Below are 54895 nucleotides of genomic sequence, written 5' to 3'. Positions count from 1 at the left end.
CATCCAGCGCAATGTAGAACTGGGTTACCCCGATACTGCGCAGTTGATTGAACTTGGCCACAGTCGCTTCATAATCGGCCTGACTGGAATAGGTGATATCATTGCCTGGCGATAAGGTATAAACAAAGCTGACGTGATTGCGGTTGGCTTCATCCACCAATGACTTGATCGTTGCCAGCGCATCATCAGGATACAAGTCGCGCCAGTTCTTCCGCAGATAGTTATCGTCTTTTGGTGAGTAAATGTAGGTGTTCATGCGGTGCTCACCCATGAAGGCAAACAACTCTTTGCGGGCCTGATCGGACCATGGCTGGCCATAAAAGCCTTCGATGACCCCACGAATACTCATTTGCGGTGATTCATACACATCAACGTGACTCAGATCTTGCTTGGCCTGGGTCCGGTTAATCAGATCATTCAAGGCGTAAAAGAGCCCCGTCGCATCGGTCCCTTGCACCGCCAGCACCGTTTGCTTGCCGACCGTACCGGCTTTGAGCAGGTACCCATTGGCATTAAGCGTCGTGACTGCCGCGCCATGCAAGTCAGCAACGGCCTTCGTGGTGGTAGCATCGGTGGCTAGGCCATAGTGAATCTGATCAAAATTGATTCCGGCTTTGGTCAACGCGGCAGTGGCTTGATCCGCCAAAGCTTTAGTGGCGGCGTCAACCGTCGCATCAGTAGTCACGGTGGCACTGGTCTTAGCCGCTGGGGCGGCAGGCGCTTGCGCTACCGCTCGTTTGGCGGCAGCTACGGGCGCCGTGGCCACTTTGGCCGTTGGTTCGGTCGCAGCACGCTGCTCGTCCTGCGCTTCGGCGACGGTGTCATTTGCTGACGCCGGTGCCTCTGCCGGTGTGGCTGCCGGCGCCTGCGCGTCTGTTGCTGGCGGTACAGTCTCGGTGTCGCTGGCAGGCGCCGCTTCGGTGTCGGTGTCGACAGTGGCGACCTTTGTCACATTATCCTCCGCAGCGACAGCGGTGGTATCCGCGTCTGTTGCCGCCTGCACGGTTTGGCTGCTGATGCCCCCACCAGTAGTGACCAAGCCCCAAACTGCAATGCCCGCAACGACCCAGGCCTTGCCAGACTTATACATCTTAAAGTGCTTCTTCTCCATCTTTATCTCCTCCAATGTTGAAACCCATACCGGGTCTATCAGATGGTCGGTGCATAGGCACCACAAGGAATATAACACCGATTTTGCCAAATGTAAGCGCTTTGCTCAATTCTTCATTTGATTATCACGGTACTTTAATCGCAAATCGAGTGAGTCGCTTTGCTTTCTTTTCCCGACCTGGGTTTATACAATGCAGGTGTTCTAGCCTAATTCTAATTTGGAGGCGATGCTTATGACCAGTTATCCCCGCCGCGAGCCGGCGACTGACGCCCTGTTGACCCCTGAAAATGCCGCTTTATTGGTGATTGATTATCAACCGACCCAAGTGGCTTCGATTCAATCGATGCCGCATCCCCAGTTAATTCGCAACGTCAAGATGACCATCCAACTGGCGCAGCTATATCACGTGCCCATTATTCTCAGTACCGTTAACGTCAAATCTGGGCGTAATCAAGACACGCTCAAAGTCTTGCGTGAGCTGATGCCGGCGCAGCCAAGTTACGATCGCACCAGTATCAATGCTTGGGAGGATCAAGCCTTCCATGAAGCCGTGGCGAGAACAGGCCACAAAAAGCTTGTGATGTGTGCCTTATGGACCGAAGCGTGTTTAACGTTTCCGGCGCTGGATGCCTTGCACGAGGGCTACCAGGTTTATCCCGTCGTGGATGCGGTCGGCGGGACGTCAACTTTGGCCCACGAAACCGCCTTACACCGCATCGAACAAGCCGGCGCCAACTTAATCACCAACGCCCAGCTCGCCTGCGAATGGCAGCGGGATTGGAACCGGACCGAGTTTGTCCCGGGTTTTGTTGACTTACTGACCACCAACGATGACTTCTTTATCAACGCCTAAGATGTGTTCTAATGAGCAAATACAATGAGCGCTTGACTTTCTTTTCGGTTGCCTTAAACTAGCAGAATATTATGCCGAAAGGATCGATTGAATGCGCCCCATTATTGCTTTTACTGCTGACACGTTAACTGAACCGATGACCGCTGTGAATGACCAATTCGCCGATATGGCCCCGCGCCCGTTGAAAAACGCGGTGCTGGCGGCTGGCGGGGCGCCGCTCATCCTGCCCTTCCCTGATGATACCCACCTAGCGGCAGAAATGGCTGCGGCATACGTCACTACTTTCGACGCGTTGCTACTACCAGGTGGGCCTGATGTCGATCCCACTTTTTACGGCGAAGAGCCTCGGCCGGAAATCGGTCGCACCGTATATCCGAAAGACTGCTTCGAGCTGGCACTGATTAAAGCGACCTTGGCGGCGCATAAGCCGATTATGGCCATCTGCCGCGGCATGCAAATTCTCAATGTGGCCATGGGTGGCACCTTGTATCAGGATTTGCCCAGTCAAGACCCGCACGCCAGTCTGCGCCACGCGCAAGCCGCCGCTGGCCAGTACCCCACGCATCATGTCATCATGAAGGCTGATAGTAGTCTGGTGGGCATGATCGGCCAGCGGGCTTATGTCAACTCACGTCATCATGAAGCTGTGAAGGACGTGGCGCCTGGCCTCAAAGTGGCCGCAACCGCCCCTGATGGTGTGATTGAAGCCTTGGAAGACCCCGCCCACGCCAAGATTCTGGCGGTGCAGTGGCATCCAGAAAATCTCTGGGAAGCTGATCCGGCGCAGCTCGCGCCGTTCAAGCAATTGATTGAACGCGCACAAGCAGGCCACGTCGCGGCAACGACCGCCGTTTCCGCGTAAGGCAAGCAGCAGCCACTTGTGGTATGCTGTGGCCAGAAAGAAGGCTTAACCATGCACGAAATTCCTGAAACCGTGGCCCAGGCCGAGGCTTTGGTGCAAAAGGCGCAGGCGAACGGTCAGCCCACGAGCTTGGACGCCGTGATTGCCGGCGGGCTACAAAACTGGATTCAAGAGCTGCTTGATGAAGGCAGCGAAGGTGGCTATCTCACCGCGAAGCTCTCCGCAACCGGCTTGACCATCACCGATATCACCGGTCAGACCCTTTACCAGGCGCAGACCCCCACCACGCTTGAGCTAGTTCCGGCATTCAAAGCGGACGCGCACCACACGCTGCTGGCGGTTCAAACCACCATCCGCGCGTTATACGCCCGCGGCAAGCTATAAGAAAGCAGTGATTGCGAGGGCAATCACTGCTTTTTTGATGCATTCGCTTTGAGCAGGGCTTGAAGGTAAGGCGCCAGCCGCACCACGCGCGTCTGAAGATCCGCCCATAACTCTTCCGGATCCGCAAACAACGGATCACCGCGTAGATAAGTTTTGCCGACCAGAAACTCCGCTTTGGCTTGCGTTTGATACCGGCGCGCCAGCAAGTCGAAGTTGTTCAGATCTAGCGGCAACACCGCCTTTTTGGTGTGATCAGATGCCAGCTCGCTATCAGTCGGCAGGCGGCTCGCCAAGGTGCGGAGCGTATCAAAAGGCACCTTCACCTCTGCTCGTTTGGCTTCTTGCAGCACCGCCACCCACACGAATAGCCGGTCATCCCACAACCCCACTTCCAAATGTGGGGTCATTTTGTAACCGCGGGTGCTCGGTGCCAAAGCCAGCCAGGTATTCGGCGGCGGATTCTTATGCCGGCGTAAATGCTTGGCCACATGGAGGGTCAACGCCGGCAAACCGGCCTCAGTCAGCGTGGTTTGCAATGAAGCCCCGACTTGTTCGAACTTCGGGTCCAACTGACTGCGAATCTGCGCCAGCCGGCCGGTTAAGGTTGGCACATCAAATACCGTAAAGTCTTGATCCGTAAACATCGCTTTCGCCTCCCTATGCTATAATCATGGGTAAACCCGGTTGCAACCGCAACCAAGGAGGACCTGACATGGCTGACGATGATCTTCAGCAACATCTTAATAATAGCATTTACGGACCGCCACAGACCAACCCAGATGAGCGCCGTCAGTATTTAGGCTCGCTGCGGGAGCGCGTCTTTTTGCGGATCCGCAATCAGGATATCGAACTGCCCCGCGCCTTGACCGCCATGCAGACCGCCCTGACGGCACATCAAGGTAGTGATTACAAACTCCTCATTAATGGCAAAATGGGTCCCGAGCTCACGGCGCCTTACATGACCGCTGCCAGCAAAGCCAATGTCCAGTTCACCATGGTCAACGACGGTACCGCCAATCTGCGACCGGAGGGTAGCGGCGTGTTGCTGGTGGCACGCCAAGCTATCAATCAGCCCGACATTGACCTGCCTGCGCCTGAAACCCCAGCGCCGAAGCCGGAGAAAAAAGGATGGTTCCACTTTTTCAGTTAACGCCTAAGCGCTACCTTCCAGGGGCGCTTTTTCTATGGCCTTCACGCCGACGCCATTGGGCAAGGCGCGCCGACACTGGTACACTGAACTTGAAAGGAGCGAATGCCATGCAACAGCCACTCGCCTACCGCATGCGGCCGCAAAACCTAGATGAAATCGTGGGGCAAGCCCATTTGGTTGGCAAAGGCCAGATTATTCGCCGGATGGTGCTGGCCAAGCGCCTGAGTTCCATGATTCTCTATGGCCCGCCTGGTACCGGGAAAACCAGTATCGCCAGCGCCATCGCCGGTAGCACCAAGTATGCTTTTCGCATGCTTAATGCCGCCACTGACACCAAAAAAGACCTCCAAATTGTCGCTGAAGAAGCTAAAATGAGCGGCACTGTGATTTTGCTCCTCGATGAAATCCATCGCTTGGACAAAACCAAGCAGGATTTCCTCCTGCCCACGCTGGAATCGGGCCGCATTATTTTGATTGGGGCCACCACAGAGAACCCCTACCTCAGCATTCAACCCGCGATTCGCAGCCGCACCCAGATTTTTCAGGTGCATCCGTTAACGCCAGAAGACATTGGCGTCGCCGTTGATCGCGCTTTGGCGGACAAACAGCGCGGCTTAGGCGACTACCCGGTTGAGCTGACCCAAGAGGCCCGCGATTATCTCACCTCGGCGACCAATGGGGACTTGCGCAGTGCGCTGAATGCTTTAGAGCTGGCGACCCTATCGACGCCAGAAACTGACGGCAAGATCCAACTCACCGCCGCCGTGATGCACCAGTCACTCCAGCAGCGCGCCTTGGAGGGCGATGCCGATGGCGACGCTCACTATGACCTGATTTCAGCCTTTCAAAAATCCATTCGCGGCTCAGATGTCGACGCTGCCCTGCATTATTTGGCCCGCCTGATTGTGATTGGCGATTTGCCTAGCATTTTACGGCGCCTACTGGTGATTGCGTATGAAGATGTCGGTTTGGCCAATCCGCAAACCGCTAATCGGACGCTAACGGCCATTCAAGCCGCCGAGCGGCTGGGCTTGCCAGAAGGCCGGATTCCCCTGGCCAATGCGGTGATCGACTTGTGTCTGGCACCGAAAAGTAACACCGCGATTAGCGCCATTGATGCCGCCATCGCCGATGTCGAAGCCGGCAAGGCCGGGCCAATTCCAGCTGACCTCAAAGATGCGCACTATTCCGGGGCCAAAGCGCTGGGCCACGGCGTTGGCTACAAGCTGCCGCACAATTATCCGGGCGGCTGGGTCAAGCAAATCTACATGCCGCAAAACCTGGCCCATACCCATTACTACGAGCCGAAAACCACCGGCAAGTATGAGCAGGCCCTCGCTCAGCAGCTAGCCAAACTCCGCAAGCTGCAGCAAGAATAGCGCAAGCGCTACCAATGGCGATCAGCCGCGGTTTGGGCGCACTAACGCAGACGTAAAATCTTGCAAGTTTACGCTAAAGGTGCTAAAGTAAAACCATGGAAGTTACCTAAGGTGTACGCGCTTCCCACCAATTAGTTGACCGAACAGTCTCGATACCTTGGGACCAGAAGTGGCGGTTGCCGTGTGATTCTTTCACTGAATCGCTAACGTGATCGTCGTCCGGGCCCACTTGCTTAATTGCGGGTTTCAACAATTCGGGAAGAGAACGGCACCACTTAGTCTTTCACAAAAGTCTCCGGACTTTGGCCGACAACAAATGTCGGTCTTTTTTTATGCCTGCAGTCCGGTTTCGACTTCATGTTCCGCGGCTTGCCCCCAATACTTCAGGTACTGGCGCGCTTGCTTGCCATCGCGGTTCAGCAGATACAAGCGAAAATGGACCGGAAAATCTTTTGGCTGCCATTGTTCCAGATAGGTATACTGATAAGTCATCCCCAGCCGCTGCATCACCGCCCCACTTTTGGGATTGTTCACGTCATGTGTCGCGGTCAAAAAAGGATAGTCACTGACCGGCAGTGCCGCGATCAGTGCCCCAGCGGCTTCGGTCATATAGCCATGACCCCAGGCCTCACGCCGAAGCCCATAGCCTAAATCATGAGGTTCACTGGCCTCAACATGCACATAACCAATCACTTGGTCGGTGGTGCGCAGACAAATGGCCAGGGCCTCACCGTCTGGCTGATCCAAGTATTGCGCGTGCAGCAGCTTCAGCCCCTCGGCCGCATTCTGCGGCATGAACCAGGGCAAAAAGCGATTCACCTCAGGGTCCTGTTGGATGGCCATAAACGCCGGTAAATCCGCTGCCGTAAAAGGGCGTAGCGTCAGGCGGTCCGTTTGAATAATCATGTTTCCGCCTCCTTATCATCAGGTTCATCATACGCGAATGAGCCACCGTGACCAAAGCTTAATTCAAGGCCGGCAGGCAAAAATTGAATCCACCACACCTATTGGTTAAAATGAAAGCAACATGCATGCGAAAGGATAGCCTCATGATTCGAATTGTTTTTGTGGTTTACGCCCTTGTGCTCCTCATTCTCACCATCTACACCAATCGGCACCGCCGCGACTTTATGGGCCTGACCATCTCAGAAAGACATCAACAAGAACTAGGCCGCTTCAGCGTGGTCTTTGCCGTGAGTACCCTGCTCGCGGTGGCCGCGGCTGTGTGGCCGCAGATGTGGCTCCAGCTCGCCGCGCTACTCGTAGGGGCGCTGGCGGCCGGGCTGCTCGGTCTGCGCGTGGCTAAATATGCCGGCGAAGCCTGAAAACATGTACTTTCATGACTGATTCGGCTACAATTAAGTCAGAGAGGTGATGGCGATGTTACAACAATACAAGCACATTCTAGTGGCAATTGATGGCTCATACGAATCTGAGCTTGCATTCCAGAAAGCAGTCGCAGTGGCCAAGCGTAATGACGGTGAATTATTCCTGATTCACATTGTCGATACGCGGGCCTTCAACAACGTCTCAAGTTTTGACTCGGCAATGGTGCAACAAGTCGCAGATACCGCCAAGGAAACGATGAATGGTTACATTGAACAGGCTCACAAAGCCGGTTTGGAAAAAGTCAGCTACTCCATCGAATATGGCGCGCCGAAGACGATTATTGCCCGTGATGTCCCGAAGCAAAAAGATATCGATTTGATCATGATTGGCGCCACCGGGCTCAACGCGGTGGAACGCTTGTTGATTGGGAGCGTCACCGAATACGTAACGCGCAATGCCCGCTGCGACGTGCTCGTCGTGCGCACCGACCTGAACAACAAGCCAGCCTTGGCTTCCACCAAGAAGCCGAAAGAGAAACCAGCTGAATAGAGTTGATTAACGCCCAAGCGATTGGGCGTTTTTTGATGGGATGAAACCAAAAAGCAAGCGGTCGCGCGTACTTAGCGCGAGCCGCTTGCTTAGTTTGAGGCTGTGAAGGTATAATCGTTCGCCAACGACTTGAAATCCTCGCCGCAGGTCGCCTGAAACGCGGCGAAGCTACTGTTTTTCGTCAGCTTGTTCATGCCATCGGTGACATCGGGTAAGCTTTTCAGCACCACGCCGGTCCCGTCGGCGAATAAGAAATACCGCGATAACCGGGCATAGCCCCGCTCGGCCTTGGTGTCTGGGATATCGAAGACATAGCCGGTCTGCGCAGTACCCACATTGCCCGTTTTGAAGACTTTGACCAACGTCGGGGCGCTGGCTTCACTGTAGGCATCGAAATCGTCAATCAAATTACCATACAGCTGCAAACTTGCTTGCACGTATGTATCGCCAGCCTTGCCATCAAAGTCAGCCACCCGCAACTCGATACCATTGTCCTCTTTGGTCGGTGTCACCACATGATCACGCGAGGATTCATCAACGTTAAAGTTGCTCGGCACCGTCAGCTGGAACCCAGTGGAAAAACTAACCGTGTGCCCAGTCACCTTCGCCACCAGATTGCGTGAGGAATCAATGGCTGCGGTCCGTTTGAGGCCCGCCGCTTTCAAGGCGTAATTGTCGATGTACTTGGTGGCCTCATTGGTGGCCTCATTGGTGGTTGAGGAAGACATCATCTTGCGCTGCTCGCTCATGCGGCGTTGCATCATCACTTGCGGCCAGTAACGAAAGGCCAGCGGCGTTAATGCCACCAACACCACAATCAGGACTTGGGCGCGATTCAGCTGACGTTTGCGCTTCGGCCGCTGCTTCACAAACAGCCGGTCATATTCGGCGTACCACACCGGTTTGCGCGCTTTGCGTTTAGCCATGAGCAGTCACCTCCTCCGCGTCAGTCGTCACGACGCGCGCATAATCCGCCGCGATGGCCTCGGCCTGGTGCTGAATGCCGGTGGCCATTTCAGTGATGGCGGCATTCACGCTGGCGGTGCCGACTTCGGCTTGCTCCGCCGTGAGATATTGGTCACACGATTCAATCAAAGCCGGCAGCATTTTGTACAGGAAATCTGCATGTTCAGTCAGTGCATGCGGATGCGCCATCAGTTCGCGAAACAGCTCTTGCGCGGCATGCAGACCGCCAGTGCTCTGCATGATCTTACCTAACGCCTCGGAGCTACGGCTTTGGGTGCCAAGCTTCAAGATTTGCATTTTCAGCGTGCTCATGGTGTCGCGGAACAGCTGGAGCTCATCGGCGCTGAGATGGTGCTGGGCGCGGTATGCGGCAATGGCCTGCGATTGGGTCACCACCGCGGTGGCTTGCTGGGTCGGCATTAGCGTCATCACGAGTTTGGCCACTTGGGAAATCACCCAGGTGAGTAGCCACGCCCAAATCAAGCCACTGTTGATGCTGCCCGAGGCATTAGCATACATCAGCCACCAGGTCCCATAAGTGAACAGCGTCTGGGCAATGGCGAGCCCGGGGATAAACCCAGCATCGCGATAACGGCGCGCCGTGATGGCGGCAGTGGGAATGAGTAAAAAGGCCCGCACAGTCAGCTGCGGTAGAATGCGATTGCCAATGGTCAAAAAAGTCAGAATCTCAAACAGCCACAAAAATGGCAGCAACCACCAGTATTCACTGCGGGTGCTCCGGCCGTCAAAGTTCAAGGCATTAGTCAAATAAGCACGCAACGCGTAGAATTTGCCAACACCGTAATCGGGATTGTGGGGATCAATCATATGTATTTCCTCCAGTCGTAAGTCAATTATCGCAGATATAAGTTGTGGTTTTTGGTCAGTTTTAGATAAGTCGACTTATAATTTCCCGTTTAGGTTCACATGTGGGCAAGCAAAAAGCCCTTCGCGCTTGGGCGAAGGGCAACTTGATGGGCACGATTAAGCGGAAGCAGCCTCGGCTTGAAGCTGGGTCAGTAGCTCCCCGCTGGCGGTCACCTGCGCCAAGGCCAAGGCGATTTGGTAAGCCTTGTTGGCTTGGGCATCCCCGAGCTGCTTGTAGGTGCGCGCCTGCAGCGTGTATAGCTCTGCGAGCAAGAACAAGCTATCGTTTTTGACCGCCAAATCAATGCCGAGTTGCAGATACTTCAGCACCTCATCATAGGCTTTCAGTTCAAAATAAATGCGAGCGCTATGCCAATAAATGGTCAATTCGACATCCAGGTACCGGCCCTCATTAAGCGGCATCTGTTTGAGCAGTTGATCGGCCTGCTGCAGGTAAACGCTGGCGCGGTCGGTGGTCCCTTTTTCGGCATAGGCAATGCCTAACCCCAGCGTGGCCATGATCGCGGCCAAGTCTTGATGGGTCTGGCCTTGTTGATTCAGCACCCGGCCAAAATAATAGATGGCCTCATCTTGGGCGTGATTCACAAACAGCTCCACCATGCCGCGATAGTAATAGTAGCGTTTCTGATCGCTATCGCTGGTCAATTTGGCCACATTGACTTTAGCCAGGCCTGGCGCAGCAGCGGCGTAATCACCATGCCGCACCTGCTTGCCCACCTGGGCCAATGCCTTTTGCGTGCGATCCTGATTCTCCACCACAATATCATCTAGGCTGATGCCCAAGCGATTGGTCAGGCGAATCAGGATATTCATACTTGGGACTTTGTTGCGTTTTTCGATCAAACTGATTGTGGCTTGCGTGCAAATATCTTTGGCCAGTTCCGCCTGCGATAATCCTTTGAGCTTGCGGAAATACCGGACGCGATCCCCCATGATGCGTAAGGCCGGCTGCGTTTTACTCATTTCTTCACTCCCTTTAGAAACCAACGAAAAGCCGAACACCTTTCAGGTTATCAATACGCAAATTATACCCGCAAATATTCATTTTGACTACTTTTTCTTATTCATTTCAGTGCTAACATACTAATATAACGATTAGGATTATTAAAAATAGACATGATTGAAATTGTATTTATTTTAGAATACAAATATAGCCGCCGTAAAATAGTCTACGGCGGCTAAGGCAACTGATTGATTTCTACTTTAAGTTAAATTTTTTAATTAAGTGTGTTATTAATAGAGATCGATAATCTTTTGCAGATAATCGACCACAACCTTGGGCAGATCCCCGCGCATCAGCAGGGCTTCCAGCAACCGGCTACGATTGTACCAGGCATTCCAGAAATTGATGTTCTCCTGCGGGCGCACGTCATGTAGGCGAGTCTGCCAGGCCGTCAGGCACATCACCAGCGAATCGGCATAGAACTGATGCTTCACTGCCAGATTAACCAAATAAGCGGCGATCCGTTGGTCCTCGCCATACACCAGCGGCACGGTCATGCGCTGCCAGCCAGCCAAAATTGACGCCATCAGGAAAATCTTTTCCCCACGCGCCAAGCCAGTCACCTGCGTCAGCTCATCAGCCAAATTGCCGATATGCGTGTAGGCATGCGCCCAGCCCCCGCCATCTACATAGCCGCGACCATCGCGCTCCAGCAGCACGTAAACACACAGCCGCTGCAGGAGGCCGCTATATTGTTTGCTGGACAAGGCATGGTAGCGATTTTGGTCGGCGTACATCAGCCCCGACAGTAACATCACGGCGAAACTGCGCTGAAAAACGGCATCGTTTTGCGGCTCCATAATATGGGCGAAAAGGATATCGGGTTGTTGCAGCGTATTAAATAGCCAGCTCACCTGAGCGGCGGTGAAGGCATCCATCTGAAACAAATCAGACAGCAAGAAAAAGGCGCCTTTGTCGCGCACTGCTGGACTAGTGCTGGCGAGATGTGCGACCAGAAAAGTCAGCTCATCATCGCTCACACTTGGCGTGGCGGTTTTCTTCACCCGCTGGCGAATCGTATGCATTTTGGCCAGCGCCGCTAAATCATCGTCGGGCAAAGCCACTGCCGTTGCCGGCTCCACCGCCACCGAAGCCATCAAGTGATCCAGCGCGGCTGGCAGCTGCTGAAACAGCTGGCCAGCTAATAATTGTTCGCGTAAAGCGCGGACGGCTTGCGCCACGCTTTGAAGTTGAGTCGCCAAGAATAATCTCCTTTTCTAAAGCAAAATCGGCCGCGCAATTTTTTGCTTGGGATCGGCCAACACCCAGCCGAAATCATCGGCGCGCGGCGTTTTCTTCACGCGCAGGCCAGGCTGGGCCATAATGGTGAACGGGATGTCATGAGCCAGCGCCTGCTTCATGTACTGATCAATCAACGGCTGCGGCATCAGACCGTTCAGATAAACTCGATACTGGGGATAGCGGGTCAGCACCTGCTCCAGTAGCTGGGCCATTTCTTCGGTGTGCAGCTGGCGAATGGTCACTGCCATCGCCACCCGGTCACGAAAATTCCCCAAAAAGGCGCGTTTTTCGTCGGGCTTCAAAGTGGGAATGCCCAGCGCTCGGGCTTTGATAAAAGCATTCAGATCTTCCGTCATCGCTGCCCCTTTCTAGCCGACCGACCCATCCATTTCCATCCCAATCAGGCGATTGAGTTCGACAGCATATTCCATTGGCAATTCCTTGGTAAAGGGTTCCACAAACCCCATGATGATCATTTCCGTGGCTTTAGCTTCGGGAATGCCGCGGCTTTCCAGATAATAAAGCTGCTCTTCTGAAACCTTGGACACTTTGGCTTCGTGCTCCATCGACACCGTGGCATTCTTGATTTCGGTGAAAGGAATGGTGTCTGAAGACGACTGCTCATCCATTAAGATGGTATCACATTCCACATGACAAAAGGCGTTATCCGCTTTTGGCGTGAAGCGCACCGTGCCGCGATAGTCCACGGCGCCGCCGTCTTTGGCAATCGACTTGGAGACAATGTTAGAGGACGTATTCGGGGCGTTATGAATCATCCGCGCCCCGTTGTCTTGATCGACTCCGGAACCAGCCACTGCCACGCTAAGCATGGTGCCCCGGGCCCCTTCGCCGTCCAAATAGACGGAGGGATACTTCATCGTGGTTTTCGAGCCCAAATTACCGTCAACCCATTCCATGGTGGCGTTTTTCATCGCCTGCGCGCGTTTGGTTTCCAGCGAATAAACATTCTTGGACCAGTTTTGAATGGTCGTGTAGCGGCAGTACGCGTCATCTTGGACAAACACTTCCACCACCGCCGCATGCAGCGAGTCGCTGGAGTAATTCGGTGCCGTGCAGCCTTCCACATAGTTGATGTGGCCACCTGGCGCCACAATGATCAAGGTGCGCTCGAATTGGCCCGTGTTTTCCGCGTTGATGCGGAAGTAAGCCTGAATCGGAACATCCGTCTGGACGCCAGCTGGTACGTAGATGAAACTGCCACCAGACCACACGGCTGAGTTCAAGGCGGCAAACTTATTATCGCTGGGATGGACCAGCGTGCCGAAGTACTGGCGCACCAAGTCAGGATATTCTTTCAAGGCGCTGTCCATGTCCATGAAAATAATGCCGAGTTTGTCGAACTCTTTTTTCATGTTATGGTACACCACTTCCGATTCATACTGCGCCGACGCGCCAGCGAGATACTTACGCTCAGCTTGTGGCACACCCAGGCGGTCGAAGGTTTTCTTGATGGTGTCAGGGACATCATCCCAATCCCGGTAAGTTTTGTCGGTGGCCTTTTGGAAATAAAGCATTTCTTCTAGGTTCAGGTCAGACAGATCGGGGCCGAAATCCGGCATCGGCAGCTTCTGGTAAGTCCGGTAAGCAGCCAGGCGATAGTCGAGCATCCACTCAGGCTCATGTTTTTCCGCGGAAATCGCCCGCACGGTGGCTTCCGTCAGCCCCCGGCCGGTGGAGAACACCGGGTTGACCGGGTCCTTGAAGTCGCCGGGATTTTCCGTCGGCAAAAAGTCGACAGTTTCCGCCACTGTTTCGTTATTTTTCGTATTTTTGGTTTCAGTCATGGTTGTCCTCCGCATCTGGCAGCCCAAGCGCTTGCGCCGCCGCTTTCCAGGCCAAAGTGGCGCATTTGATGCGCGCCGGGAATTGGTGCACCCCTTTGAGCACCGCCGCGTCCCCAAGCGCCGCTTCCGCCGGACTGTGACCGTCAATCACCAGCTCGGAAAAATCACTTACCAACTGCATCACTTGCGCTGGCGTTTGGCCGATAATGCGGTCCGTCATCAAACTCCCAGACGCCTGCGAAATCGTGCACCCGCTGCCAGCAAAGGCGGCAGCGGTGATTTTACCCGCTTGCACTTGCAACTGCAAAGTCAGCACATCGCCGCAGCTGGGATTACGCACGGTGACAGCATAATCAGGCGCCGCCAGTGTGCCGTGATGGCGCGGGTGACTCGCTTCGTCGAGAATGACCTGGCGATAAAGTTGATCCAATCTAGTCATTGCCAAGGAAAAACCCCCTTGCTGCCTGCACCGCCGCCGCTAACTGCGCCCCGTCTGCGGTGGCATTATACGCACCAAAACTGGCGCGCACCGTCGCCGGCACGCCTAAGCGCGCCATCAGCGGCTGGGCGCAGTGATGCCCGGCGCGCACCGCAATGTGCTGTTCATCGAGGAACGTGGCGAGATCATGCGGATGCACCCCAGTCAAATTAAAGCTGACGATGCCAATACTAGCGTCGCTGCCATACAGTACCACGCCAGGAATAGCGGCCAAGGCCTGGCGCAAGGCCTGCACTTGGCTGTGCTCCTGCTGGGCAATGGCGGCCCGGTCCTGGGTCATCAACCAGGTGATGGCAGCCCCGAGGCCGTACACCCCGGCAATATTCGGCGTACCCGCTTCAAACTTCAACGGGCCCTCAGCCCAAGTGGCACTTTGATCCAAGACTTCATCGATCATTTCGCCGCCGAACTGAATCGGTGGCATCTGCGCGAGCAGTGCCTCGCGGCCGTATAGCACGCCGATGCCAGTTGGCCCGTACATTTTATGCCCGGAAAAAGCATAGAAATCGGCATCAAGGGCTTGCACATCAACGCTGAGATGGGCTACCGCCTGCGCGCCATCGACAATCAAGTAACCGCCAACGGCATGGATAGCCTGCGCCAGTGGGGCCAGCGCTACTTCCCCGCCGCCCACATTGGTCACTTGCGCCAGCGCCAGTAATTTGGTGCGCGGGGTGATGAGTTGCACCACCGCTGCGGCATCGGTATCCCCAGTCGCGGTCACCGGCGCCACCACTAATTTAGCCTGCAGACGGTGGGCCAGCTGCTGCCAAGGCAAAAAGTTGCTGTGGTGCTCGGCGCCGGAAATAAGAATTTCATCTCCGGGCTTCACCACTTGGGGGCCAAAGCTGCTCGCCACCAGATTCAGGCCATCGGTGGTGCTGCGCGTATAAATAATTTCACTGGGCTTGGCTGCATGAATAAAGCTGGCCACTTGCGCCCGCACCGCCTCGTAATGCTCCGTGGTTTCATACGCTAATTCGTACAAACCGCGATGGACATTGGCATTGGCGTTCACATAGTAGTCTTGTAGCGCCGTCAGGACGGCTTGCGGCTTTTGACTGGTTGCGGCACTATCCAAGTACACCAAATCTGAATGAGCCGCAAAAAAAGGAAATTGTTCACGCATCTGCCATCACCAAGGTTTCATCAATTTGTTTGAACAGGGCCTGCTTCAGTGCCGGGTCCGTAATTTCCAGCAAGCCGGCCTCCAAGAAGCCGCGAATCACTAGCCGCTTGGCCAATGATTCAGGCAAGCCGCGGCTCATCAGATAATACAGCTGGGTCCGGTCAACTCGGGTCACCGACGCCGCGTGGCCAGCTGTCACATCGTTTTCATCGATCAGCAAAATCGGATTGGCATCACCGCGGGCCTTGCTGCCCAGCATCAGCACCCGATTTTCCTGCTGATTATCGCTGCCGCGGGCGCCTTTGATGATGTGACCAATCCCATTGAAAATCAAATGCGCTTTGCCGACAATCACCCCGCGCTGGTTGATATGTCCTTGCGTTTGCCGGCCGTTGTTGGTCATCGCGGTGGTATACCCCACGTGCTGATTGCCACTGGCCAGCACGCCGACGTTGATAGTGGCCTGGCTGCCAGTGCCATTCAGATTCACCGTCAGTAAGCTGGCGCCACTGTTTTGCGCAAAACCAGCCACCGTCCAGTTGAGCTTGGCATGCTCAGCCAGTTCAGCCGTCCGTTGCACGATTGCAGCTTGGGCGGTGAACGCGTCATAAGTCAGCCAATCAACCTCGGCGTTAGCCGCCAGCTCAAGCAAAACGCCCACACCTAGTTGCTGGCCACTGGTCGCCCAGCGGTCTTGCAGGCGCACATGAGCACCGGCGCCGACATGCAAAATCACCAGTGCACTACCGGTTTTTGGCCCAGTGACTTGCACCGGCGCCTCGGCGTGATAATCCGCCGGAATGAACACCTCAGTCACCTGCGGCGCGCCGAGCCAAGCATCCACAGCCGATCGCACCGGCCAAGCGGCAGCCGTTTGACTCACAGTCACTGCTGAGTCGGCCTGTACCGTGACCTGGTCAAAAGCATCCGGCGCCTGCTTCAAATAACGCGCCAAGGGGATCTTGGGCGTGTTCGGCATGATGGTTTCAGTCATTACCCTCACCTGCCTTGAGGTGCTCGTAGCCGGTTTCTTCCAGCTGGTGGGCCAGCTCTGGGCCGCCGGTTTCAATGATTTGGCCATCCTTCATGACATGCACGACATCTGGGGTGATGTAATCCAGCAGCCGTTCGTAGTGGGTGATGATCAGGGACGCAAAGTCAGCGCCGCGCATTTGGTTGACGCCGTTGGCCACAATCCGCAGCGCATCAATATCGAGGCCGGAATCTATTTCATCCAACAGCGCCCAGTGCGGCTTGATCATCATCAGTTGCAGGATTTCGTTGCGCTTTTTCTCACCGCCAGAAAAGCCCTGGTTCAAATAGCGATCTGCCATATCTTCTGGCATCTTCAAGACCGCCATAGTGTCATCCAGTTGCTTGAGATAAGCCATAATCGGGATGGGATCGTCTTCCGGTCGCCGAGCATTGATCGCGGCGCGAATGAACTCCGCATTGGTCACCCCATTGATTTCCGCCGGGTACTGCATGCCTAAAAAGAACCCCAGTCGCGCCCGCTCGTCCACCGGCAGGTCAACAATGCTTTGCCCATCAATCAGGATATCGCCTTGGGTCACCACATACCGCGGATTGCCCATCAGCGTTTCCGCCAGTGTGGATTTACCATTCCCATTGGGGCCCATCAACGCGTGAATTTCACCACTGTTAATGGTGAGATTAACCCCGCGCAAAATTTCCGGATGCTCTGGTTCTGCTTTGACTTTGACGTGTAAATCACGAATCTCTAGTGTGCTCAACGGTTTACCTCCAAGAATACTAATTGTCTTTATTGTACGGCAGTTTGACCAACGAAAAAAGGCGCGGCTCACCGGCCGTAGATGGCCCGCATCCCAGCCAAATCTGCCGGACTCAGCTTGGTGACATTGCGATCGGTAGGAAACATGACAGAATCTGGCGCGGTGCTATGCGCTAGGCCTAGCGCGTGGCCCAGCTCATGCACCGCCGTGGCCAGGTTGAGGCGGTCTTGATACGCCAAGTTTAAGCGGGCAGTAGCATGATTCACCGTCGCTTGTTTAGCTCCGGTCCACCGTGTGATTTGCGGTCCGCCTAAGCCCAGAATGACCGCTTGGCCATTCGTTTGCACCTTTTGATAACTGCTCAGCGTCAGGTGGTTGGTAAACTGGCCTGCCCTCCCCGGCGTCAGCTGTACGATACCGGTTTGGTTATAGATGTTGATGGCGGTGGTAAAAAGCTGCTGGACGGTGCGGTCGGTATGTGGCGCAAACGAATAAGTGTAGCGCGCAGCCAGCTCGCCAGTCGGCACAATGGCTTCTTTCGGGGTGGCCGCAGAGCTCGCCGTGCTGGCCGACGAGGTTGATGACTCAGCTGGCGCCGTACTCGGGGCGACCTGGCGCTTGACCCAACTCACTGCCGCCCCAACCGCATCTGCCACCCGCGTATGCACCGCGGCCGGTAAACTGAAGTACAAGAAGGCGCAACAAACCAGCACAATCCATCCCCGGTGCTTTCGCATGTCGCCACCTCCTTGCTTGTCGTTCCATTCTAACGAAGAATACCACCCCGGTAAAGACGCATGCAAAAGAGGATGTGAGCAAGTCACATCCTCTCCATGCAAGCTATCGATTTTAAGGGCAGTGTTAGACTACCAGGTTGGCAAAGTGCAACCTTCCTGCGTAGCCTGTTAGTTGCGCTCCGGGTGACCAACGCCGGAGTGGGTAGCTACGCGATGAGCATCGAAGCCAAAAAGCAGCTTCAATACTCATCGCTAGGCTACCCATCCGGCTAAGAGCGGCCACCCTCCGCAGCCTGTCTTAGTGATGCAGGCGTTTCGCGAACAGATCGCCGATAAACTGAATCAGGAACACCAGGATCAAGATGAAGATCATGGCCACCCAGGTGACGTCGTTTTGGAAGCGTTGGTAACCTACCGCAATGGCCAAGTTACCTAAGCCGCCGCCACCAACCGCGCCGGCCATGGCGGTGAGACCAATGACACTGATGATGGTCAAGACGCCGACCCGAATCAGTTCGCTCAGGCCTTCGCGCAGGTAGACGCGAAAGACAATGGCAGCTGGCGATAAGCCCATCGCTTCGGCTGCTTCAATCACGCCAGGGTCAATCGTCAGCAAGGCGTTTTGGACCTGCCGCGCAAAGAATGGGGTGGTGCCCAGCACCAGTGGCACTAAAGCAGCGGTCGGGCCGATGCCGGTGCCCACAATCAGGCGGGTAAAGGGATTTAGCACCGCCAGCAAAATAATGAAGGGAATGGCCCGGAAGATGTTGACGATTTTGTCCAAAATCCAGTACACCGGGCGGTTCGCCAGTAAGCCATGATCATCGGTCAGCACCAAGAAAATACCAATCAGAATACCGAGGACACCAGCAATCAGCGCGGTGAAGAAGGTCATGTACAGCGTTTGGCCAATGGATTGGGTCACCCCACCATCACCGGTCCAAATCGGAATCACGTTCGGGAAGAGTTTTTCGATAATGTTCATGCTTGCTCTCCTTCCTGATCGGCGCTCAGATGCTGAACGGTGACGTCACTTTGCTGCAAATAATCGAAGGCCCGGTCAAGGTCCGCCTGCGTCCCACTCAGCACCACCAGCAGATTACCAAAAGGGGTACCTTGCAGGATTTGGATGTCCCCAAACAAGATGTTCGCGGTCACGTTGTAGGTCTTAAACAAGGTCGCCACCAGCGGCTGATCAGTTGAGGCGCCGACATAAGTCAGACGCACCAGTTGATCTGGCGCCTGCAAGTCGCGCACTGCCGGTTGCTTGCGCACCGCCGCAATGGCACTTTCGATTTGAATGGTGGTGTCGATGAAGTCCTTGGTTAGCTGTTCATGCGGCTGAGCAAAAATCTGCAAAAGCGTGCCGCGTTCAATGATGCGGCCTTCATCCATCACGGCAACCTTGTTACAGATCTGCTTGACCGCTTCCATTTCGTGGGTGATGAGCACAATGGTCAACCCCAACTTTTGGTTCAAATGTGCCAGCAAATCGAGAATTGAGGAAGTCGTTTTCGGATCCAGCGCAGAGGTGGCTTCGTCTGAAATCAGAATTTCTGGATCTGAGGCTAACGCGCGGGCAATCCCAACGCGCTGCTTTTGGCCCCCAGACAGTTCATTCGGATAAGCGGTCGCTCGGTCTGCCAGCCCGACCAATTCTAGCAGGTCGCTGACTTTCTGGTTGATTTCGCTTTTCTTGATTTTCCGCCAAATCTTCTTACCATCAGCCGTCGTTTCGGTGACCTTTGTGCCTTTCAGCGGAAAGGCCACGTTGTCGGCAATGGTGCGCGAATTCATCAGGTTGAAATGCTGGAAAATCATGCCGATACGGCGCCGCTCCTGGCGTAGCTTGGCGGCATCCAGCTTCAGCATATCTTGCCCCAGCACCGACACCGTGCCACTGGTTGGCCGCTGCAACAAATTAATGGTGCGGACCAACGTTGACTTGCCAGCGCCTGAGTACCCGACAATCCCGTAGATATCGCCGCGTTCAACCGTCAGATCGACATGATCGACGGCGTGCACGCTGCGCGTCTTTTCTTTGAATTCGACATCCACTTGCTTCAATGTGATTAACGGCTCTGCCATACTTTACCTCATTTCTCGACGAACGCGTTGCAACTGGTTACCAAGCTGGAATAACGGCGCCTTTGTAGTACTTCTTCAGCAGCTTAGCAGTACGATCAGTTTCATACGCTTTAACAATCTTCTGGTAAGTCTTGTTCTTCTTATCAGCGGCGGACTTAGCAGCGATAATGTTGATCCAAGGCTTGGACTTAGCACTGAGCTTTTCCACCGAAATCGCATCGGCAGGCTTGAGGTTTGCAGCAACGGCGATATCGTTGTTGACGATGGCCGCATCCACATCATTCAAGCTACGCGCGGTTTGCGCGGAGTCCAGTTCCGTAATCTTCAGGTCCAACTTGTTTTCGGTGATGTCGTGAATTGTTGGCGTGGCGACATCCTTGACCTTGATAATACCATTAGCCGCCAGCAGGTCCAGGGCCCGGCCCTCATTGGAGACATCATTTGGCACAGACACGGTGTCGCCCTTCTTCAGGTCTTTCAGCGACTTGATCTTGTTGGAGAAGGCACGCATTGGACCGATGTAGGTGTTACCAATCGCGGTCAGCTTTTCGTTGTGCTTCTTGTTCCAAGTGTTCAAAAAGTCGTTGTGCTGGAAGGAATTCAACTGAATATCGCCATCTTGCAAGGCTTGGTTCGGCGTATTGTATTCGGTGAATTGAACCAGTTTGATTTTGACGTCTTCTTTGGCCAGACGCTTTTGGATATCCTTCCAAATTTCAAAGTCGGTACTCATGATCCCGACTTTGACCGTCTTTGGGGTTTGGGTCGTTGACTTGTTGCTACCACATGCAGCTAAAGCGAGCACTGGCAAGGCCAAGGCCGCCGTTAAGGCCAGTTTCTTGAACAATTTCATTTTCTATTCCTCCAATTTTTTGAGCGAAACAAAAAGTCCGCTCCTAACAACTTGTTAGAAGCGGACTGACCGCGGTACCATTCTAATTCACTAGTCAAAAAGACTAGCCTCACTAACGGGCTATCACCCGCGTGCAAGATAATGGTTGCCACCCATTGCCGCCTTGCCAGTGCACTGGTTCGGGACACCGATCCGTGATCCATTCTCGGCCTCGCGCGCTACCCTGCTCTCAGCAGTTGCAGGTTTTCTGTACAGTCTAGCGTGGCTTCTCTCTCACATCGTTCGTTTGCTCTTTAGAATAACTAGAGTTTACTGAGTTCGCACGGCAGTGTCAACCTTAAAATTAAAAATATCTGAGAAATATTTTCATTCCTGCGAATTTTTGGTCAGCCAAGTGCGCTGAATCAACTTTTCAATCTGATCGGCAGCCGTCTTGGGTTTAAACCTTCAGCGTCACAACCCAGTTAGCACTGTGCGCCGTTTCATCCAGCAAGCTCGGATCATCAATGGCCGCTTCATTGACCGTAACCACGGTGCCACTCACTGGTGCGTCCAGATCCAGCACGGTTTTCTCCGCCTCCACATTCATGAAGGCGTGACCGGCGGTAAGCTGGGTACCGACTTTTGGTAACTCCACAAATTTAATTTTGCCCATCGTCTGCTGAGCGTCCGCGGTTAAGCCCAACGTGATCGTGTCCTGATGCTTTTCTTGCCAAAAATTTTCTGTCATGACCAATTCTCCTTGCTTAACGATCGAATTCCTCTCCCTCTTGGCTAAACATGTAACTCTGATGGTGATAGCGCATGGAGAGGATCATACCCACGGACAACATATCCGCGAGTAAGAACGAGCCCCCTTGCGAGATGAAAGGCAGCGGAATCCCAGTCAATGGCAGTAGTCCGATGTTCATCCCGATGTTTTCAAAAATATGGAACACAAACATCATGATGACCCCAGTGGAAATGTAAGCATAAAATTCGTTTTGGGTATCGAAAGTAACCCGAATCATTTGGTAGATCAGCAGGAAGTACAGCAGAATCACCGCCGCACAGCCGATAAACCCAAACGCTTCGCCAATCGTGGAAAACGCCATATCGGATTCCCGCACCGGCACCGTGACTTTCAAATTGTTGAAGCCGCGCCCGTACATTTGTCCTGAGCCAATCGCCTTCATGGATTGCCATAACTGATAAGAACTGGTGCTCGTCGCCCCACTAGGATCAAGCCAGGAGTCGATGCGCTTGAACTGATACGCCGCAAAGCCCAGGTGTTCCAATATCCGCCGGCCCCAAGGTTGGACCACTAAGACGATGGCCGTTGACCCGATGGCCCCGGCGCCGATGCCAATTGGGGCGATGATTTTCCAGGTGATCCCGGATACCAGCACCACCCCGGCAAAAATGGCTAAGAACACCAGCATCGTCCCGAAGTCGTTTTGCAGCTTTAACAGCACCAGCACTGGCAGCGTCCAAAGCAACATTTCGCCAATCAGCCGCCAATCATTGGCCGTGTTGTGCTGATACTTGGTATTGTGATTGGTCACCACCCGGCCCAGCATCAAAATATAAGCCGGCTTCATCACTTCAGAAGGTTGGAAGGTGAACGAGCCAAACCCTAACCAGCTCTTGGCGCCAGTATGGACAAACACTGAGCGGTCGTAGGCCACCAGCACCAACATCAGCAGAAAGATCCCGAGCCCGTATAAAATCGGCGCCACGCGCCACAGCTGTTCGGCATCGAATTGCATCACGAAAAAAATACCAATGCCGCCAATCACGTACCACAAAGCCTGCATAACGAGAGCCCGGGTGGTGCTGGTTGATGACGTATCATGCGAAACGGCCATGTAAATCGCTGCCATCCCAATCAACGCCAGCAGCATCACCGACAAGATAATCCCGTAGTCGATGCGGTCTTCACTTTTGCGGCGCGTTGAAACTGCCTTTGCCATGCCGTCACTCCTTTCCCTGATCACGTCTCAGCCGAAACCGGCAGAAAACGGGCTGAGTCTACTGGCTCAACCCGCTGACGTGGTCCTGCTCGCTAGGCGCGATGCAGGTGGTATTCACTCAATAGATAATTCTCGGCGTCGGCCAAATTTTTGAACCGGTTGCCTTGCATGCTACCCGCCACGAAGCCTTGAAAATGCTTGCCATCTGCTTCGGGTTCAATGTAGCCAATTTCGACTTTACCCACCGTCAGCACTGAAACCGTGTGGCCGTTGCGGGTCACTTCTTCTTGCTGAACGGTGATTTTTTGCTCTTTTGCCATGAAAACTCCTTTGTTTTAACGGTGAAAATCAAACTGCGCACTTTCCGCTAGATTCTTCTGCGGATCCGGATTGCGCCGCACGGTGAAGAAATCCGGCACCGGATCTAAGCCGCCGCGGATAAAAGGATTGCAGCGAATAATCCGGGCGATGCCCATAATCAGCCCTTTAATCACGCCATGTTTGGCTAGGGCCTGAATCATGTACGTTGAGCAGGTCGGATAATACCGACAGCTCGCCGGTAGCAAAGGAGAAATGAAGCGCTGATAAAATTTCACTAGCGCCATCGCCAGCTTGCGCACTACCTTCACCTCTACTTCAGAAAGTCAAAAATATGCTGCCAAGTGCTGGGGGCAAACACCTTGAACGGACTGCCACCATTGATGGCATAGCCCACCATCGCGCCAATCACCAGTGCCAGCACGATGAGCAAAAAGCCGATCAATAGTTTTCGCAAAACGCTTTTAGCATAAGCTGAACGCATGATCGACCTCCTCATCAATATTGTTTGTGATGCGCAATGTTATCCAGCAACACGCCGGTGCCAAGGGCCACCGCGTCCAGCGGATCGTCAGCCAGCAGGACCGGTACTCGCAGCTCGTTGGCAAAGAGATGGTTGATGCCATTCAGCAGCGCCCCACCACCAGTCAGCATGACGCCGCGATCAATGATGTCGGCGGACAACTCAGGCGGGGTCTTCTCCAGCACTTCCTTGGCGGCGGCCACGATTTGGATCATCGTGTCGTGCAAGGCTTCTTGGACTTCAACTGAGGTGACTTCAACCTCACGCGGCAAGCCGGTGGCGATATCGCGGCCGCGGACTTCCATCTTCTTTTCCGGGTCAGCTTCGTAAACCGCCCCGATTTGAATTTTCAGCTGTTCAGCGGTGTGTTCACCAATCAGCAGCTTGTGCTTATTCTTGACGTAGGCCGCAATCGCGGCGTCCATCTTATCGCCAGCCAGTCGCAAGCTGCGGCTGGTGACGATTTCGCCCATCGACAGCACCGCCACGTCTGAGGTCCCGCCACCAATATCAATGACCATGTTGCCCTGTGGCTGGAAGATATCAAGTCCGGCGCCGACTGCGGCGACTTTGGGCTCGAATTCCAGATAAACCTTACCGCCGCCAGACTTTTCGGCCGCCTGAATAATGGCCTTTTGCTCAATCGAGGTGATGTTGGTTGGGGCACAGATCAAAATGTTCGGCTTGGACATGAAGCCCTTGACGTTCAACTTGTTGATGAAATACTCCAGCATCGCTTCGGTGATATCAAAGTCCGCAATCACACCGTCTTTCAGCGGCCGAATGGACTTGATGTTACCTGGCGTGCGGCCGACCATTTTGTAGGCTTCTGTCCCCACGGCCAAAACCTTGCCAGTGTGCGTATCGATGGCGACCACGGAAGGCTCATTCAGCACAATGCCTTTGCCCTTCACATTGATCAGAACGTTCGCCGTTCCCAGATCGATCCCAATATCTTTTGCCATGAATTTCTCTCCTCATTTCAGTCCTAATTGATGATTATACCACAGGCGGCGCGCCGCCGAACCGGCCCTAAGGCGGACTAGCGAATCAGGTACTGCAAGCTACCAGCCGCGGTAATCAGCGATAGGAAAAATTCGCTGACGTTGTAGCCAATGGCGATGGCCAAAAAGATCATCAGTAGCTGACTTTCTCGCTCGTGACCGGCTTTGAGCAATTTATCAAACCGCAGCGCAAAAAGCAGCCGAAAGGTGATCATGATAAATACAAAATGTGACACCAGCGTCAACGCGCCGGTAATGCCCAAATCAGTCGCCATAGTGGCCTCCGTTTCCGTATGCAGTCTAAATTATACCGATTTTTTCAAACAAGTGCGACTGTGTTTACTGAAATTAATAGTTTTCTAACCACGCTGGCTTTATACAGCCGTTAGTTTCGGCGGTGGTGACTCCGCTTGGGGCCGCGCGGCCTGCTGTGCGGCCGGCCGGAGCCAAAGATCGGTCTCCGACCTAGTTTAGAAGCCGCAGTCGCTACGCTCTCTTGCGTCTTCTAAACTGCCGCGATGAGGACTGGTCAGCCTGCCAAATACGCAGTCTGACTAGTCCTCATCGTTTCACTGCTGGCCGCACGCCCCAAGCTCCGTCCCCACCACCGAAACGCACTGGATAACAGTAAAAAAGCAACCCGGCCACATAGTTATGAGAACTAATCAACGCTATCGCAGGTGTTAAATCCAAAGAATGTGCCCTTCAACGAAACTCCAGCTAAACTTTCCGAAGCGACTATTTCTGAACGACCAATCGCACAGTAGCCGGCGAAGAGGTCGGAACGCCTTAAAGCGCGTCAGCTGTATGTCTATTTCGGCACCCTTTTGTTATGAAGCGGGTTGCGGTGTCGGTGGGCGGAGCTTGGCGAGGGTCTGGCAGTGAAACAATTAGCGACAGGCAGACCGGCGCGGTTTGTGCGCAGGGCTGCCAAGAGCTTATCGCGGCAAAGTTGAAGACAGCAACGAGCGAAGCGAGGCTGGCTTCAATTTTAGGTCCGAGACCGGGCTTTGGCTCGGACCGGCCGCACAGCCAGCACCCCTGCCAAGCGGAGCCCACCGCCGCCGCAACCCGCGGCCCACCTGCCACAACCACAGAACACAAAAACAGCACCGCTAAGCGCGATGCTGAATTGATTGGTCTGATTAACCGCCCAGGCCGCTCTTGCGGACGTGGATTCGGTTGATGGCGCGCTGCAAGGCCACTTGGGCCCGTTGCAGTTCGTCTTGATCCCGGTGACTCTTGGCATCTTCGATGCGGCGTTCGGCGCGCTTACGCGCAGCTTCCGCCCGCGTCAAATCGATATCGCGAGCCCGTTCGGCAGAGTCGGCGACAATCGAGCAAACATTGTTCGACATCTCCATGAATCCACCGTTCACGGCAATCATGTTTTCATGGCCGGGGCTGTCAACGCGGCGAACGCGCACTTCCCCGATTACAAGTGGTGCAACAACGGGTTCATGATTGGCCATGATCCCCATATCGCCAGTGGTGGTTTTCACCACCACGAGGCTGGCATGGTGATCATAAACCAAACCATCCGGTGTCACGATGTTAACAGTCAGGACATTTTGTTCTGCCACGATAACCCCTCCCTTCTGCGGCGTTAATTAGCCGCTGCCTGGGTTGGTTGGTCATCGCTAGCCGCATCATCGGCTGGGGCAAAGCCCATCTTCTTGGCTTTTTCCGCCACTTCTTCGATCCGCCCAACGGCCCGGAAAGCATCTTCTGGATACTCATCCATCTTACCATCGAGAATCATCTTGAAGCCCTTGACGGTTTCTTCAACTGGCACATAAGAACCGGGTTGGCCGGTAAAACGTTCCGCCACGTTGAAGTTTTGCGACAAGAAGAACTGAATCCGCCGGGCGCGGGCAACGGTAACCTTTTCGTCGTCAGACAGTTCATCCATCCCTAAGATGGAGATAATGTCTTGGAGTTCACGGTACCGCTGGAGCACTTGCTGCACGCGAGTGGCAACTTCGTAGTGTTCTTTACCAACAATTTCTGGAGTTAAGGCACTGGAAGAAGATTCCAGCGGATCAACCGCCGGGTAGATCCCTTGCTGGGTCAGACTACGTTCCAGGTTAGTGGTCGCGTCCAAGTGGGCAAAGGTCGTCGCCGGCGCCGGGTCAGTGTAGTCATCGGCAGGCACGTAAACAGCCTGAATCGAGGTGACTGACCCTTTCTTGGTCGAGGTAATCCGTTCCTGCAACTGGCCCATTTCCGTGGCCAGCGTTGGCTGATAACCAACGGCTGACGGAATCCGGCCCAGCAGCGCAGAAACTTCAGACCCGGCCTGAGTGAACCGGAAGATATTGTCGATAAAGAGCAGCACGTCTTGACCTTCGACATCACGGAAGTATTCCGCAATTGTCAGCCCAGTCAAGGCCACCCGCATCCGGGCACCAGGCGGCTCGTTCATCTGACCAAACACCATGGCGGTATTCTTCAGCACGCCGCTTTCCTTCATTTCGAAGTAAAGGTCGTTCCCTTCACGGGTCCGTTCGCCGACCCCGGTGAAGACTGAAATGCCGCCATGTTCTTCGGCAATGTTGTGAATTAATTCCTGGATCAAAACGGTTTTGCCGACCCCGGCACCACCGAACAACCCAACTTTCCCCCCACGCAAGTAAGGTTCAAGCAGGTCGATTACTTTGATCCCTGTTTCAAGGATTTCTGAACTGGTATTCAGATCCTCGAACTTTGGCGCATCCCGGTGGATGCTGTCGCGCCGGTGGTCTGGGCCAAATTCTTCACCGTCGTCGATTGGATCACCCAAAACGTTGAACACACGACCCAATGTATCCTTACCGACAGGCACCGAGATAGAACCGCCAGTATCTTTGACGGTCATGCCTCGCTGTAAGCCATCGGTCGAATCCATCGCAATCGTCCGCAGCACGCCATCGCCAAGTTCAACGGTGACTTCAAGGACCAAATCCTTGCCTTCATCGCGCTTAACGATTAATGCGTTGTTAATTTCAGGTAGATCTGCGTCGAGCGCAAACTCGACATCGACAACAGGGCCGATCACTTGCACGATTTTACCAGTCGCATTACTCAATGAAATCGTCCTCCCTGTTGATTACTACTCAAGTGCATTGGCCCCACCGACGATTTCGGTGATTTCCGTGGTAATGGCCGACTGCCGTGCCCGGTTGTAAGTCGTCGATAACTTGGAAATCAAATCGTTGGCATTGTCTGTGGCACTCTTCATGGCAGTGGTTGAAGCGGCATGCTCAGCAGTTTTGGCATCCATAATGGCGCCAAAAATCAAGCTTTCCGCGTACTGAGGCAAAATCGCTTCCAGCACTGCGTCCGGATCAGGTTCCGTGATATATTCGATCGGCGTGTCTGCGACTTCACTGGCATCAAGGTCAGAGATAGGCAGCATTTTTTCAGCGCGGAACGCTGACGTCAATGAGTTGACATGGTGGTTGTAGCACACATACAGCTCATCGAACACCTCGTTATCGAACATCGTCACCGCGGTTTTCACGATTTCTCGCACCTCGTTAAAGGTCGGGACATCCGAGACACCGCGATATTCATAAGCCAGATTGACGCCGCGATTTTTGAAGAAGTCAGCGCCGACCCCGCCGACGGCCATCACGACGTAATCCGCGTCGTTTTGGTGGTCTTGGGTGATCATTTGCATCATGGCCTTCAAAATCGTGCTGTTGTAGGCGCCCACCAAGCCGCGATCAGAGGTAATGACCAGATAACCGGTTTTCTTGACAGGACGTTGTTGCAGCAGTGATGCCACTTCAAGGTGTTGCTTGCTGGCATCAGCATTGGTCAACTCTTCAGTTTCCTGGCGCTCCAGCTCAAGCAGCTGAGCGGCGGCCAAGTGCGTCACGATTTGACGCACCCGATCGGCGTACAGTTGGTATTGCCCGGAACGCTTTTCAATCTGGCTCAATTTGGCGCCGGAGACCATTTGCATGGCCTGCGTGATCTGACCCGTTTTCTTGGTCGAGTTGATCTGGCGCTTGATATCCATCAATGATTCAGCCATGCGGCACCTCCTTATTTAGCGGCGCTGCCGGTGAACCCATCAGCAAACCCTTTGATGAGTGCATCGAGCTTATCAGTGTCTGGCAGTTGGCCAGTCTCACGAATCGTCTTCAGCAAATCGGCGCCATTACTTTCCGCATAGTCGAACAGGCCTTGCTGGAAGGATTCGATGTCATCCACCGCAATCGCATCCAAGAACCCATGGGTCAAGGCGTAAAGAATGAGAACCTGTTTTTCGACGGCCAGTGGCTTGTGCACTGGCTGCTTCAAGACTTCAACAGTCCGGCGGCCACGGTTCAGCTTGGCCTGCGTCGCCGCATCCAAATCAGACCCGAATTGCGTGAAGGCTTCCAGTTCCCGGAATGACGCCAGGTCCAACCGCAGCGTGCCAGCCACTTTCTTCATGGCCTTGATCTGCGCGTCCCCACCGACCCGAGAAACTGAGGCCCCGGCGTCAATCGCCGGGCGGGTCCCAGAATAAAACAGGTCGCTTTGCAGGAAGATCTGACCATCCGTGATGGAAATCACGTTGGTCGGGATGTAAGCGGAGATATCCCCAGCTTGGGTTTCGATGATCGGCAAAGCCGTCATGGAACCGCCGCCCAGCTTGTCTGAGAGCTTAGCCGCCCGTTCCAACAAACGGGAGTGGGTGTAGAAAATATCCCCAGGATAAGCTTCACGCCCTGGCGCGCGCCGCAGCAGCAAGGACAATTCACGATAAGCGGTAGCTTGCTTGGACAGATCATCATAAATGATCAAAACATGCTTACCGTTATACATGAACTCTTCGCCCATGGCTGCGCCAGCGTAAGGGGCGATGTACAGCATTGGGGCTGGTTCAGAAGGACCCGCCGTCAAGACGATGGTGTAATCCATCGCGCCGTACTTTTTCAAAGTTTCAACCTGGGTGCGGACAGTTGATTCCTTTTGGCCAATCGCCACGTACACACAGATCATATCTTGGTCTTTTTGGTTGATGATGGTATCAATCGCAATCGAGGTTTTCCCGGTTTTACGATCCCCAATGATCAACTCACGCTGACCCCGGCCAATCGGGACCAAAGCGTCAACCGCTTTGAGCCCGGTTTGAAGAGGTTCAGTGACCGACTGACGTTGCATGACGCCAGGCGCTTTGACTTCGATTGGCCGCGTGCTCGTGGTTTCAATTGGGCCATTACCATCAACGGGTTGCCCTAAGGCATTGACAACGCGACCGATCATGTTTTCACCGACCGGCACTTCCATGATGCGACCGGTCCGCTTGACGGTGTCGCCTTCACGAATGTCATCGAAGGCCCCAAGAATAATGATACCAACATCATTACTTTCGAGGTTTTGGGCCATCCCGTATGAGCCATTGCTGAACTGCAGCAATTCGCTCGCCATTGCATTTTTAAGACCGGTCGCGCGGGCGATCCCGTCACCAACGTAGGTCACGGTACCGACTTCATCAACGTTCAGGTCATCTTTGTAATTCTCAAGTTGCTTCTTGATCAGAGAACTAATTTCCTCTGTCTTGGTGCTCATCCGGTTCACCTCGTTTCGCTAATTACTAAGCAGCGTTGCCCGAAGCTGCGCCAGCCGCGTGGCGACGGTGCCGTCAATGACAACATCATCAGCCACCACTTTCACGCCGCCAACGATACTTTGATCGATGACTGGCGTTACTTCAACGGCTTGCGCGTTTAACTTCGTGGCAATGGCTTGTTTAATCGCCTGAAGCTGCGAATCTGACATTGCTACAGCAGTCGTCACGACCGCTTTCACAATGCCATTGGCAGCATCGTAGCGGGCTTCAAAATCATCGAAGACCGCTGCAAGGCCGCCTAGTCGGCCATTGGCTTGCACAATTCCCACCAGCTGCGAGACCAAATCGGACCGTGATTGCAGCAAAATGCTAAGCAATTGGTCCTTGTCGGCAGCAGTGAGATTTTTGCTGGTCAAAGCCGAAAGCAGTTCAGGGGTTTGTTTCAGTACTGCCTGCAGCTCATTGACTTCTTCATGCACCGCTTGGAGTTGGTCTTGTTCTTGGGCAACCTCGAACAACGCCTTCCCGTAGCGTGGTGCGGCATCGCGATCAGTGACTGCCATTGGCGTCACCTAACTCACTGATGTACTGATCAATCAATGTTTGCTGTGCGGCTGGGTCGAGTTCCTTAGCAATCAGCTTTTCAGCGATGGCTAAAGATAAGGAAGCAACGTCTTTTTGGGCCGCATTCAAGGCGTCTTGCCGCTGTTGGGCAATATCCTTGTCTGCGTTGGCCTTCAACTTTGTGACTTCTGCCTGCGCATTAGCCACCAGCTGCTGACGCTGTGCTTCGCCATTTTCCTTCGCCTGTGAGACGATTTTAACGGCGTCTTCCTTGGAACTCTTCAGTTCTGCTTCACGCTGGGCTGCCATCTTCTGGGCGTCTTGGCGCGTTTGGTCAGCATAATCCAGATCGCTATCGATCTTATCCTGACGTTCGGCCATGATCTTGGTCACTGGCTTCCAAGCAAAAGTCCCAACCAGTACTAATAAAACAGCGAAAGCGGCGAGTAGAAAGAGCGTATCACCAAAAGTTGCCATGTGAGTCATTCCCCTTTCTTAATTTGCCGCTGGGCGAATTACTTCAAAACAAGCATGAACGCAACAACGATAGCCATGATCGGCACGGCTTCGATCAGCCCAACACCGATAAACATGGTGGAACGCAGGTTGCCGGTTGCTTCTGGCTGACGAGCCATCCCTTCAAGGGCCTTGGAAATAACCTTACCGTTACCATATGAAGCCGCGAAAGCAGCGATGCCTGCGGCGATAGATGCAGCGAGATATTGCATGATTTATCCTCCTAATGATTAATCAGAAATAACCTTTTCAGACGTGTAGACCGTTGATAAGGTAACAAAAATGTACGCTTGAATCGTACCAATGAAGACTGAGAACCCTTGCCAAATCACTTCGATCGCGAAGCCACCAATGAAGGATACCCCACCGACCAGCCCGTGCCCCGAAAAGGCGAGCTGGCGAATCAGTAGCAGTAACACTTCACCGGCGTAAATGTTCCCGTAAAGTCGTAATGCTAAGGTGACAAAGTTAGTGATGTTTTCAATCAAGTTGATGGGGAGCAGAAAAGCGACAGGTGACACGTACTCATGCAGATAACCTTTGGCGCCGTTAAAGACGACCCCAAAGAAATGTGAAAGCACCAGCACCATCATCGCCAAACTTAACGTGATGATGGGATCGGCAGTACTCGACCGTAACCAGGTTTTACCCCCAACATCAAGTTGAAGGAACAGCCCTAGTTGGTTGTTCACCCAAACGAACAGGAACAACACAAAGGCAAACAGACCAAAACGATTGCCTTCCTTCCCTGGCATCGCTTGCTTAACGATGCCATTGGTGAAGTCAATCAAATATTCGAGCACGTTCTGCCGACCATTCGGACGCAGCGTTGGCTTGCGAGCAAGCCAGAACACCAACGCAAAAATCAGAATGCAAGAGATCAAAATCGCCAAATCATTCGCTAAGTTAAACCGCAGACCCATAAAACTAACCACGGGATAGCTTTCGTTCACAGAATTCACCTCCTTAAGTCGACAGCGCCCACGCACGCCTATGTACGGGCGTTAATCGCGGGGCATGCGCATGCGCAAGCGCAGTCAAAATTGCGGATTTCCGGATACTCATCCTTCAAAACACACTCAATACTCTATCACCTTTTGCATGAAAAAACAAAGCACGCCGGTTGATTTTCATCACTTTTTGCAAACCCTTTTCATTACGATTTTCACACAGAAAGCGGCTTCATGGTTAAACTTGGCCAACCTGGTGAAAAATGTCAGCCAAGTTGAAAACAAGGCAACCGCTTAAAATGCTGTTTTTCTGTAAACGTCCGGGACGATCTGAACAAAAACTGAGTCGATGCTAGGTCTCATGCGCAGCGGCGGTAGGCTACCTGCATCATAGCCGAACAAAGCGCCTTGGCACAAGCCAAGACGCTTTGGGCGCAGTGTGATTAAAGTCACATTGTCTGGGTATTCGTTTTGAACGGCGAAGATGGTGCGGAGACCTGCAAAGCTTAAAGTTGCGCTCCACGGGGCAACGGATGAGCGTCTAGCTACGCTCATCACCTCGAAGCCAAAGTACGGCTTCAATGCGTTGAGCTAGGCTAGTCGTCATCCTAAATACGCCCCGCTCCGCAGCCTTACTTTGTGCCGAACAGCCGGTCACCAGCGTCGCCAAGACCTGGGACGATGTAACCATTCTCGTTCAGATGGTCATCTAAGGCTGCCGCATAAATGTCGACATCTGGGTTTTCCTGTTGAACCACTTTGACGCCTTCTGGAGCGGCCACGAGGACCACGAGCCGAATTGAGGTGGCGCCGCGCTTCTTCAGCGCCTCAATGGCCATATTAGCTGAGCCGCCGGTGGCCAACATTGGATCAACAATCACCATGTCGCGCTGATCGATATCCGCTGGCATTTTGACGAAGTATTCATGTGGCTTCAAGGTTTTTTCGTCGCGATACATCCCGACGTGGCCGACCTTTGCCGCTGGAATCAGACGCAAAACGCCGTCAACCATGCCTAAGCCTGCGCGCAGAATTGGCACGACAACCAGCTTTTTGCCGGCCAGTTCTTTTTGAACTGTCTTGCCCATTGGCGTTTCGATTTCAACATCACGCAATGGTAAGTCGCGCGTGATTTCATAAACCATCAACTCGGCGATTTCGTTGGCAATTTCCCGGAACTCTTTAGTCCCAGCATTCTTGTCTCGAATCAAGGTTAACTTGTGCTGAATCAGTGGGTGGTTCAAAACCGTAAATTTGCCCATGCAGAAAGGTCCTCCTTTAAATGTGGCGCAAGCTTACAAAAATCGCGACTACGAAGGCAGTCGCGATTACAGCATTGTTTACTTGCTATCCGGCATCATGCCGTAACCTTTCCTATGATAAAGGATGACGCCCGGTCAGTGCAAGAGCAGATTGGCGAATCTCATCAAGCTTTTCTTGATCATCGCGGTGAGTCAAAGCGGCGGTAATCAGATGTGCGACTTCCTTGCAATCTTCCTCGTTGAAACCGCGGGTCGTAATCGCCGCGGTCCCTACGCGCAGACCGGAAGTCTTGAACGGTCCGTTTTGCTCGCCAGGAATCTGGTTCTTGTTGGCGGTAATCATGACCGAATCCAGCAGGTCTTGAACATCGCGGCCAGTCAAGCCGTAGCCAGTGACATCCAGCAGCACCATGTGGTTGTCAGAACCGCCGGAAATCATCTTCAACTTCGGATCTTCCGCGAAGCCCTCACACATCGCCTGCATATTCTTGACGATTTGAGCCGCATAGTTCTTGAAGTCCGGCTGCATCGCTTCGCCCAGCGCCACAGCCTTAGCTGCAATCACATGATCCAATGGGCCACCTTGAATACCTGGGAACAAGGCGGAATTGATGGCCTTACCGTATTCTTTCTTAGCCAAAATCATGCCGCCACGCGAGCCGCGCAGCGTCTTATGCGTCGTCGTAGTAACCACATCGGCATAAGGCACTGGATTCATGTGCACCCCGCCAGCAACCAAGCCGGCAATGTGGGCCATGTCGACCATCAAAAAGGCCCCCACGTGATCAGCGATGTCGCGGAACTGCTTGAAGTCGATGGCCCGGCTGTAAGCACTGGCCCCAGCGACAATTAGCTTCGGATGCACAGCCTCGGCCTGTTCCAAAATCTTGGCATAATCCAGCAACCCGGTTTCCGGATCAAGGCCATAGTGATAGAAATGATACGTTTGGCCAGAGAAACTCACGGGACTACCATGGGTCAGGTGGCCGCCATCGGTCAGATCCATGGCCAACACCTTGTCCCCATCTTTGAGGAAGGCGCGGTAAGTGGCCATGTTCGCCTGCGAGCCTGAATGCGGCTGCACATTGGCAAACTCGGCGCCAAACAATTCCTTCGCCCGGTCAATGGCAATCTGCTCGATTTCATCGATAAACTGATTACCACCGTAATACCGGTGCTTCGGGTAGCCTTCTGAGTATTTGTTGGTCAAAACGCTGCCTTGTGCGGCCCGCACCGCCGGACTGACGATGTTCTCTGAGGCAATCAATTCGATATTGTGCTGCTGCCGTTTCTCTTCATTCTCGATTGCAGTGAACACTGCAGGGTCATACGCTTTAAAGTCCATGTGCCTACCTCCGTGAGTTGCCACAACTCAGCATTTTTTCAGAAAATAAACGCAAAATCCAGTCTTGCGCGAAACTAACAAAAAAAGAGCTGTCAGTTTCACAGCTCTTATTATAACAATCAAATCATTGAGTGTCGCGGTCAAAGTGGGTATTCCCTGCCGACTTGTTCAGACGATTCATGTAGGCTGCCCCTAACCCAGTGGGTGAAAAGGCCTCCGCTAAAATCAATTTAACGGTGGGATGCAGGTCAAACCAGCGCAGCCCCGCAAACAGATTATGGGTGGCGGAAGTTAAATCCTCGCCTAGCGAGTAAGTCGGCACTGCCGCTGGCACCTGGGTCAGCAGCTCATCGGTGGCCAGCACGCCGTACGGAGCCGGTTGCTTAGCCGCCCATTGCAGCGCCAGCGGCCAGTCTGCCGGATGATCCACAATCACCACCTGGGCATTGGGGGCATAATGCTTATACTTCATCCCCGGTGCTTTCGGCGTTTCATTGGCGCCCACCTTGTGCTGGTCGGTTTGCACCGGCCCAATGATGGGCTCGAGTTGCGCCGCGGTGATTTCACCGGGCCGCAAAATCGCTGGTGGGTTGGCGGTCATATCAATCACCGTCGACTCCACCCCGACCTGCGTGGGGCCATCGTCCAAAACGCCAGCAATGGCGCCGTCAAAATCATGCAGCACATGCGCTGGCCGCGTGCCGCTAGGCTTACCAGACAAATTCGCTGAAGGCCCAACAATTGGCCGGCCCGCCAACGTGATCATTTCACGGGTTAAGGCGTTGGCTGGCATCCGAAAAGCCGCCGTTTGCAACCCGCCGGTGACAATCATCGAGAGCTTCCCAGGAATAATGGGCAAGATAATGGTCAGCGGGCCTGGCCAGAAGGCTGTCATCAGCTGCTTGGCCGCCGGCGTAATGGTGGCGAACTCGGCCACCATTGCTGGATTGGCGACAGTGACAATCAAGGGATTGTCCGCTGGCCGGTGTTTGGCCTGAAAGACTTTCTCGGCAGCAGTCGGATCGGTGGCATCAGCCCCCAGTCCATAAACCGTTTCGGTGGGAAAGGCCACCACTTCGCCAGCCTTGATCAACGCTGCCGCGTCAGCGATTTCTTCCTTGCTAAATACTTTAGTTTCCATGATTAGCTTCCTTCATTAAATAACTAACTTGACCATGCGCGGCTTCCCGGCCAAATCGCGGCGGAACGTCACTTGGGCCTGCGGCAATACCCGAGCAAACAACTCGGCCAACGCCGGCTGCTGCTGGTAGCCAAATTCTAAGTACACACTGCCTTGGGGCCTGAGGTGATCAGCCACTTCAGCGACAAATCGCTCAAACAGCGCCAAGCCATCATTTGCGGCGAAAAGCGCCAGCGCCGGTTCAAAGGTCAAGGTGCTGGCATCCATCACCGGGGTTTCGCGGCGGCTGATGTAAGGCAGATTGGCAATGATAAAGTCATACCGCGCAGGCAGCGCCGCAAATAAATCGCTTTGGACCAAGCTCACTTGGCGGTTGAGGCTGGCCGCATTGTGCTTGGCCACGGCCAGGGCCGCGGCGGAAACATCACTGAGGGTCATGGCCGTGCGCGGTAGCTGTTTCGCCAAAGTCAACCCGATGGCGCCGCTGCCGGTGCCAACATCCAGCCCGGTTTGGGCCTGGGTTTGCTCGGCGGCGGCCCAAGCCACCAGTTCTTCGGTTTCAAACCGCGGAATCAGCACCGCCGGCGTCACCCGAAACAAGTCACCATAAAACGGCGCGACACCAACAATATACTGCGGCGGCTCATTGGCCAGCAGCCGCGGCAGGTCAGCTTCAAACTGCTTGGCCACTGGCGCTGGGACAACGTCGCGGGCATGCAGTCGCAGCTGGCTTGGCGTAAAGTCGCTGCGCATTTCCAGCACATAGCGGGCGCCATCAGGCTCAATGCCTGCTGCTGTCAGTGCCGCACTGGATCGCCGCAGCAGCTGGTCATAGGTCTCAGCCATCAATTTGTTCCATCTTATTGGTTTGATCTTGGACAATCAGGGCTTCGATGATTTCATCCAGTTCGCCGTTCATGATGCGATCCAATTTATTCAAGGTTAACCCAATGCGATGGTCGGTCACGCGGTTTTGCGGGTAATTATAGGTGCGAATACGTTCCGAGCGGTCGCCGGTACCAATCGCGGTTTTCCGCTTTTCGGCGTACTGGCTTTCGTTTTGGCTTTCGTAAAAATCGTACACCCGGCTACGCAAAATCTGCATCGCCTTGGCGCGGTTTTGCTGCTGTGAGCGTTGGTCTTGCATGGTCACCACAATTCCGGTCGGCAAGTGGGTCATCCGCACGGCGGATGAGGTTTTGTTGATATGCTGCCCACCAGCCCCACTGGAGCGGTAAACATCAGTGCGAATATCTTTAGGGTCGATTTCAAGATCCACTTCATCGTATTCCGGCATCACGCCAACTGTGGCGGTACTGGTGTGCACCCGACCCGCGGATTCGGTGACAGGCACACGCTGCACGCGATGCGCCCCGTTTTCGTACTTCAGCTTGGAGTAGACGTTTTGCCCCGTAATCAGGACAGAAACCTCCTTGTAGCCGCCGACTTCGGTGGGATTCTCATCGATAATTTCGGTGGTCCATCCCTGCTTTTCGGCGTACTTCATATACATCGTCAGCAAATCGCCGGCGAACAAACTGGCTTCATCCCCGCCAGCCGCACCGCGGATTTCCATGATGATGTTTTTGTCATCGTTGGGGTCTTTAGGCAGCATCAACTTTTTGATGTCGTCTTCCAGCGTCGCCTGTTCTTCAGTCAAGCTGGCCAGGTCTTCTTTGGCCAGCTCCTGCATGTCCGAATCCTTACTTTCACGTAGCAAGGCTTCGCTTTCGGCTAAATCGGCTTTGACCTGTTTGTACTTCTTATAAGCGGCCACCACATCGCGCATGCCGCCTTCTTCTTTTGATAAGGCCATGTAACGTTTGGTGTCGTTGATAACAGCGGGATCACTCATCAGCTCTTCCAGCTCTTCATAGCGGCCCAGCAGGCCATCTAATTGGGCAAAAATCTTATCCATTGGCTCCTCCTTACTTGATGCCGCTTAGGCTAACTGCTGCGGCGGAAAATAATAGTGATGCCGGCAGACCGGGAAATAACTCTCGTTGCCGCCGATTTGAATTTGCTCGCCTTCATACACCGGCTTGCCATCATGCACGCGCAGGTTCATGGTCGCTTTTTTGGCGCAGAACCAGCAGATGGTTTTCATTTCTTCGATTTTGTCGGCGTACGTTAACAGATACTGCGACCCTTCGAACAGCTCGTTGCGAAAGTCATTCTTCAAACCGAATGCCATCACCGGAATACCAAGCTCGTCCACCACCTGGGCACATTCAAAGACATGGTGCTTCTTCAAAAACTGCGCCTCATCGATCAGCACGCAGGCAGCCTTGGAATTCATCTGCTTGACCAAGTCAAAAATGTTCGTACTGTCTTGCACCGGATGCGCCGGCCGCTCCATGCCGATGCGGCTGGAAATCATCCCGACGCCAGCGCGATCATCCACAGCGGAAGTCAGGATAATCACGTGTTTATGCTGCTCTTCATAGTTATGTGCGACCTTCAAAATCTCGATGGTTTTGCCTGAATTCATTGCGCCGTAGCGAAAGAATAATTGTGCCATGCGAGCCTCCCTACGCGGCCCAATTACGGCCGCTAAAAATTCACCTTTCCTAGTATAACGGAATCTTAAGGGAATTAACACTGGCGCCGCCGGATTTGCGGGTTTCCTATGCTATGATAGTACGCGACAAGAAACTTACACGAAAGAGGTCGCGACTGCGATGACAATTTCTCTCAAATCACGTTTCGCCATTTTGGCTGGACGCTTCAGTTACTGGTACTTGCACCGCTTCCGCCATGGCGGTTCGGCGTACCCCGGTAAGCTGGCGGCCCGCATCGACCCTGACGTCCTCGGGGCATTAGGCCAAGACCGGCCAACCATTATCGTCACCGGCACCAACGGCAAAACGCTCACCACAGCGCTGATTGTCAAGGTCCTGAGCCAGCAATATGATGATATCCTCACCAACCCCACCGGCAGCAACATGCTGCAAGGCATCATCGGTGCTTACTTCGCGCATAAAACCCAGGCTGGCGCCAAGCGTAAAATCGCGGTGCTGGAAGTCGACGAAGCCAACGTCAAGGCAGTGGCGCATTATCTGCACCCCAAAGCGTTTGTGATGACCAATATCTTCCGCGATCAAATGGACCGCTACGGCGAGTTTTACACCACCTATGACAAAATCCTGAAAGGCGTCAAAGCTAACCCCGATGCCTTAGTGATTGCCAATGGCGACGCGCCGATTTTCAGCTCCCGCGAACTGGCCAACCCGCTGCAGTACTATGGCTTCGAGTTGGCAACGGAAGCCAACAATGATATTTTCGCCCCAGCCAATACTGATGGCGTGCTTTGCCCGGTGTGTGAGCATATTCTCCATTACCATGGCATCACCTACAGCAACCTCGGCAGTTTCTTCTGCCCGAACTGCGGTTTCAAGCGGCCAGTGCTGAGCCACCAGGTCACCAGTGTGGCGGCCCAAACCCCTACCAGCTCCGATTTTGCCATTGATGGCCACCCGTACCACCTGCCCATTGGCGGCACCTACAACATCTACAACGCCCTGGCCGCCTATGCGGTGGGCGCGGCGTTTGATATCACCCCAGCAGAAATCGGCCAAGCCTTTGGTGAAGCCGAGAAGGTGTTTGGCCGCCAGGAGCAAATCAGCATTAACGGTAAAACTGTGACCCTGATTTTGGTCAAAAACCCGGTGGGCCTCAACGAAGTGCTGAGTATGATTCAGCATCAGCAAAAGCCGTTTGCCTTTGCCATGCTGCTAAACGCGAATTATGCCGATGGCACCGATACCTCCTGGATCTGGGATGGTAATCTGGAACAGCTGGTGCAAAGCGGCCTCGCCACGTCTTACATGGTCGGCGGCGAACGCTATCGCGATATCGCCTTTCGCATGCAAGTGGCCGGCGTGCCGGATGATGCCTTGGCCACCAAGCCAGATCTCAACGATGTGATCGATTACCTGAAGCAAGTGGATGAAAACCAGATCTATCTGCTCGCCACCTACACCGCAGTGCTGCAGATGCGGCAAAAATTCAGCCAAGCCGGCTACATCAAAGCGGGCTTCTAAATCGCAACAGCGGGCCTTGCCCTTCCGAAAGGGAAGCGCAAGACCCGCTGTTTTTGATTCGGTTTATTGTTCAGCCCCAGGGGTGGAGACAATCATCATCATCTTGCCCGTGAAGGTCCAGGCCTTAATCTGGTTAGGAATGATGAAGTGAACGCCTTTCTTCAGGGGATAGGACTTGCCATCCGCTTCGATGGTGCCTGTCCCGTCCAGCACGGAAACCAAGGTGTATGGCGCGGTTGGTGTCTGGTTCAGCTTGCCGTCCAGATCGATTTTATACACCGAGAAGAATTTGGAAATCGGCGCCGTCACAAAGGTCGTGATGGTCGCATCATCCTTAGTGGTTTTGGTGATGTTCAGCTCTGGGTCATGGCTCGGCACGGTGGTGGTGTCGATGCTTTGCTGCAGGTGGAGCTCACGCTTCTTGCCATCGGCCCCGACCCGGTCATAGTCATACAACCGGTACGTCGTGTCTGAGCTCTGCTGCGTTTCCAGCACCATGATGCCTTTGTTCAGGGCGTGAATGGTGCCACTTGGGACGTAGACAAAGTCGCCAGTTTTCACCGGCACTTTGCGTAGCAAGTGCTCCCAGTCGCCGCGGTGAATCATGTCCGCCAATTCTTCGCGGGTCTTAGCATGATCCCCGTAGATCAGATAAGAGCCTGGTTCCGCTGAAATCACATACCAGCATTCGGTTTTGCCCAATTCGCCGGGACGCTCATGCGCCGCCGCATAAGCATCATCGGGATGGACTTGCACAGACAAGCTATCGTTGGCATCCAAAATTTTCGTCAGGAGTGGGAAGACTTTTTCCTTTTGGTGGCCAAAGTACTCCTGATTTTCGCGCCAAGCGACATCCAAGGTCTTGCCTTTCAGCGGGCCATTAGCAATGGTGTCTGGGCCATTGGGATGCGCTGAAATGGCCCAAACCTCGCCAATCTTACCGTCAGGCAAGTCATAGCCGAAGTCAGTGGCCAGCTTGCGGCCACCCCAGATTTTTTCGTGAAATACGGGTTCCAAGAAAATCGGTTCTGTCAAAATTGAATCCCCCTTGCAATAAATGTATATACTTTTCAATCAAAGTGTACCACAGTCAGTGCTTCATGAACGCGCTGACATTAAATTCGCAATTAATTCATCGCGGACAGTCAAAAAGTCCTCATTCGCCTGTGGATGCACGCGATTGGTCAGCACAATCAGTGCCGCCTGCGTTTGCGGCTGAATCAGCCAAAACGTCCCGGTGTAGCCGGTGTGATAAAGCCAAGTCCGGCCGCCAGCATCGCGCCGCAAATCCCAGCCGATGGTCCGGCCCAAGTGCGCCTTGGTTTGATCCTGATCTAATTGACAGAAACTGTCGGGCCAGGCCGGGCTTTGACGCTGGCCAAAAGCGAACTGCGTGAAGGTAATCAGGTCTTGCAGGCTAGCAAATAGTCCAGCCGACCCACTGTGTTGACCTAAAATTGCCGCCTTAGGATCATGCACGACGCCCCGCCGTAAACCAGCCTCTGGATCATAGGTGGTCGGCACACACTGCTGCGGCTCCGGCTGAAAAGTCGCTTGCTGCAAGCCCAGCGGCTTCAGCACGCGCCTAGTAATCAAGGGCTGAATGGCCTCACCGTACAGCTTTTCCAAGGCCCACCCGACCAGCAGCAAATTCACATCGCGGTACACCACCTGCCGGTCGCATTCGGCCGTCACCTTGAGCTGGGTGATGAGCGCCTGTTTCAACGCCGGAGCCGGCAGATCGTCGCGATGCGGAATGTACCCTTCCAGCCCCGAGGTGTGCGTCAGCGCCTGCCGAAAGGTCGTCTGGTGCGGAAAGCTCGGCAGCAGCTGCCGCAGCGGCGTGTCAAACGTCAAGCGCCCTTCAGTCACCGCCTGCAAAAAAACGGTGGTAGTGCCAATTACTTTAGTCAAAGAGGCCAAATCATACAGCATCCCCGAATGCAGCGGGAGCACCTGCGGCTGAGTGGCCGCGACCCCTAAGACGCTGGTTTCAATCACACCATCATGCAGCCACGCGGCGCTCAGGCCTGGCGCGGTCTGCCGCGTGAGGATTTGCTCAACTGCTTTCAGAACTTCCATCACACCGCCTCCAACCGTTTCAGTATAGAAAGATTGATAGCGCTTTGGCAAGCGTACGCGCAAAAAAAGCCGGGTTGCCCCGGCTTCATGTTACTTATTGATCTAAGTCCATGGTTTTGGCTTGAACACGCTCCGAAATACGCATAAACGGAATGTAGAACAGCACCCCTTCGACAATGATCAGGAGTTGAACGACCACAGCGCGCCAGTCCCCACCAGTGGCCAGGAAGGCCGACAGCAACGGTGGCGTGGTCCATGGTACCAACACAATGACCCGATTCATAAAGCCGATTGCCGTGAAGAAGTAGGCAATCAAAATCCCGATCACTGGCTGCAGAACAAACGGAATCATCATTGGAATATTGAACACAATCGGATAGCCGAAGATAACCGGTTCATTGATGTTGAAAATCCCAGGTGCAACGGCTAACTTCGCAATTTCCCGACTAGACTTCACCTTGGAAAACAGGAAGATGGCAATCAACAAACAAATTGTCGAACCAGTGCCACCCATCATCCCAAAGGTGTCACGGAAGGTGTTGGTCAAAATATACGGAATATGTTTACCCGCTGCAGCGGCTGCCATGTTTTTATTCATGTTAATCAAGAGCAGTGGATCGAGCAATGTGCCGTTAATGACAGTCTGGTGAATCCCCAGGGTAAACAGGAAGTTACCAATCGAGTAGATAATCAGCATCCCTGGCAAACTCGTGGTCAAAACTCGCAATGGTTCTTGAATCCCAGTGGCGATCAAGGAAATCAAATCGGTGTGGGCGAAAATCGCCAGCAAAGCAGCAATCAAAGCAAAGATTGAGGTCACAATGATCGCCGGAATCAAGGAGTTAAATGATTTTGATACGGCCGGCGGCACATTTTCACCCAAGTTAATTTGCAGGTGTTTTTGCTTCGACAGCCAGACAAACAATTCCGTGGCCAAGAGCCCGACAATAATCCCACCGAACATGCCAGTGGTCCCTAAGTTGGAAAAACTCAGGACTCCGCCGATTTCAACCGCTTTGGTGGCGCCGGTTGGAATCAATTTGAGCGATAACGGCATGGTCATCACGAGGCTGGCCAAAGCAATAATAGCGGCCGTGATTGGATTATCATAATTACGGTTATAAGCCAAGCAGTAACCAATCGCCGGCGCCAACATTAAGCCGGCGATATTCAAGGTCCCATTGGCAATCAAGCTGCCCCAGACCTGTAAGTTGGCCAGTGTTTCACCACTAGCAATTTTTGGAAAGATAACGCTGTTGATCAAGGTGCCTAAGCCGGCCAGGATGAACAACGGCATAATAATCGCGAAGGCGTCACGCAACGAACGAAGATGAACCTCACCGCCAATGCGAGCTGATACTGCGGTGAAGCGGTCTAGAAAACTCATTTTAGTCTTTTCTTGTGCCATTAAAAATCATCTCCAATCTTAATCGTAGTTGATGCTAGAGCTGTTCCCCATTAGAGGCAATCACTTGCTTGAACCAGTGGAAGGACCGCTTTGGTACACGTTTAAGGTCCATCAGGTCATGATTTGTCCGGTTGACGTAAACGAGGCCATACCGTTTATCCATGTTGCCCGCTGAACTCAAGATGTCGATTAAACCCCAACCCAGATAGCCAATGCATTCGACCCCATCAAGCGTCACCGCGTCTTTCATGGCCTGAATATGAGCACGGTGATAGCGAATACGATAATCGTCATTGATTTCGTGTTCACCATCCCAGTGTTCCCGCACCCCAATGCCATTTTCAATTGGAAAGACTGGGACGTGAGTTTCGTTATAAATCGTGGTCAAAACGGTTCTGAAGCCAAGCGGGTCGATCTGCCACTGCCATTCATTGGTCTGAAGATAAGGGTTCGGTGTGTGACCAAGCACGCCCCAGAAGTTCGGGCAAGTTGCCACCGGAATCTTGGTGCTATCCAAGGTGGCCGTTGAATAATAGCTAAAACTCAGAAAATCACTGGTGCACTGGCTGATAATGGCCATTTCCTCAGGATCGAGTAAATCGTCCCAGCCTTCACGATGAATATAATGTAGAACTTCACTTGAATACTGACCGACTGTGAACAGTCGAATCAAATTCGTATCCGCAAACTCCAAGAATTTACGCGTTGCTGCCACATCTTCCGGTAGCGGTGAGTGCGGATAGACTTCTTGATAAGCTAACATCCCGCCGATTTGGATTTGCGGGTAATGCGCATGGATTTCGTTGGCAATGGCGGCATGACAGGTCATGACATGCTGCTGAATCTGATACAGCGCGCGCGGCGTCTTGGGACCGTCGTAGCCGCTAATTTTGAACGCTTCCGGTACGCTGTAGAGATTTTGCTCGTTGAAGGTGATCCAGTATGGCACGCGATCAGCAAACCGCTTAACCATTTCTTTCCCAAACCGGATAAAAGCTTCAACGACATGATCACTGACAAAGCCGTTGTACGCTTCCGCCAGGTGTAACGGCATATCAAAGTGATACAGGCAGATCATCGGCGTGATGCCAGCAGCCAACAATTGATCAATTAAGTCTGAATAAAACTTAATCCCTTCTTCGTTGAATTCGCCGTCACCGGTGGGATTCACCCGGCTCCAAGAAATCTGAAACCGATAGCAATTCATCCCGAGGTCTTTCATCAGGGCGATGTCTTCCGGATAACGATGGTAGTCATCAATCGCGACTTTCCAATCCGACGCCTCGGCAGTGGCCGGGCGCAGGTCATAGACTGACTGCCCCTTCCCACCTTCGTCGAATGCGCCTTCCGTCTGCATACTTGATGTGGAGTTACCCCACAAAAATCCTTGCTTCAATTCAGTCATAGTTTTCCTCCCTTTCGCCATGAATTATAAGCGCTTACATAAAACTTGTAAAGTCAAATTATAAACTTGTACTTTCATTTTTTAAGGTTGCGATTGGTGCCTAACAATCGGTAGAATGGGGAAGAAGAAAGAGGCGAGCTCATGTCTAAATATGCCGATATTGCCCAGTCCATTCGGGCAGCGATTAAGGCGGGCGCCTACAAACCTGGGGCGGCGCTGCCGGAACAAAAGAGGATGGCGGCAGAATTTCATACCAGCCGCATGACCCTACAAAAGGCCCTTGATTTGCTTAAAACAGAAGGCTATCTCTACAGCCAACAAGGTGGCCGCACCTACGTCAAATACAACGCCGAAAGCATTGCCAACTTGGATGTGGGCGTCGATCAATATGTCGGCACCACAGAGCTGTTGGGTCGAACCCACCGGCTTGAAAGCAAAGTCATCAAATTCGAGCTCCGCTATCCCACCGAACTCGAACAGGAAAAGCTGGCCCTGTCCCCCACACAAGCCGTTTACGATATCGAACGAGCGCGCTACGTGGAAAATGAGCCCTACGGTTTGGAGTACACCATCATGCCGGTTGATCTGATTCCCGGCATTGATGAACATATCCTTCATCATTCCATTTACACTTACATTGAACAAAACCTGCAACTCACGATTGGTGCCGCCTTTCGCCGCATCGAGGCACGACGCTCTACTGAAGATGATCAACAGTATTTAAAAAACACGCCTGATGAACCAGTGCTCGCGGTAACCAATGTAGTGTATTTAGATGACGGCAGGCCATTTGAATACTCTGTCACCCATCAGAAATTCGATAAAGCCCATTTTTCTGTTTTTGTACCCGGTCGCACCAAGCCCTAAATTTATTGCGGTTTCGCCGCTACCCAAAAAGACGCCCAACCAACCACCATGGTTGACTGAGCGCCTTTTTGACGTTATAAGGATGAATTCAAGCCACCGAAAACCACATAATTAACTGATTCGGCCCGGCGACGCGCAAGTATTGATGTTCCGCATTGTAATCAAAATTCTGCCACTGTTTGGCAATCAGATTTTGCCGCAACAAACTCAGGGTGGCGACATCTGGCACCACCAAACTCACATAATCGGCCCCGGCATCGCTTGGCCCGCGTAACCGCGCCTGGGCATCAGCGACCAGTTCAATGCCGATATGATGCGTATTGTCACCGACGGTCAGATACGCCCGCTGGCCAGATTCTTGTTGCAGCACAAATCCCAACACCGTTTCGATATGCCCCATCGTAGCTAGAAACTGTGAGGTCGTCACTTCTAGGCGCCCCACCGCCGCTCCTGCTGGCAACAACCTTTCAGACGCGGCCTTAGGCAACTTAGGGGCCAGCATGGGCTGTGTCTGGGCATTGGCAAAATCATAGCCGCGCGGGGGAATGGCTTGCACGCCAGCATCATGTTCCAAAATCACCTGGGTGCCTTCCGGATCAGTCAACCGCACCCCCTGCCCAAAGCCGCTGCGAAACCAGGCCACCGGTAGCACCGCCGCCGGCAGCCCTGCCGCTAACTTGAGCAACGCCCCGCGCGTTGGCAGCGCCAAGCTAAACGCCGTGAGCCCTGCCACCTGCGTCGAAATTTGAGAGGCCCCAGTCTCCAGCAGCACCAATACCCGCCGGTTCGTACGCACCCCAAGCAAGGTGCGTTTGGCAGAAGCCTGCAGCACCGCCAGCCCTAACACCTGCTGATACCAAGCCACCATTTTGGACATCGAGATGACCCGCAACGCCACATAACTAATCCGGGTTGCCGGATTCAAAATTAACCTCGCCATCATTGCACCCCCTTTTGGTATTGGTCATTGTAAACACAAACCAAGGAGAGCGCGAGCATTTTGCTTGCTTAGATCAAATGCGACACCTACAGCCGGGTCCGGGATTGCTTAAGGCTATTAGGTGGAGTTGACTGTTATCTAGCGGCGGCGACTGCTGCGAAACAGCCAGCACACGAGGAGACTGCGGTTTTTGCAGGCTGCTCCTGTGCTGACTGGGGGCAACGCGAAGACAGCGGTGAGCGCGGCAGCGCGATGCTGGCTCCGCGTTGAGGCTGGAGACCGTCCTTTGGCTCCAGCCTCAACGCTGCCGGCTCACCGCACCCCGGCGCTGCAGCGGTCGCCGCCGCGCCCGAAACGCAAAAAAGACTAGCCACAGCGAGTCTTTTTCTAACCTTAGATCGTAACGCTACCGCTAAACTGACTGTTGTAGAGGTCAGCATAGAAGCCTTGTTTAGCCATCAATGCATCGTGATTACCGGTTTCAACAATTGAGCCATGATTCATCACAATGATGTTATCAGCATCGCGAATGGTGGACAGCCGGTGGGCAACCACGAAGCTGGTCCGGTTCTTCAGCAACCGCGCCATCGCATGCTGGATGTGCACTTCCGTCCGGGTATCAACCGAGCTAGTCGCTTCGTCCAAGATCAAAATCTCAGGGTTGGCCACAAACGCCCGGGCAATCGTCAGCAACTGCCGCTGCCCTTGCGAAATGTTAGACGCCGATTCATTCAAAACGGTATCGTAACCCTTCGGCAGCTGGCGCACGAATTGATCCACGTGAGCGGCCTTGGCGGCACTGATGATTTGCTCATCGGTGGCATCTTCGCGGCCGTACTTCAAGTTGTCCCAAATCGTCCCAGTGAACAGCCAGGTGTCTTGCAGCACCATCGCATAGTGGCTGCGGACATCTTCGCGACTCATATCGCGAATGTCCTTACCCCACATGCGAATCGAGCCACCTTTAACATCGTAGAAGCGTTCGAGCATGTTGATGACCGTGGTTTTACCAGCGCCAGTTGGGCCGACAATGGCAATCATTTGCCCAGGTTCAACCGTCAAATTGTAGTCGGTCATCAGCAGCGGATTGCCGTCGTAACCGAACTTCACATGGTCCATGACCAACGGATGCTGATCGCCTTCGATTGGGGTGACACCGGATTCGATATCTTCCATTTCTGGTTCGTCAAGCACTTCAAAGACCCGTTCTGCAGAGGCCACGGTGTTTTGAATGGTGTTGGCCAAGTTGGCCAGCTGCGAAATCGGCTGACTGAATTGCTGCGTGTACTGCAGGAAGGCCTGCACATTCCCCAAGGTGACCGTCCCATTAGCGACGGCTACCCCACCAAGAATGGCAACGAAGACGTAACCAATGTTATTCAAGAAGGTCATCAGCGGCATGATTATCCCAGATACGAATTGCGCTTTCCAAGCGGAGTTGTAGAAGGCTTGGTTTTGCACTTCAAAGGCATCCAAAGCGTCTTGTTCGCGGTTAAAGGACTTTACGATCACCTGGCCGGCATAGTTTTCTTCAACATAGTTGTTGAGTAGCCCGAGGGCTTTTTGCTGACCGGCGAAGAAGCGCTGCGAACGTGGCGCGACCAAGCCAACCACGACTAGGCTCAGCGGAATGGTGACCAAGGCAATCAGGGTCAATTTCCAAGAAATCGACAACATCATCCACAAGGTCCCAATGAAGGTGAAGGTACTGGTGACCAACTGCGTCAGACTTTGCTGCAAGGTCGAGGCGATATTATCCATATCGTTGATGGCCCGCGACATAATGTCCCCATTGGAATGGGTGTCGTAGTAGTTGATCGGCAAGCGCTTCATCTTGGCCTTGAGTTCCTTACGCAGGTCGTAAACCGTGCGCTGTGAAACCCGGGTCATGATGAATTGCTGCAGGAAGGAGAACAAAGCCGAAGCCAGGTACATGAAGATGACCACAATCATGATTTCTTTGATTTTGTCAAAGTTAATCGGGAACTGGTCCATCGCGATGCCAGCTTTTTGCTGAGCCACACCTTTCATGTAGCCTTTAAAGATTTCCGTTGTCGCTTCCCCTAATACTTTCGGGGTGCGAATTTGGAAGATGGTAGAGGCAATGGCGAACACCAAGACAATGCCAATGCCCACCAAACGTGATTTCATGTAACCGAACAAACGGAAGGTGGTGCCCCAGAAGTTCTTAGGCTTTTCCACTAAGCCGGCGCGACCGCCTGGGCCGTGGCCACCAGCCATGCCTTGACGCTGTGGTGTTTTGGTTTCAGCCATTAGTCTTCATCCCCTTCTCTGATTTGTGAATGAACGATTTCTTGGTAGGTTTCGTTATTGGCCTTCAGCTCGGCATGCGTGCCGCGCCCGACCATTTCGCCGTTATCCAGCACAATGATGGTATCGGCATCTGCCACCGTGGACACCCGCTGACCGACAATGACCACCACGCGGGACGAAATCTTTTCGTCATCCTTCAAAGCCTGGCGCAACTGCGCGTCGGTCTTAAAGTCCAAGGCGGAAAATGAATCGTCGAACACATACACGGCGGCGTCTTTGATCAACGCCCGGGCAATCGCCAGCCGCTGTTTTTGGCCACCAGAGAAGTTGTCCCCACCTTGTTCGACATGGTAGTCCAAGCCTTCTGGGTTAGCTTTCACGAAGTCATCGGCTTGCGCAATGGCCAAAGCGTGCCAGATTTCCTCATCAGTGGCATTGTCATTGCCATACTGCATGTTGGAGCGAATGGTACCGGAGAACAGGTTAGCTTTTTGCGGCACAAAGGCGATTTGCCGATGCAATTCATCCAAATCGACATCCTTGACGTCCATGCCATTGACCCGCACCGCGCCTTTTTCCACATCATAGAAGCGCGGAATTAGATTGACTAGGGTCGACTTACCTGACCCAGTGCCCCCGATAATCGCCACGGTTTGCCCGGCCTTCATATCGAAGTCCACGCCTTGCAGTGCTGGCTCTTCAGCGCCATGATAACGGAATTGAACATGGTCGAATTGGAGCTGCGACGTGGTGTTGGCAAAGGACTTAGGGCTGGTTGGCGAAGTCAGGGTCGTGGTTTGATCCAGCACTTCGTTGATCCGGATGGCCGAAGCCTGGGCCCGAGGAATGAAGACGAAAATCATGGACAGCATCATGAAGCTCATGAGAATCTGCATCGCGTAAGTAATGAAGGCAATCAGGTTCCCGGTTTGCATGGTTTGCTGGGCAATCAGATGCGCGCCCCACCAGTCAATCGCGATGTTGGTCCCACTCATGATCAGGGTCATCACTGGGAACATCATCGCCATGATGGAGAAGACTTTCACCGCGTTGTTGGTGTAATCCTTGTTGACGCCTTCGAAACGGTCTTGTTCAAAATTGTCCTGCCGGAACGCGCGGATGACCCGCACCCCGGTCAGGCCTTCCCGGAAGACCAAGTTAATGTTATCGGTTTTTTGCTGCATCGCGCGGAACAACGGCACGGCAAACTTCATAATGATGCCGATGAAAAGCGCCATAATCGGCAGCACCACGACGAAGATCAAGGTCAAGGTGTGGTTCTTCTGGTAAGCCAAGAAGGACGCGCCCACCAGCATGATTGGCGCCATGATCATCATGCGCAAAATCATGACCCAAACGTTTTGAATCTGGGTGACGTCGTTGGTGGTCCGCGTGATTAGCGAACTGGTCCCGATTTGATCCATTTCGTCATGCGAGTAATTGATGACTTTACGGTACACATCGGACCGAATGCGTTGGCCGAGTTTCTGCGAAACCCGGGCGGCCAAAAAGACGTTGCCGACACTGGCTAAGACCGAAATCACAGCGAAGAAGATCATTTTGTAACCTTCCTGCCAGATGTAGTTAATATTGCCGGTGGCAACCCCGTTATTGACGATGTCCGCGGTCAAGTTAGGCAGATATAAGCTGGTGATGACCTGAACGATCATAAAGGCCACCGCGCCTAAAATCTGCCAGCCTGACACGCGGCCTTTGGCTAGTTTAATCATGTAAGTCCTCCTTTTGAACACCAGCGCCGAATTGCAACCAATGAAGCATGGTTGCCATGCGCGCTTTCAACTGCGCCAGTGAAATCTGTTCCCCATTGCGTAGTCGATGGTAATAATGGCCTAGTGATTGCATGAAAATCCACATGGCTTGCCGAAAGAGCATGCCTACTTCTTCATCGCTGCTTACCACCAGTTTATCGCGGTCAATCAACGATAAGGTAGTGCGAAGCAGTTCTTTTTTATGGGGTGGCTTCGCATCGCTCGGGGAAAAATGCGTCGCGCTTTGAAAGTCCATGTATAAAAAGACATTGGCGTAAAATTCCGCGTCTGGCCCTTCAATTAACACATCCGCCGCCGCATTGAAAAATTCATCGAGCGCAGCGAACAGGTCACCGTTGTGCCGCTTTAGTGCCTGCTCATAAAGCAAGGTAGTTTGCATGCGGGTTTGATCAAGTAAATAGAAGAAGATATCAGTTTTATCTTCAAAGTATTGATAGAAGCTACCGCGTGGGATCCCGGCATCACGAATAATGTTTGAGATGCTGGCTGTTTGAAATGGCACCCGAGCAAATTCGGCATAGGCGGCTTTGATCAAGCGCTGCCGTTTTTCATCAGCGAGCCGGAAGAAAGTTGGTTTAGGCATGAGACTCCTTTCTGGCAAAAAAAGCCAAAATAAATATGACAGAATGTCATGTGACAAACTGTCATTATACGCGCCTCAGGTTATTTTACAACTATTTTCACACAATTTTCAAAACTTATTTTGGCCAGCCGAATCAGCGCAGCGCTGGCCTTAAGTGCCGCCTACTGGGCCAGGTGGTCCGCCGCCGGCCTGGCGTCAGCCGCCAGCGCCAGCACTGCCTTTTCAGAAGTCAGATCGACCCCCCGCACCTGCCAAGTGGCACCGGCATCGACCAGGCTGACCGACGTGTTTTTCAAGAGCGTCACCGGCAGCTGTTTGGGCGCCAGCTGGTAAATTAGCGCACTCAAACTGACCCCGTGCGCCACCACCAACACATTGGCCTCTGGCTGATTAGCCGCCACAATCTGCTTAAAGGTGGTGTCGATGCGCGTCATTAAAGCGTCGAAGGTTTCGGCCTGACCGGTGTCATCCATCGCGTGGAAGTTCCGCACCAAAGTCCGAAATTGCGGTGCAGCTAACCACATTTTGGCAAACGCTCCAAACCCGAACCGGCGCTGCGTCTTGCGCATCAGGGCCGTGTTTTTCATGCCTTCATTGCCGCCAAAATAATACTCACGCAAGCCGGTCAGCTCCTGCAGCGGCGGGGCATCAGGATGCTGGTCCAAAATTGCCTTGGCGGTTTGCTTGGCGCGGCGCCGATCCGAGCTATAAGCCGCATCAAAGTGCACGTGCTTCAGGATGGTGCCTAACGTTGCCGCTGCCGCCAGGCCTTTAGCAGTCAGCGGGCCATCCGTGATGCCTTGCAGGCGCTGCGCCCGGTTCATCTCGGTTTCACCGTGTCTGACGAGATACAAGTGAACAGTCATCAAAAAGCCCCCTTTTCTGGGTTTTAGCTTACCTTTATGTTATCATATTCGGCGGTAATCCCACACAGACTAAAGTCGGAGGTGAACGCCTTGGACGGCGCAGACATGATTTTGAGTTATCTTCAAGCGCACCCGCAAAGCGCTGAATTGATCAATCGCGGCTATCAAAACGTGGTCGCCTTCCGCTTGTCGGATCAAGTGATTTTTCCGCAGCAAGCAGCTTTGTTCCCTGATGACCGCCTCAATGCCTTTCGCCTTGATGACGGTTTTATCCGCCACCACCGGCGCCTGGTGCAGTGGCTGGCTGAGTTGATCAATCCCGATGAACCCACTACCCCAGCCGCGATTTGGCTCACTTTGAGTCACGTCACCGCCACCGGCGTACTGTTCATTGAGGTCTCCTTTGAATAGACCCATGGCCGCCATGCTGCAGCGCGCCGTGCAAGCGGCGATCTTAGGCGTGCTGCTGTGGGCCAGCGCAATGGCGTTCGGCTGGCGCTGGTTGTTGTTCGTGGTCATCGTCGTGCTGATTTATGGGTTAATTTGTTTTGGCTATGCCATCTTCTTATGGCGAGTCAATCGCTGAGTAAAAAAGGGGGCTGTGACGAATGTCACAGCCCCCTAGATTCACGCCAAATGTTTCAGCAGAGTTACGTGCCAAAAGGCCGGAACCGAGCAGCTTGATCAGCCTGTAGTGCAAAGCACGTACAGGCTGACATGCGGCAGCAGCTACGCCAGCCCGTAGCGCAAAGCGCGTACAGGCTGACATGCGTTAGAAAGGCTACCTGTCGGCTCCAAACCCGCCTTTTGTCACAGCCCATGGCTTAATGCTTCTTCTTTGGCAATTTTGGTGAATGCATGAAGTAATCCACCACGAGCAAGGCAATCAGTACAATGACGATGCCTTTGGCCCACCACGCCGTCAAAGACGCGCGCATCATCCAGGCCACCAGCAAAATCACCAACGCCAGTAGCTGATCGATGATTTGGCGCAGTAGAAACTGCGAGGCTTGTTTTTTATCTTGCAACCCTAACACCCTTCCCTGGTTCAAGCTATTGGCTTGATTTTAACACTGATATTGGTGCCTTGTCAGCGCATGCGGTATAATCGCTCTAAATTAAGGAGGCGCATCCTGATGGACATGGCCATTACCCACGATCAATTTCTGCTAATTGAAGCTGGCACCAAAACAATTGAAATTAGACTGAATGACGCCAAACGCCGCCAATTACGGCCTGGCAACCACCTCACCTTGACCGATTTGGACACTGGCAAAAAGCTCACCAAGCAAGTCAGTGCCATCGATCACTTTGATTCCTTCACCGCGCTGTACACGCAGTTTGGTGGCTTAGCGGTGGGCGCCGCGCCTGATGACTCTGTGGCCAAAATGACTCAGGAGACTTATGCCCATTACACCCCTGCCCAGGAGCAAGCCGCCGGCGTCTTGGCAATTCATCTCAAATAGCAATCACATCAAAACGGCCATTCCTAGCGCTAAGGAATGGCCATTTTCATTAATGTGCGGGCTTTTGATCATCTTCGCGGCGGCGCATCACGGCCCAGGCCACGAGTGCGCCGAGGCCGAGAAGTAGGCCGACCACGATCAGCCGATGCCAGTTCAGATGGAGCACGGCATCCCCACCAAAGGCATAAAAGAAAGCCGTTGGCACAGAAGCTAAGGCAATCACTGGCGCCAGTCGTTTGCCTGTGATGCCAAGGCGCGCTGCCGCCACATGGGTAATGGTATTAGGAATAAACGGTACGGCATAAGCAATCAGCAGGCCCAAGCGCGGATTGCGCGAGCGCTGCAACCACTTGAGCACCCGCGTTTGCTTATCGGCTTGGCTGTGCTCATCCGCGAGATGATGAATCAGCAAAGCGCCAATATTGTTGCCAATCGTCAGGCCTATCACATTGGCCACAAAGCCGAGCGGTGCGCCAAGGCAGATACCTGACACCACCGCCACCACGGCATTCGGCGCCCCAGGAATGACCGACACGGCACTGAGCAAAATCACCAGCGGGATAATGGCCCAAGAATCACCGCGCAAGGCGTGCACCAAAGTGTCCTGCGAAAAATCGGCATGTCGCACCAGCGCGAAGACTTCATGGTAATGGCTCAACAACCACACCAGCCCAATCAGCGCCAGCAAGGCCGCGAGGATTTCGATTTGCGGTTTACGTTTGTGCATAAGGGCCCTCCCTTTGCGCATCAAAGTTTAAAAAAAGGCCATCGCACGCTGCGACAGCCATCACTTGGGTAGATAGGGATCGAACCTATGATTATGGATTCAGAGTCCACTGCGTTACCACTTCGCTACTACCCAATATTCTTAAGCACGAGTACCAGTTTAGGAAAAAGCAGCGATGATGTCAACGAAAAATCGTGAATTCACGAAAAAAGCTGCCTCAAGCCAACACGGCCGAGACAGCTTGCTAATTTGATTGGGTAGATAGGGATCGAACCTATGATTATGGATTCAGAGTCCACTGCGTTACCACTTCGCTACTACCCAATAAGACTAACGAACGAATAATATCTTACGAAATAATGGCGCGCTTGTCAATTGCTGTCAGCGATTTCACCGAAATCCCATTACCTTCTCAGAATACCGGCCCTGAGCCTGCAAACTTCGCCGCATTGGCGTACACTAGCGATAGACTTTGTGGAAAAGAGGGGTAACAATGAAAATTGAATCTGCCTGCACGTCGATTTTGGTGGGGAAAGCCGCCAGCATCGATGGCAGTACCATGATCGCCCGCAACGATGACACCTTTCATGTGCTAGCACCACACCGGTTCTACATGCATCCCGCATGGCATGGTGAAAAAGACTTGCACGTGAAGTCACCGCTGAACGGTTTTGAAGCACCACTGCCAGAAAACGGCTACCGCTACAACGCGGTGCCAAATGTGGACACCGAACACCTCG

63 protein-coding genes and 2 tRNA genes (2 of these 65 only partly in view) are annotated in these 54895 nt (G+C 53.4%); 14 read left to right on the top strand and 51 right to left on the bottom strand.

Features of this window, described 5'->3' with window-relative positions; genetic code table 11:
- Positions 1-1111, bottom strand: partial view of a beta-N-acetylglucosaminidase domain-containing protein gene (locus AAA927_RS01930; protein ID WP_338215170.1) — the start only. The gene continues 2153 nt to the left of window position 1, outside the view; only the first 1111 of its 3264 coding nucleotides appear in the window; the start codon lies at positions 1109-1111; the stop codon falls past the left edge of the window.
- Positions 1112-1343: 232 nt separating this feature from the next.
- On the opposite strand from AAA927_RS01930, the gene AAA927_RS01925 reads away from it, so the two are divergent.
- The 3 genes from AAA927_RS01925 (at position 1344) to AAA927_RS01915 (ending at position 3210) form a co-directional block, all read left to right on the top strand.
- The gene (locus AAA927_RS01925; RefSeq protein ID WP_338215168.1) at positions 1344-1964 is read left to right on the top strand and encodes a hydrolase; all 621 of its coding nucleotides are present in this window, start codon (positions 1344-1346) and stop codon (positions 1962-1964) included.
- Between the two features lie 91 nt (positions 1965-2055).
- Entirely contained in the window at positions 2056-2826 is a 771-nt protein-coding gene (locus AAA927_RS01920; protein WP_338215166.1) for a gamma-glutamyl-gamma-aminobutyrate hydrolase family protein, read from the top strand.
- Positions 2827-2877: 51 nt separating this feature from the next.
- Entirely contained in the window at positions 2878-3210 is a 333-nt protein-coding gene (locus tag AAA927_RS01915; RefSeq protein ID WP_338215164.1) for a hypothetical protein, read from the top strand.
- 23 nt (positions 3211-3233) lie between these two features.
- Here the strand turns inward: AAA927_RS01915 and AAA927_RS01910 are convergent, their stop codons facing one another.
- Positions 3234-3854, bottom strand: a complete 621-nt coding sequence (locus AAA927_RS01910) for a DUF1054 family protein (protein WP_338215162.1) — start codon at positions 3852-3854, stop codon at positions 3234-3236.
- 68 nt (positions 3855-3922) lie between these two features.
- Here AAA927_RS01910 and AAA927_RS01905 point away from each other — a divergent pair, with 68 nt between their 5' ends.
- Both AAA927_RS01905 and AAA927_RS01900 read left to right on the top strand, forming a co-directional pair.
- Positions 3923-4360 carry a YueI family protein gene (locus tag AAA927_RS01905; protein WP_338215160.1) on the top strand — a complete coding sequence of 146 codons (438 nt, stop codon included), beginning with the start codon at positions 3923-3925 and terminating at the stop codon, positions 4358-4360.
- Between the two features lie 107 nt (positions 4361-4467).
- Positions 4468-5739 carry a replication-associated recombination protein A gene (locus tag AAA927_RS01900; protein WP_338215158.1) on the top strand — a complete coding sequence of 424 codons (1272 nt, stop codon included), beginning with the start codon at positions 4468-4470 and terminating at the stop codon, positions 5737-5739.
- A 330-nt stretch (positions 5740-6069) separates the two neighbouring features.
- Here AAA927_RS01900 and AAA927_RS01895 read toward each other — a convergent pair whose 3' ends face one another.
- Positions 6070-6645: a GNAT family N-acetyltransferase gene (locus AAA927_RS01895; RefSeq protein WP_338215156.1), complete on the bottom strand. Its 576-nt coding sequence runs from the start codon at positions 6643-6645 to the stop codon at positions 6070-6072.
- A gap of 143 nt (positions 6646-6788) precedes the next feature.
- Between AAA927_RS01895 and AAA927_RS01890 the strand changes: the two genes are divergently transcribed.
- Both AAA927_RS01890 and AAA927_RS01885 read left to right on the top strand, forming a co-directional pair.
- A complete protein-coding gene (locus AAA927_RS01890; protein ID WP_338215154.1) occupies positions 6789-7064 on the top strand; it encodes a hypothetical protein in 276 nt (91 codons plus the stop codon).
- Positions 7065-7119: 55 nt separating this feature from the next.
- The gene (locus AAA927_RS01885; protein WP_125581371.1) at positions 7120-7617 is read left to right on the top strand and encodes a universal stress protein; all 498 of its coding nucleotides are present in this window, start codon (positions 7120-7122) and stop codon (positions 7615-7617) included.
- 89 nt (positions 7618-7706) lie between these two features.
- Here the strand turns inward: AAA927_RS01885 and AAA927_RS01880 are convergent, their stop codons facing one another.
- The 29 genes from AAA927_RS01880 to atpB all read right to left on the bottom strand — a co-directional run bounded on the left by AAA927_RS01880 (position 7707) and on the right by atpB (position 31959).
- Positions 7707-8543, bottom strand: a complete 837-nt coding sequence (locus tag AAA927_RS01880; protein WP_338215151.1) for a hypothetical protein — start codon at positions 8541-8543, stop codon at positions 7707-7709.
- Positions 8536-9411 (bottom strand): 5-bromo-4-chloroindolyl phosphate hydrolysis family protein, encoded by an 876-nt coding sequence (locus AAA927_RS01875; protein WP_338215148.1) that lies wholly within the window; start codon positions 9409-9411, stop codon positions 8536-8538. The genes AAA927_RS01880 and AAA927_RS01875 overlap by 8 nt, the downstream gene beginning before the upstream one ends.
- 156 nt (positions 9412-9567) lie before the next feature.
- Positions 9568-10434, bottom strand: coding sequence for a helix-turn-helix domain-containing protein (locus AAA927_RS01870; RefSeq protein ID WP_338215146.1), 867 nt, complete (start codon positions 10432-10434; stop codon positions 9568-9570).
- A 270-nt stretch (positions 10435-10704) separates the two neighbouring features.
- A complete protein-coding gene (locus AAA927_RS01865; RefSeq protein ID WP_338215144.1) occupies positions 10705-11676 on the bottom strand; it encodes a DUF2785 domain-containing protein in 972 nt (323 codons plus the stop codon).
- Between the two features lie 15 nt (positions 11677-11691).
- Positions 11692-12072 (bottom strand): DUF1694 domain-containing protein, encoded by a 381-nt coding sequence (locus AAA927_RS01860; RefSeq protein ID WP_338215141.1) that lies wholly within the window; start codon positions 12070-12072, stop codon positions 11692-11694.
- 12 nt (positions 12073-12084) lie between these two features.
- Entirely contained in the window at positions 12085-13521 is a 1437-nt protein-coding gene (sufB, locus tag AAA927_RS01855) for a Fe-S cluster assembly protein SufB (protein ID WP_338215139.1), read from the bottom strand.
- Positions 13514-13966: a Fe-S cluster assembly sulfur transfer protein SufU gene (gene sufU / locus AAA927_RS01850; RefSeq protein WP_338215137.1), complete on the bottom strand. Its 453-nt coding sequence runs from the start codon at positions 13964-13966 to the stop codon at positions 13514-13516. The genes sufB and sufU overlap by 8 nt, the downstream gene beginning before the upstream one ends.
- Positions 13953-15149, bottom strand: a complete 1197-nt coding sequence (locus AAA927_RS01845) for an aminotransferase class V-fold PLP-dependent enzyme (RefSeq protein WP_338215135.1) — start codon at positions 15147-15149, stop codon at positions 13953-13955. The genes sufU and AAA927_RS01845 overlap by 14 nt, the downstream gene beginning before the upstream one ends.
- On the bottom strand, positions 15142-16143 hold the full coding sequence (locus AAA927_RS01840; RefSeq protein WP_338215133.1) for a SufD family Fe-S cluster assembly protein: 1002 nt from the start codon (positions 16141-16143) through the stop codon (positions 15142-15144). The genes AAA927_RS01845 and AAA927_RS01840 overlap by 8 nt, the downstream gene beginning before the upstream one ends.
- Positions 16136-16903 (bottom strand): Fe-S cluster assembly ATPase SufC, encoded by a 768-nt coding sequence (gene sufC, locus AAA927_RS01835; protein ID WP_338215131.1) that lies wholly within the window; start codon positions 16901-16903, stop codon positions 16136-16138. Before sufC ends, AAA927_RS01840 begins: the two co-directional genes overlap by 8 nt.
- Positions 16904-16971: 68 nt before the next feature.
- Positions 16972-17640, bottom strand: a complete 669-nt coding sequence (locus AAA927_RS01830) for a matrixin family metalloprotease (protein ID WP_338215129.1) — start codon at positions 17638-17640, stop codon at positions 16972-16974.
- Between the two features lie 298 nt (positions 17641-17938).
- Complete coding sequence (locus tag AAA927_RS01825; RefSeq protein ID WP_125581395.1) at positions 17939-18625, bottom strand: methionine ABC transporter permease; 687 nt, start codon at positions 18623-18625, stop codon at positions 17939-17941.
- Positions 18622-19728 carry a methionine ABC transporter ATP-binding protein gene (locus AAA927_RS01820; protein WP_338215127.1) on the bottom strand — a complete coding sequence of 369 codons (1107 nt, stop codon included), beginning with the start codon at positions 19726-19728 and terminating at the stop codon, positions 18622-18624. The genes AAA927_RS01825 and AAA927_RS01820 overlap by 4 nt, the downstream gene beginning before the upstream one ends.
- Before the next feature lie 37 nt (positions 19729-19765).
- On the bottom strand, positions 19766-20581 hold the full coding sequence (locus tag AAA927_RS01815) for a MetQ/NlpA family ABC transporter substrate-binding protein (RefSeq protein ID WP_338215125.1): 816 nt from the start codon (positions 20579-20581) through the stop codon (positions 19766-19768).
- Positions 20582-21020: 439 nt separating this feature from the next.
- Positions 21021-21311, bottom strand: coding sequence for a glycine cleavage system H family protein (locus AAA927_RS01810; RefSeq protein WP_338215123.1), 291 nt, complete (start codon positions 21309-21311; stop codon positions 21021-21023).
- 16 nt (positions 21312-21327) lie between these two features.
- On the bottom strand, positions 21328-22533 hold the full coding sequence (locus AAA927_RS01805) for an FtsW/RodA/SpoVE family cell cycle protein (protein ID WP_338215121.1): 1206 nt from the start codon (positions 22531-22533) through the stop codon (positions 21328-21330).
- Positions 22534-22625: 92 nt separating this feature from the next.
- A complete protein-coding gene (locus tag AAA927_RS01800; RefSeq protein WP_338215119.1) occupies positions 22626-22853 on the bottom strand; it encodes a DUF2969 family protein in 228 nt (75 codons plus the stop codon).
- 15 nt (positions 22854-22868) lie between these two features.
- Positions 22869-23138, bottom strand: coding sequence for a membrane protein insertion efficiency factor YidD (gene yidD, locus AAA927_RS01795; protein ID WP_435891506.1), 270 nt, complete (start codon positions 23136-23138; stop codon positions 22869-22871).
- Positions 23139-23164: 26 nt separating this feature from the next.
- Positions 23165-23335 (bottom strand): DNA-directed RNA polymerase subunit beta, encoded by a 171-nt coding sequence (locus AAA927_RS01790; RefSeq protein WP_204119279.1) that lies wholly within the window; start codon positions 23333-23335, stop codon positions 23165-23167.
- Between the two features lie 14 nt (positions 23336-23349).
- Entirely contained in the window at positions 23350-24339 is a 990-nt protein-coding gene (locus AAA927_RS01785; RefSeq protein ID WP_125581409.1) for a rod shape-determining protein, read from the bottom strand.
- 77 nt (positions 24340-24416) lie between these two features.
- Positions 24417-24653 (bottom strand): DUF1146 family protein, encoded by a 237-nt coding sequence (locus AAA927_RS01780; RefSeq protein WP_125581411.1) that lies wholly within the window; start codon positions 24651-24653, stop codon positions 24417-24419.
- An 870-nt stretch (positions 24654-25523) separates the two neighbouring features.
- Entirely contained in the window at positions 25524-25964 is a 441-nt protein-coding gene (locus AAA927_RS01775; RefSeq protein ID WP_373301047.1) for a F0F1 ATP synthase subunit epsilon, read from the bottom strand.
- A gap of 20 nt (positions 25965-25984) precedes the next feature.
- Complete coding sequence (gene atpD / locus AAA927_RS01770) at positions 25985-27445, bottom strand: F0F1 ATP synthase subunit beta (RefSeq protein ID WP_204119278.1); 1461 nt, start codon at positions 27443-27445, stop codon at positions 25985-25987.
- A 24-nt stretch (positions 27446-27469) separates the two neighbouring features.
- The gene (locus AAA927_RS01765; protein WP_125581417.1) at positions 27470-28399 is read right to left on the bottom strand and encodes a F0F1 ATP synthase subunit gamma; all 930 of its coding nucleotides are present in this window, start codon (positions 28397-28399) and stop codon (positions 27470-27472) included.
- A gap of 11 nt (positions 28400-28410) precedes the next feature.
- Positions 28411-29925, bottom strand: a complete 1515-nt coding sequence (gene atpA / locus AAA927_RS01760) for a F0F1 ATP synthase subunit alpha (RefSeq protein ID WP_338215111.1) — start codon at positions 29923-29925, stop codon at positions 28411-28413.
- Between the two features lie 18 nt (positions 29926-29943).
- Positions 29944-30489 carry an ATP synthase F1 subunit delta gene (gene atpH / locus AAA927_RS01755; RefSeq protein WP_338215109.1) on the bottom strand — a complete coding sequence of 182 codons (546 nt, stop codon included), beginning with the start codon at positions 30487-30489 and terminating at the stop codon, positions 29944-29946.
- A complete protein-coding gene (gene atpF / locus AAA927_RS01750) occupies positions 30476-30967 on the bottom strand; it encodes a F0F1 ATP synthase subunit B (protein WP_125581423.1) in 492 nt (163 codons plus the stop codon). Before atpF ends, atpH begins: the two co-directional genes overlap by 14 nt.
- A 38-nt stretch (positions 30968-31005) precedes the next feature.
- Positions 31006-31218, bottom strand: a complete 213-nt coding sequence (atpE, locus tag AAA927_RS01745; RefSeq protein ID WP_125581425.1) for a F0F1 ATP synthase subunit C — start codon at positions 31216-31218, stop codon at positions 31006-31008.
- Between the two features lie 18 nt (positions 31219-31236).
- Positions 31237-31959, bottom strand: coding sequence for a F0F1 ATP synthase subunit A (gene atpB / locus AAA927_RS01740; RefSeq protein ID WP_338215108.1), 723 nt, complete (start codon positions 31957-31959; stop codon positions 31237-31239).
- Positions 31960-32029: 70 nt separating this feature from the next.
- Between atpB and AAA927_RS01735 the strand changes: the two genes are divergently transcribed.
- A complete protein-coding gene (locus AAA927_RS01735) occupies positions 32030-32254 on the top strand; it encodes a hypothetical protein (protein WP_338215107.1) in 225 nt (74 codons plus the stop codon).
- A 334-nt stretch (positions 32255-32588) separates the two neighbouring features.
- Here AAA927_RS01735 and upp read toward each other — a convergent pair whose 3' ends face one another.
- The 6 genes from upp to AAA927_RS01705 form a co-directional block, all read right to left on the bottom strand.
- Positions 32589-33218: a uracil phosphoribosyltransferase gene (gene upp / locus AAA927_RS01730; protein ID WP_125581431.1), complete on the bottom strand. Its 630-nt coding sequence runs from the start codon at positions 33216-33218 to the stop codon at positions 32589-32591.
- A 112-nt stretch (positions 33219-33330) separates the two neighbouring features.
- The gene (gene glyA, locus AAA927_RS01725; protein ID WP_338215104.1) at positions 33331-34563 is read right to left on the bottom strand and encodes a serine hydroxymethyltransferase; all 1233 of its coding nucleotides are present in this window, start codon (positions 34561-34563) and stop codon (positions 33331-33333) included.
- Positions 34564-34687: 124 nt separating this feature from the next.
- Entirely contained in the window at positions 34688-35704 is a 1017-nt protein-coding gene (locus AAA927_RS01720; RefSeq protein ID WP_338215103.1) for an L-threonylcarbamoyladenylate synthase, read from the bottom strand.
- Positions 35705-35719: 15 nt separating this feature from the next.
- Positions 35720-36550, bottom strand: coding sequence for a peptide chain release factor N(5)-glutamine methyltransferase (gene prmC / locus AAA927_RS01715; protein ID WP_338215101.1), 831 nt, complete (start codon positions 36548-36550; stop codon positions 35720-35722).
- Complete coding sequence (gene prfA / locus AAA927_RS01710; protein WP_338215100.1) at positions 36543-37622, bottom strand: peptide chain release factor 1; 1080 nt, start codon at positions 37620-37622, stop codon at positions 36543-36545. Before prfA ends, prmC begins: the two co-directional genes overlap by 8 nt.
- A gap of 24 nt (positions 37623-37646) precedes the next feature.
- Positions 37647-38225: a thymidine kinase gene (locus tag AAA927_RS01705; protein WP_338215098.1), complete on the bottom strand. Its 579-nt coding sequence runs from the start codon at positions 38223-38225 to the stop codon at positions 37647-37649.
- Between the two features lie 160 nt (positions 38226-38385).
- On the opposite strand from AAA927_RS01705, the gene AAA927_RS01700 reads away from it, so the two are divergent.
- Complete coding sequence (locus AAA927_RS01700) at positions 38386-39747, top strand: MurT ligase domain-containing protein (RefSeq protein ID WP_338215096.1); 1362 nt, start codon at positions 38386-38388, stop codon at positions 39745-39747.
- A gap of 63 nt (positions 39748-39810) precedes the next feature.
- Here the strand turns inward: AAA927_RS01700 and manA are convergent, their stop codons facing one another.
- The 4 genes from manA to AAA927_RS01680 all read right to left on the bottom strand — a co-directional run bounded on the left by manA (position 39811) and on the right by AAA927_RS01680 (position 44642).
- Positions 39811-40782, bottom strand: a complete 972-nt coding sequence (gene manA / locus AAA927_RS01695; protein WP_338215094.1) for a mannose-6-phosphate isomerase, class I — start codon at positions 40780-40782, stop codon at positions 39811-39813.
- A gap of 63 nt (positions 40783-40845) precedes the next feature.
- Positions 40846-41829 carry a serine hydrolase domain-containing protein gene (locus tag AAA927_RS01690; RefSeq protein WP_338215092.1) on the bottom strand — a complete coding sequence of 328 codons (984 nt, stop codon included), beginning with the start codon at positions 41827-41829 and terminating at the stop codon, positions 40846-40848.
- 94 nt (positions 41830-41923) lie between these two features.
- Positions 41924-43237, bottom strand: coding sequence for a PTS sugar transporter subunit IIC (locus AAA927_RS01685; RefSeq protein ID WP_338215090.1), 1314 nt, complete (start codon positions 43235-43237; stop codon positions 41924-41926).
- A gap of 34 nt (positions 43238-43271) precedes the next feature.
- On the bottom strand, positions 43272-44642 hold the full coding sequence (locus AAA927_RS01680; RefSeq protein WP_338215088.1) for a glycoside hydrolase family 1 protein: 1371 nt from the start codon (positions 44640-44642) through the stop codon (positions 43272-43274).
- A 141-nt stretch (positions 44643-44783) separates the two neighbouring features.
- On the opposite strand from AAA927_RS01680, the gene AAA927_RS01675 reads away from it, so the two are divergent.
- Positions 44784-45509, top strand: a complete 726-nt coding sequence (locus AAA927_RS01675; protein ID WP_338215086.1) for a GntR family transcriptional regulator — start codon at positions 44784-44786, stop codon at positions 45507-45509.
- Between the two features lie 88 nt (positions 45510-45597).
- Here AAA927_RS01675 and AAA927_RS01670 read toward each other — a convergent pair whose 3' ends face one another.
- From AAA927_RS01670 to AAA927_RS01650, 5 genes are all read right to left on the bottom strand, one after another.
- Complete coding sequence (locus tag AAA927_RS01670; RefSeq protein ID WP_338215084.1) at positions 45598-46449, bottom strand: VOC family protein; 852 nt, start codon at positions 46447-46449, stop codon at positions 45598-45600.
- A 393-nt stretch (positions 46450-46842) separates the two neighbouring features.
- Positions 46843-48723, bottom strand: a complete 1881-nt coding sequence (locus AAA927_RS01665; protein WP_338215083.1) for an ABC transporter ATP-binding protein — start codon at positions 48721-48723, stop codon at positions 46843-46845.
- Positions 48723-50453: an ABC transporter ATP-binding protein gene (locus AAA927_RS01660; RefSeq protein ID WP_338215080.1), complete on the bottom strand. Its 1731-nt coding sequence runs from the start codon at positions 50451-50453 to the stop codon at positions 48723-48725. Before AAA927_RS01660 ends, AAA927_RS01665 begins: the two co-directional genes overlap by 1 nt.
- Entirely contained in the window at positions 50446-51096 is a 651-nt protein-coding gene (locus AAA927_RS01655; RefSeq protein ID WP_125581459.1) for a TetR/AcrR family transcriptional regulator, read from the bottom strand. Before AAA927_RS01655 ends, AAA927_RS01660 begins: the two co-directional genes overlap by 8 nt.
- A 161-nt stretch (positions 51097-51257) precedes the next feature.
- Positions 51258-51962, bottom strand: coding sequence for a histidine phosphatase family protein (locus AAA927_RS01650; protein ID WP_338215077.1), 705 nt, complete (start codon positions 51960-51962; stop codon positions 51258-51260).
- A gap of 90 nt (positions 51963-52052) precedes the next feature.
- Here AAA927_RS01650 and AAA927_RS01645 point away from each other — a divergent pair, with 90 nt between their 5' ends.
- A complete protein-coding gene (locus AAA927_RS01645) occupies positions 52053-52373 on the top strand; it encodes a hypothetical protein (RefSeq protein ID WP_338215076.1) in 321 nt (106 codons plus the stop codon).
- The gene (locus AAA927_RS01640; RefSeq protein WP_338215075.1) at positions 52366-52548 is read left to right on the top strand and encodes a hypothetical protein; all 183 of its coding nucleotides are present in this window, start codon (positions 52366-52368) and stop codon (positions 52546-52548) included. Before AAA927_RS01645 ends, AAA927_RS01640 begins: the two co-directional genes overlap by 8 nt.
- A 238-nt stretch (positions 52549-52786) precedes the next feature.
- Here the strand turns inward: AAA927_RS01640 and AAA927_RS01635 are convergent, their stop codons facing one another.
- A complete protein-coding gene (locus AAA927_RS01635; RefSeq protein WP_338215073.1) occupies positions 52787-52990 on the bottom strand; it encodes a hypothetical protein in 204 nt (67 codons plus the stop codon).
- A gap of 108 nt (positions 52991-53098) precedes the next feature.
- On the opposite strand from AAA927_RS01635, the gene AAA927_RS01630 reads away from it, so the two are divergent.
- Positions 53099-53428, top strand: coding sequence for an ASCH domain-containing protein (locus tag AAA927_RS01630; RefSeq protein ID WP_338215071.1), 330 nt, complete (start codon positions 53099-53101; stop codon positions 53426-53428).
- A gap of 49 nt (positions 53429-53477) precedes the next feature.
- Here the strand turns inward: AAA927_RS01630 and AAA927_RS01625 are convergent, their stop codons facing one another.
- From AAA927_RS01625 to AAA927_RS01615, 3 genes are all read right to left on the bottom strand, one after another.
- A complete protein-coding gene (locus AAA927_RS01625; protein ID WP_338215069.1) occupies positions 53478-54155 on the bottom strand; it encodes a TVP38/TMEM64 family protein in 678 nt (225 codons plus the stop codon).
- 64 nt (positions 54156-54219) lie between these two features.
- Positions 54220-54290: transfer RNA gene (locus AAA927_RS01620), tRNA-Gln, on the bottom strand.
- Positions 54291-54408: 118 nt separating this feature from the next.
- Positions 54409-54479: transfer RNA gene (locus AAA927_RS01615), tRNA-Gln, on the bottom strand.
- Between the two features lie 169 nt (positions 54480-54648).
- On the opposite strand from AAA927_RS01615, the gene AAA927_RS01610 reads away from it, so the two are divergent.
- Positions 54649-54895: the 5' portion of a C69 family dipeptidase gene (locus AAA927_RS01610; RefSeq protein WP_338215067.1), read on the top strand. It continues 1187 nt past the right edge of the window; the window shows 247 of its 1434 coding nt (coding positions 1-247); its start codon is at positions 54649-54651; the stop codon falls past the right edge of the window.

Origin of the sequence: Lacticaseibacillus salsurivasis, assembly GCF_036246225.1 — a bacterium.
Classification (GTDB): Bacteria; Bacillota; Bacilli; order Lactobacillales; family Lactobacillaceae; genus Lacticaseibacillus; species Lacticaseibacillus salsurivasis.
Note: the sequence above shows the minus strand (reverse complement) of the source record. Positions and strands in the feature narration are given on the sequence as shown.

What these genes read in the sequence shown, in the direction of transcription:
- atpA (WP_338215111.1), bottom strand. Translation starts at nt 29,925, where the DNA reads ATGAGCACCAAGACAGAGGAAATTAGTTCTCTGATCAAGAAGCAACTT.
- glyA (WP_338215104.1), bottom strand. Translation starts at nt 34,563, where the DNA reads ATGGACTTTAAAGCGTATGACCCTGCAGTGTTCACTGCAATCGAGAAT.
- AAA927_RS01630 (WP_338215071.1), top strand. Translation starts at nt 53,099, where the DNA reads ATGGACATGGCCATTACCCACGATCAATTTCTGCTAATTGAAGCTGGC.
- AAA927_RS01920 (WP_338215166.1), top strand. Translation starts at nt 2,056, where the DNA reads ATGCGCCCCATTATTGCTTTTACTGCTGACACGTTAACTGAACCGATG.
- AAA927_RS01800 (WP_338215119.1), bottom strand. Translation starts at nt 22,853, where the DNA reads ATGGCAAAAGAGCAAAAAATCACCGTTCAGCAAGAAGAAGTGACCCGC.
- AAA927_RS01845 (WP_338215135.1), bottom strand. Translation starts at nt 15,149, where the DNA reads ATGCGTGAACAATTTCCTTTTTTTGCGGCTCATTCAGATTTGGTGTAC.
- AAA927_RS01870 (WP_338215146.1), bottom strand. Translation starts at nt 10,434, where the DNA reads ATGAGTAAAACGCAGCCGGCCTTACGCATCATGGGGGATCGCGTCCGG.
- AAA927_RS01785 (WP_125581409.1), bottom strand. Translation starts at nt 24,339, where the DNA reads ATGGCAAAAGATATTGGGATCGATCTGGGAACGGCGAACGTTCTGATC.
- atpF (WP_125581423.1), bottom strand. Translation starts at nt 30,967, where the DNA reads ATGGCAACTTTTGGTGATACGCTCTTTCTACTCGCCGCTTTCGCTGTT.
- AAA927_RS01830 (WP_338215129.1), bottom strand. Translation starts at nt 17,640, where the DNA reads ATGCGAAAGCACCGGGGATGGATTGTGCTGGTTTGTTGCGCCTTCTTG.
- prfA (WP_338215100.1), bottom strand. Translation starts at nt 37,622, where the DNA reads ATGGATAAGATTTTTGCCCAATTAGATGGCCTGCTGGGCCGCTATGAA.
- AAA927_RS01905 (WP_338215160.1), top strand. Translation starts at nt 3,923, where the DNA reads ATGGCTGACGATGATCTTCAGCAACATCTTAATAATAGCATTTACGGA.
- AAA927_RS01860 (WP_338215141.1), bottom strand. Translation starts at nt 12,072, where the DNA reads ATGACGGAAGATCTGAATGCTTTTATCAAAGCCCGAGCGCTGGGCATT.
- AAA927_RS01675 (WP_338215086.1), top strand. Translation starts at nt 44,784, where the DNA reads ATGTCTAAATATGCCGATATTGCCCAGTCCATTCGGGCAGCGATTAAG.
- AAA927_RS01685 (WP_338215090.1), bottom strand. Translation starts at nt 43,237, where the DNA reads ATGGCACAAGAAAAGACTAAAATGAGTTTTCTAGACCGCTTCACCGCA.
- AAA927_RS01705 (WP_338215098.1), bottom strand. Translation starts at nt 38,225, where the DNA reads ATGGCACAATTATTCTTTCGCTACGGCGCAATGAATTCAGGCAAAACC.
- AAA927_RS01875 (WP_338215148.1), bottom strand. Translation starts at nt 9,411, where the DNA reads ATGATTGATCCCCACAATCCCGATTACGGTGTTGGCAAATTCTACGCG.
- AAA927_RS01625 (WP_338215069.1), bottom strand. Translation starts at nt 54,155, where the DNA reads ATGCACAAACGTAAACCGCAAATCGAAATCCTCGCGGCCTTGCTGGCG.
- AAA927_RS01660 (WP_338215080.1), bottom strand. Translation starts at nt 50,453, where the DNA reads ATGATTAAACTAGCCAAAGGCCGCGTGTCAGGCTGGCAGATTTTAGGC.
- AAA927_RS01680 (WP_338215088.1), bottom strand. Translation starts at nt 44,642, where the DNA reads ATGACTGAATTGAAGCAAGGATTTTTGTGGGGTAACTCCACATCAAGT.
- AAA927_RS01780 (WP_125581411.1), bottom strand. Translation starts at nt 24,653, where the DNA reads ATGGCGACTGATTTGGGCATTACCGGCGCGTTGACGCTGGTGTCACAT.
- AAA927_RS01825 (WP_125581395.1), bottom strand. Translation starts at nt 18,625, where the DNA reads ATGAACATTATCGAAAAACTCTTCCCGAACGTGATTCCGATTTGGACC.
- yidD (WP_435891506.1), bottom strand. Translation starts at nt 23,138, where the DNA reads ATGGCGCTAGTGAAATTTTATCAGCGCTTCATTTCTCCTTTGCTACCG.
- AAA927_RS01765 (WP_125581417.1), bottom strand. Translation starts at nt 28,399, where the DNA reads ATGGCTGAATCATTGATGGATATCAAGCGCCAGATCAACTCGACCAAG.
- AAA927_RS01790 (WP_204119279.1), bottom strand. Translation starts at nt 23,335, where the DNA reads ATGCGTTCAGCTTATGCTAAAAGCGTTTTGCGAAAACTATTGATCGGC.
- AAA927_RS01925 (WP_338215168.1), top strand. Translation starts at nt 1,344, where the DNA reads ATGACCAGTTATCCCCGCCGCGAGCCGGCGACTGACGCCCTGTTGACC.
- AAA927_RS01815 (WP_338215125.1), bottom strand. Translation starts at nt 20,581, where the DNA reads ATGAAATTGTTCAAGAAACTGGCCTTAACGGCGGCCTTGGCCTTGCCA.
- AAA927_RS01910 (WP_338215162.1), bottom strand. Translation starts at nt 3,854, where the DNA reads ATGTTTACGGATCAAGACTTTACGGTATTTGATGTGCCAACCTTAACC.
- atpE (WP_125581425.1), bottom strand. Translation starts at nt 31,218, where the DNA reads ATGCAATATCTCGCTGCATCTATCGCCGCAGGCATCGCTGCTTTCGCG.
- AAA927_RS01895 (WP_338215156.1), bottom strand. Translation starts at nt 6,645, where the DNA reads ATGATTATTCAAACGGACCGCCTGACGCTACGCCCTTTTACGGCAGCG.
- upp (WP_125581431.1), bottom strand. Translation starts at nt 33,218, where the DNA reads ATGGGCAAATTTACGGTTTTGAACCACCCACTGATTCAGCACAAGTTA.
- AAA927_RS01890 (WP_338215154.1), top strand. Translation starts at nt 6,789, where the DNA reads ATGATTCGAATTGTTTTTGTGGTTTACGCCCTTGTGCTCCTCATTCTC.
- AAA927_RS01810 (WP_338215123.1), bottom strand. Translation starts at nt 21,311, where the DNA reads ATGACAGAAAATTTTTGGCAAGAAAAGCATCAGGACACGATCACGTTG.
- AAA927_RS01880 (WP_338215151.1), bottom strand. Translation starts at nt 8,543, where the DNA reads ATGGCTAAACGCAAAGCGCGCAAACCGGTGTGGTACGCCGAATATGAC.
- AAA927_RS01700 (WP_338215096.1), top strand. Translation starts at nt 38,386, where the DNA reads ATGACAATTTCTCTCAAATCACGTTTCGCCATTTTGGCTGGACGCTTC.
- AAA927_RS01735 (WP_338215107.1), top strand. Translation starts at nt 32,030, where the DNA reads ATGCGCAAGCGCAGTCAAAATTGCGGATTTCCGGATACTCATCCTTCA.
- AAA927_RS01650 (WP_338215077.1), bottom strand. Translation starts at nt 51,962, where the DNA reads ATGACTGTTCACTTGTATCTCGTCAGACACGGTGAAACCGAGATGAAC.
- AAA927_RS01885 (WP_125581371.1), top strand. Translation starts at nt 7,120, where the DNA reads ATGTTACAACAATACAAGCACATTCTAGTGGCAATTGATGGCTCATAC.
- AAA927_RS01805 (WP_338215121.1), bottom strand. Translation starts at nt 22,533, where the DNA reads ATGGCAAAGGCAGTTTCAACGCGCCGCAAAAGTGAAGACCGCATCGAC.
- prmC (WP_338215101.1), bottom strand. Translation starts at nt 36,550, where the DNA reads ATGGCTGAGACCTATGACCAGCTGCTGCGGCGATCCAGTGCGGCACTG.
- AAA927_RS01665 (WP_338215083.1), bottom strand. Translation starts at nt 48,723, where the DNA reads ATGGCTGAAACCAAAACACCACAGCGTCAAGGCATGGCTGGTGGCCAC.
- AAA927_RS01720 (WP_338215103.1), bottom strand. Translation starts at nt 35,704, where the DNA reads ATGGAAACTAAAGTATTTAGCAAGGAAGAAATCGCTGACGCGGCAGCG.
- AAA927_RS01915 (WP_338215164.1), top strand. Translation starts at nt 2,878, where the DNA reads ATGCACGAAATTCCTGAAACCGTGGCCCAGGCCGAGGCTTTGGTGCAA.
- AAA927_RS01655 (WP_125581459.1), bottom strand. Translation starts at nt 51,096, where the DNA reads ATGCCTAAACCAACTTTCTTCCGGCTCGCTGATGAAAAACGGCAGCGC.
- AAA927_RS01840 (WP_338215133.1), bottom strand. Translation starts at nt 16,143, where the DNA reads ATGACTGAAACCATCATGCCGAACACGCCCAAGATCCCCTTGGCGCGT.
- AAA927_RS01820 (WP_338215127.1), bottom strand. Translation starts at nt 19,728, where the DNA reads ATGGCAGAGCCGTTAATCACATTGAAGCAAGTGGATGTCGAATTCAAA.
- sufB (WP_338215139.1), bottom strand. Translation starts at nt 13,521, where the DNA reads ATGACTGAAACCAAAAATACGAAAAATAACGAAACAGTGGCGGAAACT.
- AAA927_RS01670 (WP_338215084.1), bottom strand. Translation starts at nt 46,449, where the DNA reads ATGGCGAGGTTAATTTTGAATCCGGCAACCCGGATTAGTTATGTGGCG.
- AAA927_RS01690 (WP_338215092.1), bottom strand. Translation starts at nt 41,829, where the DNA reads ATGGAAGTTCTGAAAGCAGTTGAGCAAATCCTCACGCGGCAGACCGCG.
- atpH (WP_338215109.1), bottom strand. Translation starts at nt 30,489, where the DNA reads ATGGCAGTCACTGATCGCGATGCCGCACCACGCTACGGGAAGGCGTTG.
- AAA927_RS01900 (WP_338215158.1), top strand. Translation starts at nt 4,468, where the DNA reads ATGCAACAGCCACTCGCCTACCGCATGCGGCCGCAAAACCTAGATGAA.